47 protein-coding genes and 1 pseudogene (1 of these 48 running past the window's edge) are annotated in these 57671 nt (G+C 62.5%); 25 read left to right on the top strand and 23 right to left on the bottom strand.

Translation table 11 applies throughout. The features are described from left to right. Nucleotides 1-376, bottom strand: partial view of a hypothetical protein gene (locus E4Q23_RS05455; protein ID WP_169065692.1) — the 5' portion only. The gene continues 104 nt to the left of window position 1, outside the view; the window shows 376 of its 480 coding nt (coding positions 1-376); its start codon is at nucleotides 374-376; its stop codon lies beyond the left edge, outside the window. A gap of 309 nt (nucleotides 377-685) precedes the next feature. Here E4Q23_RS05455 and rlmD point away from each other — a divergent pair, with 309 nt between their 5' ends. Then, nucleotides 686-1993: a 23S rRNA (uracil(1939)-C(5))-methyltransferase RlmD gene (gene rlmD / locus E4Q23_RS05450; protein WP_169065691.1), complete on the top strand. Its 1308-nt coding sequence runs from the start codon at nucleotides 686-688 to the stop codon at nucleotides 1991-1993. 84 nt (nucleotides 1994-2077) lie between these two features. Here rlmD and E4Q23_RS05445 read toward each other — a convergent pair whose 3' ends face one another. The 3 genes from E4Q23_RS05445 to E4Q23_RS05440 are packed head-to-tail and all read right to left on the bottom strand — an operon-like array spanning nucleotide 2078 to nucleotide 4451. Next, nucleotides 2078-2896: a DUF2950 domain-containing protein gene (locus E4Q23_RS05445; RefSeq protein WP_169065690.1), complete on the bottom strand. Its 819-nt coding sequence runs from the start codon at nucleotides 2894-2896 to the stop codon at nucleotides 2078-2080. A gap of 10 nt (nucleotides 2897-2906) precedes the next feature. Further along, nucleotides 2907-3041, bottom strand: a complete 135-nt coding sequence (locus E4Q23_RS24495; protein WP_272873636.1) for a hypothetical protein — start codon at nucleotides 3039-3041, stop codon at nucleotides 2907-2909. 42 nt (nucleotides 3042-3083) lie between these two features. Further along, entirely contained in the window at nucleotides 3084-4451 is a 1368-nt protein-coding gene (locus tag E4Q23_RS05440) for a DUF3300 domain-containing protein (RefSeq protein WP_169065689.1), read from the bottom strand. 595 nt (nucleotides 4452-5046) lie between these two features. Between E4Q23_RS05440 and E4Q23_RS05435 the strand changes: the two genes are divergently transcribed. Beyond that, nucleotides 5047-5988: a LysR family transcriptional regulator gene (locus E4Q23_RS05435; RefSeq protein WP_169065733.1), complete on the top strand. Its 942-nt coding sequence runs from the start codon at nucleotides 5047-5049 to the stop codon at nucleotides 5986-5988. A gap of 176 nt (nucleotides 5989-6164) precedes the next feature. Here the strand turns inward: E4Q23_RS05435 and E4Q23_RS05430 are convergent, their stop codons facing one another. The 4 genes from E4Q23_RS05430 to E4Q23_RS05415 form a co-directional block, all read right to left on the bottom strand. Further along, nucleotides 6165-6578, bottom strand: coding sequence for a putative toxin-antitoxin system toxin component, PIN family (locus E4Q23_RS05430; protein ID WP_169065688.1), 414 nt, complete (start codon nucleotides 6576-6578; stop codon nucleotides 6165-6167). A 5-nt stretch (nucleotides 6579-6583) separates the two neighbouring features. Then, complete coding sequence (locus tag E4Q23_RS05425) at nucleotides 6584-6856, bottom strand: ribbon-helix-helix domain-containing protein (RefSeq protein WP_169065687.1); 273 nt, start codon at nucleotides 6854-6856, stop codon at nucleotides 6584-6586. Between the two features lie 164 nt (nucleotides 6857-7020). Beyond that, nucleotides 7021-8181: an aminopeptidase gene (locus tag E4Q23_RS05420; RefSeq protein ID WP_423753310.1), complete on the bottom strand. Its 1161-nt coding sequence runs from the start codon at nucleotides 8179-8181 to the stop codon at nucleotides 7021-7023. Further along, complete coding sequence (locus tag E4Q23_RS05415; RefSeq protein WP_169065685.1) at nucleotides 8174-8842, bottom strand: alpha/beta fold hydrolase; 669 nt, start codon at nucleotides 8840-8842, stop codon at nucleotides 8174-8176. Before E4Q23_RS05415 ends, E4Q23_RS05420 begins: the two co-directional genes overlap by 8 nt. A 197-nt stretch (nucleotides 8843-9039) precedes the next feature. Between E4Q23_RS05415 and E4Q23_RS05410 the strand changes: the two genes are divergently transcribed. From E4Q23_RS05410 to E4Q23_RS05380, 7 genes are all read left to right on the top strand, one after another. Next, nucleotides 9040-10587 (top strand): aminoacyl-histidine dipeptidase, encoded by a 1548-nt coding sequence (locus tag E4Q23_RS05410; RefSeq protein ID WP_169065684.1) that lies wholly within the window; start codon nucleotides 9040-9042, stop codon nucleotides 10585-10587. A 47-nt stretch (nucleotides 10588-10634) separates the two neighbouring features. Next, nucleotides 10635-10847, top strand: coding sequence for a putative quorum-sensing-regulated virulence factor (locus E4Q23_RS05405; protein ID WP_169065683.1), 213 nt, complete (start codon nucleotides 10635-10637; stop codon nucleotides 10845-10847). Nucleotides 10848-11012: 165 nt separating this feature from the next. Beyond that, nucleotides 11013-12191 (top strand): MFS transporter, encoded by a 1179-nt coding sequence (locus tag E4Q23_RS05400; RefSeq protein ID WP_169065682.1) that lies wholly within the window; start codon nucleotides 11013-11015, stop codon nucleotides 12189-12191. A 268-nt stretch (nucleotides 12192-12459) separates the two neighbouring features. Then, entirely contained in the window at nucleotides 12460-15282 is a 2823-nt protein-coding gene (locus tag E4Q23_RS05395; RefSeq protein ID WP_169065681.1) for a M10 family metallopeptidase, read from the top strand. A gap of 298 nt (nucleotides 15283-15580) precedes the next feature. Then, entirely contained in the window at nucleotides 15581-16042 is a 462-nt protein-coding gene (locus E4Q23_RS05390) for a hypothetical protein (protein ID WP_169065680.1), read from the top strand. Between the two features lie 106 nt (nucleotides 16043-16148). Beyond that, nucleotides 16149-16922, top strand: a complete 774-nt coding sequence (locus E4Q23_RS05385) for a hypothetical protein (RefSeq protein ID WP_169065679.1) — start codon at nucleotides 16149-16151, stop codon at nucleotides 16920-16922. 36 nt (nucleotides 16923-16958) lie between these two features. Further along, entirely contained in the window at nucleotides 16959-17975 is a 1017-nt protein-coding gene (locus E4Q23_RS05380) for a phospholipase D-like domain-containing protein (protein ID WP_169065678.1), read from the top strand. An 83-nt stretch (nucleotides 17976-18058) separates the two neighbouring features. Here E4Q23_RS05380 and E4Q23_RS05375 read toward each other — a convergent pair whose 3' ends face one another. After that, complete coding sequence (locus tag E4Q23_RS05375) at nucleotides 18059-19219, bottom strand: NnrS family protein (protein WP_169065677.1); 1161 nt, start codon at nucleotides 19217-19219, stop codon at nucleotides 18059-18061. A gap of 282 nt (nucleotides 19220-19501) precedes the next feature. Next, on the bottom strand, nucleotides 19502-20200 hold the full coding sequence (locus tag E4Q23_RS05370; protein WP_169065676.1) for an RluA family pseudouridine synthase: 699 nt from the start codon (nucleotides 20198-20200) through the stop codon (nucleotides 19502-19504). 238 nt (nucleotides 20201-20438) lie between these two features. Between E4Q23_RS05370 and E4Q23_RS05365 the strand changes: the two genes are divergently transcribed. Together E4Q23_RS05365 and E4Q23_RS05360 are read left to right on the top strand one after the other, a co-directional pair. Then, complete coding sequence (locus E4Q23_RS05365) at nucleotides 20439-21266, top strand: crotonase/enoyl-CoA hydratase family protein (protein ID WP_248595259.1); 828 nt, start codon at nucleotides 20439-20441, stop codon at nucleotides 21264-21266. 144 nt (nucleotides 21267-21410) lie between these two features. Then, nucleotides 21411-22349, top strand: coding sequence for an AEC family transporter (locus E4Q23_RS05360; protein ID WP_169065675.1), 939 nt, complete (start codon nucleotides 21411-21413; stop codon nucleotides 22347-22349). A gap of 398 nt (nucleotides 22350-22747) precedes the next feature. On the opposite strand, the gene E4Q23_RS05355 is transcribed toward E4Q23_RS05360, so the two are convergent. Both E4Q23_RS05355 and folE read right to left on the bottom strand, forming a co-directional pair. Further along, nucleotides 22748-23398: a PEP-CTERM sorting domain-containing protein gene (locus tag E4Q23_RS05355; RefSeq protein ID WP_169065674.1), complete on the bottom strand. Its 651-nt coding sequence runs from the start codon at nucleotides 23396-23398 to the stop codon at nucleotides 22748-22750. Nucleotides 23399-23672: 274 nt separating this feature from the next. Further along, a complete protein-coding gene (gene folE / locus E4Q23_RS05350; RefSeq protein ID WP_169065731.1) occupies nucleotides 23673-24305 on the bottom strand; it encodes a GTP cyclohydrolase I FolE in 633 nt (210 codons plus the stop codon). A gap of 247 nt (nucleotides 24306-24552) precedes the next feature. On the opposite strand from folE, the gene E4Q23_RS05345 reads away from it, so the two are divergent. Both E4Q23_RS05345 and E4Q23_RS05340 read left to right on the top strand, forming a co-directional pair. Further along, a complete protein-coding gene (locus E4Q23_RS05345) occupies nucleotides 24553-25797 on the top strand; it encodes a nitronate monooxygenase (RefSeq protein ID WP_169065673.1) in 1245 nt (414 codons plus the stop codon). 56 nt (nucleotides 25798-25853) lie between these two features. Then, nucleotides 25854-26699 carry a 23S rRNA (adenine(2030)-N(6))-methyltransferase RlmJ gene (locus E4Q23_RS05340; RefSeq protein ID WP_169065672.1) on the top strand — a complete coding sequence of 282 codons (846 nt, stop codon included), beginning with the start codon at nucleotides 25854-25856 and terminating at the stop codon, nucleotides 26697-26699. A gap of 128 nt (nucleotides 26700-26827) precedes the next feature. On the opposite strand, the gene E4Q23_RS05335 is transcribed toward E4Q23_RS05340, so the two are convergent. The 3 genes from E4Q23_RS05335 to E4Q23_RS05325 form a co-directional block, all read right to left on the bottom strand. Then, nucleotides 26828-27193: a nucleotide pyrophosphohydrolase gene (locus E4Q23_RS05335; RefSeq protein ID WP_169065671.1), complete on the bottom strand. Its 366-nt coding sequence runs from the start codon at nucleotides 27191-27193 to the stop codon at nucleotides 26828-26830. Nucleotides 27194-27201: 8 nt separating this feature from the next. Next, nucleotides 27202-28185 (bottom strand): HpcH/HpaI aldolase/citrate lyase family protein, encoded by a 984-nt coding sequence (locus tag E4Q23_RS05330; RefSeq protein ID WP_169065670.1) that lies wholly within the window; start codon nucleotides 28183-28185, stop codon nucleotides 27202-27204. 132 nt (nucleotides 28186-28317) lie between these two features. Beyond that, a complete protein-coding gene (locus tag E4Q23_RS05325) occupies nucleotides 28318-29304 on the bottom strand; it encodes a malate dehydrogenase (protein WP_169065669.1) in 987 nt (328 codons plus the stop codon). Nucleotides 29305-29560: 256 nt separating this feature from the next. On the opposite strand from E4Q23_RS05325, the gene E4Q23_RS05320 reads away from it, so the two are divergent. From E4Q23_RS05320 to lpdA, 10 genes are all read left to right on the top strand, one after another. Continuing rightward, nucleotides 29561-30298 (top strand): GntR family transcriptional regulator, encoded by a 738-nt coding sequence (locus E4Q23_RS05320; protein WP_211203647.1) that lies wholly within the window; start codon nucleotides 29561-29563, stop codon nucleotides 30296-30298. A 122-nt stretch (nucleotides 30299-30420) separates the two neighbouring features. Beyond that, a complete protein-coding gene (gene sdhC / locus E4Q23_RS05315) occupies nucleotides 30421-30813 on the top strand; it encodes a succinate dehydrogenase, cytochrome b556 subunit (RefSeq protein WP_169065668.1) in 393 nt (130 codons plus the stop codon). Continuing rightward, complete coding sequence (gene sdhD, locus E4Q23_RS05310; RefSeq protein WP_169065667.1) at nucleotides 30807-31154, top strand: succinate dehydrogenase, hydrophobic membrane anchor protein; 348 nt, start codon at nucleotides 30807-30809, stop codon at nucleotides 31152-31154. Before sdhC ends, sdhD begins: the two co-directional genes overlap by 7 nt. Then, nucleotides 31155-32939, top strand: coding sequence for a succinate dehydrogenase flavoprotein subunit (sdhA, locus tag E4Q23_RS05305; protein ID WP_291995832.1), 1785 nt, complete (start codon nucleotides 31155-31157; stop codon nucleotides 32937-32939). A 24-nt stretch (nucleotides 32940-32963) separates the two neighbouring features. Next, on the top strand, nucleotides 32964-33677 hold the full coding sequence (locus E4Q23_RS05300) for a succinate dehydrogenase iron-sulfur subunit (protein WP_169065666.1): 714 nt from the start codon (nucleotides 32964-32966) through the stop codon (nucleotides 33675-33677). Then, complete coding sequence (locus E4Q23_RS05295; RefSeq protein WP_169065665.1) at nucleotides 33677-33931, top strand: succinate dehydrogenase assembly factor 2; 255 nt, start codon at nucleotides 33677-33679, stop codon at nucleotides 33929-33931. The genes E4Q23_RS05300 and E4Q23_RS05295 overlap by 1 nt, the downstream gene beginning before the upstream one ends. A 68-nt stretch (nucleotides 33932-33999) precedes the next feature. Continuing rightward, a complete protein-coding gene (gene gltA, locus E4Q23_RS05290; RefSeq protein WP_169065664.1) occupies nucleotides 34000-35295 on the top strand; it encodes a citrate synthase in 1296 nt (431 codons plus the stop codon). Between the two features lie 111 nt (nucleotides 35296-35406). Next, complete coding sequence (locus E4Q23_RS05285) at nucleotides 35407-38247, top strand: 2-oxoglutarate dehydrogenase E1 component (RefSeq protein WP_169065663.1); 2841 nt, start codon at nucleotides 35407-35409, stop codon at nucleotides 38245-38247. Nucleotides 38248-38259: 12 nt separating this feature from the next. Then, entirely contained in the window at nucleotides 38260-39546 is a 1287-nt protein-coding gene (gene odhB, locus E4Q23_RS05280; RefSeq protein WP_169065662.1) for a 2-oxoglutarate dehydrogenase complex dihydrolipoyllysine-residue succinyltransferase, read from the top strand. Nucleotides 39547-39635: 89 nt separating this feature from the next. After that, complete coding sequence (gene lpdA / locus E4Q23_RS05275) at nucleotides 39636-41060, top strand: dihydrolipoyl dehydrogenase (protein WP_169065661.1); 1425 nt, start codon at nucleotides 39636-39638, stop codon at nucleotides 41058-41060. Nucleotides 41061-41169: 109 nt separating this feature from the next. Here the strand turns inward: lpdA and E4Q23_RS05270 are convergent, their stop codons facing one another. The 7 genes and pseudogenes from E4Q23_RS05270 to E4Q23_RS05240 form a co-directional block, all read right to left on the bottom strand. Then, nucleotides 41170-41802, bottom strand: a complete 633-nt coding sequence (locus tag E4Q23_RS05270) for an MBL fold metallo-hydrolase (RefSeq protein ID WP_169065660.1) — start codon at nucleotides 41800-41802, stop codon at nucleotides 41170-41172. 744 nt (nucleotides 41803-42546) lie between these two features. Continuing rightward, nucleotides 42547-42651: pseudogene (locus tag E4Q23_RS23605) on the bottom strand (type II toxin-antitoxin system Phd/YefM family antitoxin); the annotation flags it as partial. 417 nt (nucleotides 42652-43068) lie between these two features. Further along, nucleotides 43069-44544 (bottom strand): c-type cytochrome, encoded by a 1476-nt coding sequence (locus E4Q23_RS05260; protein WP_169065659.1) that lies wholly within the window; start codon nucleotides 44542-44544, stop codon nucleotides 43069-43071. A 10-nt stretch (nucleotides 44545-44554) separates the two neighbouring features. Beyond that, complete coding sequence (locus tag E4Q23_RS05255) at nucleotides 44555-46069, bottom strand: cytochrome c (protein ID WP_169065658.1); 1515 nt, start codon at nucleotides 46067-46069, stop codon at nucleotides 44555-44557. 27 nt (nucleotides 46070-46096) lie between these two features. After that, nucleotides 46097-47692 carry a hypothetical protein gene (locus E4Q23_RS05250; RefSeq protein WP_169065657.1) on the bottom strand — a complete coding sequence of 532 codons (1596 nt, stop codon included), beginning with the start codon at nucleotides 47690-47692 and terminating at the stop codon, nucleotides 46097-46099. Between the two features lie 650 nt (nucleotides 47693-48342). Next, complete coding sequence (locus tag E4Q23_RS05245; protein WP_248595258.1) at nucleotides 48343-49296, bottom strand: hypothetical protein; 954 nt, start codon at nucleotides 49294-49296, stop codon at nucleotides 48343-48345. Nucleotides 49297-49315: 19 nt separating this feature from the next. Next, a complete protein-coding gene (locus E4Q23_RS05240; protein ID WP_169065656.1) occupies nucleotides 49316-51937 on the bottom strand; it encodes a cytochrome c in 2622 nt (873 codons plus the stop codon). Between the two features lie 427 nt (nucleotides 51938-52364). Here E4Q23_RS05240 and E4Q23_RS05235 point away from each other — a divergent pair, with 427 nt between their 5' ends. Both E4Q23_RS05235 and gltX read left to right on the top strand, forming a co-directional pair. Beyond that, complete coding sequence (locus tag E4Q23_RS05235) at nucleotides 52365-55382, top strand: diguanylate cyclase (RefSeq protein ID WP_169065655.1); 3018 nt, start codon at nucleotides 52365-52367, stop codon at nucleotides 55380-55382. Nucleotides 55383-55415: 33 nt separating this feature from the next. Beyond that, complete coding sequence (gltX, locus tag E4Q23_RS05230; RefSeq protein WP_169065654.1) at nucleotides 55416-56804, top strand: glutamate--tRNA ligase; 1389 nt, start codon at nucleotides 55416-55418, stop codon at nucleotides 56802-56804. 47 nt (nucleotides 56805-56851) lie between these two features. Here gltX and E4Q23_RS05225 read toward each other — a convergent pair whose 3' ends face one another. Continuing rightward, nucleotides 56852-57400, bottom strand: a complete 549-nt coding sequence (locus tag E4Q23_RS05225) for a peroxiredoxin-like family protein (RefSeq protein WP_169065653.1) — start codon at nucleotides 57398-57400, stop codon at nucleotides 56852-56854. Between the last annotated feature and the right edge of the window lie 271 nt (nucleotides 57401-57671).

Below are 57671 nucleotides of genomic sequence, written 5' to 3'. Positions count from 1 at the left end.
GCCGGGATCGGGCATGGTCGCGGTGGAAGCGCAGCAGCGCGTGTTTGTCATCGGCGATCAGCAGGGAGTCATTTCGCGCTTCGAGTTGCGGTGGCGCGTCGATGATCTGCAGGGTCGGCGAATAGACACGTAACAGCTTCATCAATTGCGGGCTGTATTGCCGGACGAACTCGGTCTTCTGAACGACGATCGTCAGTTGACTGCCTTGCTGCCGGGAGCTCAGCAGACGATTCAGGGCGGCAATTCTCGCCGGGTTTTCAAGCTTGAGGGGTGACAGGTCTTCGTCGAAGATCAGCAAGCTCTTCGCTGACAGGTCCAGAATTTCCTGTACCGCGCTGTCGTGTTCGGTCCAGGTGGTGAGCAGGCGACTGGTCATCAGGAGTCCTCCGCGTGCCTTGGGCGATTTCTGTCCAAGGGCAACCCATCTTGCTTGTCTTTTCCGGCAAGCGCCTAACGGCGAATCTTTCAGGTCATTCGCCGGCGAAGATAGCAGGCTTGCCGCCGCCCAGGCAAGCCATCGTCGATTGTCGTCGGCGGCACCGGGCGGTGATCGTCGACTTTGCTGAGCTTGTGCATCGGGTAAGCGCATCCAGCTGGCTGCAAGCGAGTGGCTTTCCTTGTCGTGGTCTTCCGATGAGTCATTGCCGTTGCGGTAGAATCGCCCGTTATTTTGCGGATAGAGAGCATGCCCACCGGAATTATTGACTCGCTGGACCACGAGGGGCGCGGGCTGATCGTGGTCGACGGCACGACGGTTTTCATCGAAGGCGCCTTGCCGGGCGAGCGCGTCGAATACGTCGTCCATCGCCGCAAACCGACTTACGAACAGGCGCGGACGCTGCGTATTCTCGATCCGTCGGCGGATCGCGTGACGCCGCGCTGCCCGCATTTCGGCGTCTGTGGCGGTTGCAGCATGCAACATCTCGATGCCAGTGCGCAGGTGGCGGCCAAGCAGCGCTTGCTCGAAGACAATCTGCGCCATCTTGGCGAGATCAGTGCCGAGCAGCTGTACGCGCCGATTCATGGTCCGACATGGGCTTACCGCTTTCGCGCGCGGCTGTCGGTTCGCTTCGTGGCCAAGAAAGGCGGCGTGCTGGTCGGCTTTCGCGAGCGGAGAGGCAGTTACGTCGCCGATATGCAGCAGTGCGCGGTGCTGCCGCCACATCTTTCGGCGATGCTGTTGCCGCTGCGCGAGTTGATCGGGGCGCTCTCGATCCGCGATCGCCTGCCGCAGATCGAAGTCGCCGTCGGTGAGCGGGTAACGGCTCTCGTTCTGCGCGTGCTGGAAGCGCCGAGTCCGGATGACGAGGCTCTGCTGCGCGACTTTGCCGACCGCTACGGGGTCGTCTTCTATCTGCAGCCGAAGGGGCCGGCAACGGCCTACCGCTTCCATCCGCAGGAGGGGCCACCGCTTTCCTATCTGCTGCCCGACTTCGGCGTCGAGCATTTCTTCTCGCCGACCGAGTTCACGCAGGTCAATCCGGCGATCAATCGCGTCCTGGTGCGGCGAGCAATGAGCCTCCTGGAACCGCGGCCAGGCGAGCGGATCGGCGACATGTTCTGCGGGCTGGGGAACTTCTCGCTGGCCATCGCGCGTTCGGGCGCGCAGGTTCTCGGTGTCGAAGGCAGTCCTGAACTCGTCGTTCGGGCGGCCGAGAATGCCGCTGCGAACGGTCTCGATGGACGCGTTGAGTATCGTATTGCGAATCTCTTCGAAGTGACTACGGAGAGCTTTGCCGCCTTCGGCGGGCTCGACAAGATGCTCATCGACCCGCCGCGCGATGGGGCGCTGGAGCTGGTCAAGTCACTGGCGGCTGACGGCCCGCGGCGCATCGTCTACATTTCGTGCAGTCCACCGAGCCTGGCGCGCGACGCGGCGATTCTGGTCAGCCAGAAGGGCTACCGCTTGCGTGGCGCGGGCGTGGTCAACATGTTTCCCAACACTTCCCACGTCGAGTCGATCGCCCTTTTCGAGCGTCAGCCAAGCGCTTAGGGCGCAAGAACTGCCCGGCGGCGCCCTGCGCGGCATGGTTGTCGTCGTCGTCAGTCGTCATGCCGGCGACTGTACGTGCCTGGCTTAGGGCACTGCCGTCCAGCTGGAGTCGGGATTGAAACGGCTCATGGTGCTGGCTGCGGGCGTGGTGTCATCGCCGAGGTCCTTCTGGTAGACGACGCCATTGTGGTTGACGAGGAAAGTCATCACCCCCGACGCTCCGTATTTGGCGGGGTAGGCGACAACGGCGAAACCGCCGATCATCTTGTCAGCAACGAGGTAGTTGTAGGCGCCGTCCGGGGAGTTCTCGCCCTCGGCGGTCAGCATGCGGTAGAGATAGCCGTGAAAGGGCTTTGGCTCATAACGCTTGGCTTTCGACTGCTTGACGGCATAGCCTTCGTCCGTGGCGTCGGCGATCAGTGGCCCGAGGGGACTCGCCGGCTGGCCTTCCTGCACCGGCCAGAAAAGGCCATCTCGCTTACCTTTGGTCGACACGAAACGGCGTGCGTAGTCGTTGAATCCGTTACCGTCGAGATCGTCGGCGGCGTAGTCGCGCTGCGCATCGACGATCGCCAGCAAGGTCTGGATGGTGTCAAGTTCGTTGCGGCCGATACGCCTGCTGGTGATCTCCTCGCGTCCGGCATCGGCGTCGAAAACCCAGCCGTCGGCCCTGTGCACCAGCGGTGCCGGGAAGGACCAGTCGTCGTCACCGACGACCAGCTGCGCATGGCCATCCGCCTGTTTGCTGATGCCGTGCTTCGCATCGTACGCGGCCAGGAATTTCTTCCAGTCCGCGCGGTCGGCGACGCTGTCGCCGCTGAAAAGCCAGCTTCCCGAGTTCGGGCCGACGACCGCCAGCAGTGCTTTCGCATCCTGCGCGCGGACCGCCGCCGCGAGCGCCATGGCGGCATCGTCAGGCGTTGCAAAAGCACTGATGACTTTTTTCGGCGCCGGCGCAGCCTTGCTGGCTGTCGCGGCGAAGGTCGGGGGGAGCTGTCGCGATCAACAGGGCGGCAGCGAGTGTCTTGAGCGTGTGCTTGAGTTTCATCGTTTTGTTCTCCGCAGAAGTGGGGGTGGGGGGCAGGGCTGCTTAGCGACCACGGCCGCCACCACCGCCGCCACGGTGTCCACCACCACCGCCACCACGATCACCTCCGCCGCCGCGGTTGCTCATCTGTGCGCGGCTGGCGTTGCCGCGCTGGCTGGCTTCGCGTGTCGAGTGTCCGTTGCCGGCGCCCGAGAAACCGCTACCCCTCGCGCTGCTGCTCGCATTGTTGCGCGCGGTACTGCCAGCCATGCGGTTGCTGGTCGTCGACCGTGCTTCGCTACCCTGCATGCGGTTGCTTGCCGATGCCCGCGCTCCGCCGCCGCCCTGCATGCGGTCGCTTGCCGTTGCTCCTCTGCCACCAGCACCGGAACCGACACCGGCGGTCTTGTCGCGTGTCGCTGCCCTAGCGCCACGATCAGCGTTCTGAACGCGATCGTTCAGCTGTTTGCGATCCATGCCCTTGAGCTCCGAGCGCCCGCTTTCGGCGCGACCGCGAAAGTTCTCGCGCGACTTGGCTGCGGCGGCGTTGCTGCCACGGTTGTACTGGCGCGCCACGTTCCTGTCCCCGTAAGCGACACCGCGGCGGTGATTGACGTTGTGATTCCAGTTCTTGTTGCTGATGTTGCTGCGATTGAACGAGTTGTAGCGATTGACGTTCACGTCGACCGAGCCGCGGCCCCAGCCCCAGTTGCAGCCTCCCCAGATTGCGGCGCCAACGAGCAGGCCGGTGGCGAAGACCAGGCCGGGTGGATAGACGTAGGCCGGCGGATAGACAGTGTAAGGCGGTGTCGGATACCACCAGCTGCCGTAGACCACGCTCGGATTGTAAGTGGGTACGTAGATCACGTCCGGCTTTGGCGACTCGACGACATAGATCGTCTGGCTGCCCTGTGTCTCGGTCCTGACCACCTGCTGCGGCGTCGTCTTGAGGTTGCCGGTGGCATCGGCCTTGGCGCGCAGCGACTGCACGGTGTCCATCACTGCCGCCTGCTGGGCGAGGAAAGCGTCGCCAAGTTTCTGCGTCCAGCTGAGGTTGTCGTTCATCTGCTTGAGGACTTCCGGTACCGCCGTCAGCGATTTGACCGCCGGATCCCACTGCTGCTGGGCCATTGCGTCCTCAAGCGCCTTCTCGTTGGTGACCTCGGGGTTGGCCTTCGACCAGCGTGCCGCCTCGACGACTTCGAGCGGGTAGGTCGAAGCCATCAGGATCTGCGCCAGCAGCGCATCCGGATAGAGGGCAATGGGCGCCAGAAGCCGGTCCAGGTCTTCCTGCGAGAAGCTTTGCTGCGCCGCACTGGTCGACGCTGGCTCGGCTAGCGGCGCTGACGGCGCTTGTTGGGCCAGCGTCGGGGAAAGCGCAAATATCAGTGCTGTAAGCAGCGCACAGGATCGGGAGGTTTTTGAGTTCATCAAGGATCCTCGGGTACAAAACAACGATTTACGAGCGAAGCGACAAGGGTTACATACAACTGTGCTTGGGCAGGATGCGCCCGCCAGGCGAGCCACTAGCTCGTCTAGCTTATCCGTTGCGGGGGGGGCTTGCCAAGTCGACCAGTGAAGCTTGCAGGCACGGCCATGAAAGCTGACTCGCCGCGACAAACCTTGCTCCTGGATCGCTTCACGTCGTTCGCCATGACCACCGCCCGTCCTGCCATTGCCGCTGGCCCCCGCGCAGTCGACAGGGCGGCGACGCCAAATGGTCTCACGGAAGTGTTCACGCCAACGGGAGCGATGCGCGCAGAAACAGCAAAGGCCCGCCATATGCGGGCCTTTGCTTGGCTTCCGTCAGCAGGCTCGGGCTTGAGAGCCTTGCGATCCCACTTTCTGTAGAAAGTGTTTCCTCGGCGAACGGTGGCCGGGTGGGCCTGGGTTCTGGCAGCGGGTGGCTGCAGGTGTTCGCGTTGGTCAGATGGCCCTATTAGACCCGAACACGGCGCATCTGAAAAACATTGAATGGAGATAGTCGTATCTCGAATTACGATTGAACGTGTACCATTGCGTCACCATGGAACTCCGCCAGTTGCGATACTTCGTGGCCATTGCCAAGCACGGCAGCTTCTCGAAGGCGGCCGAGCAGGTGTTCGTCGCCCAGTCCGCGCTCAGCCATCAGCTCGCGCAGCTCGAAGCAGAGCTGGGGACGCGCCTGCTCCACCGCTCGCGGCGTGGGGTCGAACTCAGCGAGTCCGGCCGCATCTTCCTCGCTCACGCCACGGCCATCCTCCGGCAGGTGGATGACGCCATCGCCAGCGTTCGCAACAACGCCGACGATCCGAGCGGCAAGGTCGTTTTCGGCGTACCGCACAGTGCCTCGAATGCACTGGCCTTGCCGTTACTGCAGGCCGTCCGCCAGCACTTGCCGAAGGTCGAACTCGAACTGACGGAAGAGCTGACAGGCAACCTCGTCCAGCAACTGCGCAGCGGCCAGATCAACCTGGCCCTGTTGTTCGACGACGGCAGCATCGCCGAGTTTGCCTGCGAGTACCTGCTCGACGAAGCTCTGGCCTTGATTTCGCCCGCCTCGGCAGCGGATCGCCCGCAGGCGGCGGTGAGCTTGCAGCAGGCTCTGCTGCTGCCTTTGATCCTGCCCGCCAATCCACACGGCGTGCGCCCGATCATCGAGGCGGCGGCGCGCGCGCATGGGCTAGCGGGGCCGAACGTCATCGCCGACATCAGCTCGGTCAGCATCCTGCGCACGACTTTGCTCGCCGGCCTCGGTCACACCCTGCTGCCGGTGATGCCCTTGCAGCATGAACTGGCGGCCGGCACGCTGTGTGCCGTTCCCGTCGACAACCCGACGCTCACGCGCCGTCTGGCGCTCTGCGCCTCGAAGCATATCCCGCTCTCTGCTGCCGCCACCGCCGTCGCCCGACTCACCCCAGATCTGACCAAGAACCTCTGCACGACAAACGCCTGGCTGGGCGCGGCACTCATTCCGAAGGCACCCTGAAGGGCTGTTGTAAAAACATGCCGAATGAGTGCAATCGGCCATTTTGCACCGTTTGATGTGAAAGTCGCGAATGCGACTTACGAAACTCCCTTCTCCCCTCGCGGGAGAAGGGTCAGGGGAAGAGGGAAAACGGTCATGGCTTTCATCATCAGGGGTGTCTCGACATGTCATGACCGTTAGCTCTTCAGAAAAACAAGAGCCTCGCGTGCGGTCAGGATGTGCGTCCGCTGATGGCGTGAGAGGGCGAGTAGGTCTCGCTTGTCACCGGTAACCAGAACGTCGACTTGTCCTGCCTGGGCCATCGCCAATAGAAAATTGTCGTAGGGGTCTGGTGAAATGTCTATGGTCGGCAGGTTCTCGACGGTCACTGCCAAGCGGCGGAGATCGTTGACCAATCGGCCTGCCTCTGCAGGGTGAATTCGGAAGCGGATTCCGTCGCGACGCGTGACGCGGCGGATTTCTTCGATTTGCAGCTCTGAGGTAATAAGGGTGAACTGGCCGTCCCGCCATGCCTTATACAGCTGATCGGGTGGCGTACCGCGCGTGATCAGTGCTGCGATAAGTATGTTGGTGTCGAGAATCAAGCGCATTCCAACTACGAATCCTTCACTGGGGTCGGCCACATTTCTTCGCGTACTGTGGCGCAGGCCTCGTCAATCGCTGCTTGCAGGTCGTCAGGGTCGATATCAGCGTTGCGAGCTTTCATGCCTTGAACCGCCTGGTCGAACATTCGCCAGCGCACTGCGTCCTCGATGAACTTGGAAAGGTCGCCCTTGCGCATTCCCTGAGCCCCGAGGAAAGCCCGTAAGGCGAGGTCCGTTTCTCGCGAGAAGGTAACGGTTAGCCGCGTAGTGTCTTCGTTGGCCATTGGCTCTCATCCGTGTATAAGCATCTATCCGCTTAAGAGGATAGCACCCTGTCTGGCTATCGGGAAGCCTCTGCCTCGGTCGCGCCACTCCGAAAGGCTCGCCTGTTGCGTGTAACGGTGGCAAGGGAGGTCGCGCCGAGGACTGCCGCGGATCAATGCTCTATTCACTGCGCAGCGCTCTTGCCTCTGCTGATGCCTTTTGTGGCGGGAACGATGACCGTTACTCGGCCTTGTGCCTGCCTGGCTTCATTGGCTGCCGGCAGGAGCTGCATCAGCGCTTCACGTCGAGCCGCCTTGTCGAGCGCTGCCAGCTCGGCGACGCGTTGGTAGAACTGCGGCAGATCGTAATCCTGCTGCGCGAGCAGGACCTCGAAGGCCGGCACCAACTCGTTGTAGAGGGCGAGCGATACCAGTTTGGCGTTGTTCAGGTCGTCGGCAAAGAACCGGTCATAGCCGGCGTAGCCGCCCCAGCTGGTCTTCAGTTCGGCGTAGTCGCGCCGCAGGTCGTCGAACAGCGCCGCCTTGGCCGCGCGCTGCTCGACGGTCGGGCGAGTGCTGTCAGCACCGTCAGCCTCATAGAGCACGCGAAACTTTTCGCGATACGCCCGCATCAACGCCGCCAAGGCCGCCTTGCGTGCCCGCTGCGTCTCGAAGACAGCGCGCTGCTCGGGGGCTGCGTTTGCCGCCAGCCAGCGGCGCATGCCTTCGTTTTCCACGGCGGTGGCGAAGGATTCGTTGAACAGTGAATCGTCCTTTACGAAGAGCTGCTGGTGGGCCAGTTCGTGAAAGACGATGCGTGCCACTTCCGGCGTGCCGAAGCGCAGGAAAGTGTTCAGCAGCGGGTCGTCGAAATAGCCGAGCGTGGAGTAGGCCGGGACGCCGGCGACATAGGTGTCGTAACCCTGCTCGCGCAGCTCGGCGGCGAGCTCTTCCGCTGCGTGCTGCTCGTAGTAGCCGCGGTAACTGACGCAGCCGACCATCCACAGGCACCAGGTCTTGGCCTGCAGCGACAGTTCGGGTGCGGCGAAGACGTTCCATACCACGTAGGGGCGACCGAGGTCGGCGTAGTTGCGATAGCTGCCGTTCTCGGGCAGTGCCAGTTCGCGGCTGGCGAAGTCGCGTATCTCTTGCGCCTCCTGCAAGCGGCTTTTCAGGCGCGGATCGTCGGCCGGGTCGTGCAACAGCGCGTCGATCGGTGTCGTGGCACGCATCACGGCCAGGTGTCCGCCGACCGCCTGCGCGTAGTAGCCGGCGTTGCCGCAGCCAAGCAGCAAGGCGGCCAGCAATGGCAGCAAGACCGTGTTTCCAAGCCGTCGGTCAATCATGCCGAAAGCGACCCGTCTCCAGAAAAGAAACGATCTGTGCCGCACAGGCACGTGAGGCGAGCATTTCCGAGTGTGCGACCGGCAGGGTGATGAAGTCGGCGGCACCGGGCAGGCGCGTTTCCGCCACGCTGACGACGCCATCATTGGGCTGTGGCAGGCTGGGCACGATGCGCCCCAGGCCGACGCTGCGCGTGCCGGCAAGCACGCCGATCGGGATCGATGACTGCGGCAAGACGCTGGTCGCCGTTGGCCGCGACAACCATTCCATGATCGAGCGGCCAAGCAGTGTTGGCATTCCGGCCATCCTGGCCAGCCGGCGCGCGCAGTGACTGTCGAGGCTGGGTGTGCCGAGAAAGACCGCCCGGCGCAGGCGTGGGTCGGGTGCTTGCGCGAGGAGGTCGAGGATGATCAGGCCACCCATGCTGTGGCCGACGAGGTGGATCTCGCTGGCGGTCGTTGCCGCGACAAAGGTCTTTAGCGCCTGCGCGTTCTGCGTCAGCGTCGCGCGCACGCTGGGGTAGCCGAAACGTCGCGTGCGGTAAGCGTGGCGCTTGAGCCAATGGCTGTGCAGAGCGAAAACGGCGGCCGGCGTCCACAGGCCGTGCACCAGGATGACCGTGGCCTGCTTGTGCTGATCTCGATTCGGCGTGCTGTGCTCCAATCCGGGCTCCTGTGGGGCGTTGTTGTTCGCCAATTCTAAGGCTTCGGCAAGGGGGCGTCCTTGAGCAGCGAGCTTCGGGCAGGACGCGGACGCGAATCCGCAGGCAAGAATCAGGCTTCAGGCATCTGGAAGCGCAGGCCAGGAGCGCGTATCCTGCACGCCACACATTTCCTGGCGCCAAGACGCGCTCATCCGCCATGAACAACAGCTTCCCTGGACGTATCGACCCCGTTTTCTCCACCCTCGAGCCGGCCGCCGTCTGGGCGCATTTTTCCGCGCTGTGCCGTATTCCGCGCCAGTCGAAAGCGGAAGGGGGCTTGCGCGACGAGATTCAGAACTGGGCGCTGGCCAGGGGGCTGTCGGCGACGGTCGATGCGGCCGGCAACCTCCTGCTCCGCAAAGCGGCCAGCCGCGGCATGGAAGAGGCGCCGGGCGTCGTTCTGCAGGCGCACCTGGATATGGTCTGCGAGAAGAATACCGGCAGCGCGCACGATTTCTCCCGCGATCCGATTCAACCGCTGTGCCGCGATGGCTGGCTGCTGGCCGAGGAGACGACGCTGGGAGCCGACAACGGCATTGGCGTGGCCCTGATCCTGGCCGCCTTCGCGGATGACTCGCTGACGCATGGGCCGCTCGAAGCGCTGCTGACCGTCGACGAGGAAGCTGGCATGGGTGGCGCGCACGGTCTGCAGGGCGGCTTGCTGCAGGGTCGGCTGCTGCTCAACCTGGATACCGAGGAGTGGGGCGAGTTCTATCTCGGCTGCGCCGGCGGGTTGGACGTCAATGTGCACCGCGATGGTCGCGCGGAAGCTCTGCCAGCCGGTTTCACGGCTTGGCGCATCGATTTGCGCGGCCTGCGCGGTGGACATTCGGGTATCGATATCGACGCCGAGCGCGGCAACGCCATCAAACTGCTGGTGCGCGTGCTGCGTGATCTGGAGAGCCGCTTTCCGCTTCGCCTGGCGGAACTGAATGGGGGGTCGGCCCGCAATGCCCTGCCCAGGGAAGCCTCGGCGACGCTGGCCGTGCCGGTCCGCGATGGCGATGCCCTGGCAGCCAGCCTAGTGGCGTGGCAGTCCTTGCTGCGCGAGGAATTGCGGGGCGTCGACGAGGCGCTGGAAATTGACTTCACCGCGGCCTCGGTTGAGGAAGTGATGTCTCCAGGCGATCAATTCATCTGGCTGGCGTCGCTCGCTGCCGCGCCGCACGGAGTGCGCCGCCGCAGTTTGAGCGTCGAGGGCGTGGTCGAGACCTCGAACAATCTCGGCATGGTGGCCATCACGCCGAGCCGCGGCGGCTGCAATTTCATGGTCCGCTCGCTGATCGAGAGCGGCAGCAGCGCCCTCGCTGACGAGATCGTGGCGCTTTTCGCCCTGTCGGGAACGGCCGCCGAAAAAGCCGGCCACTATCCGGGCTGGACGCCAAATCCGGCTTCGCCCCTGCTCGCGTTGTGCCAGTCGGTCTACTGGCGGCAATTCGGCGCTGAATCGACGGTGCAGGTGATTCACGCCGGTCTCGAGTGTGGTCTCATCGCCGCTCGCTACCCGGGTCTGGACATGGTTTCCTTCGGGCCGACCATCCGCGGCGCGCACGCGCCGGGTGAGCGTGTCGAGATCGAATCGGTCGGACGCGCCTGGCAACTCCTGACGGCGATTCTGGCGGCTGTCGGCGCCGGCGCCGCGAGCGATGCGAGCGATGCGAGCGATGACTTGCTGCGCGTCCGCGTCGCCGAGTCGATGGCTTGACAACGCGACGACGCGACGACGCGACGAGTCAATGCGCTGAGCGGCAAGTGAATCCCGACGACCTGCAACTGCTGCTCACCTGGAGCATGCCCTACGGCAAGTACAAGGGCCGTTTGATCGCCGACCTGCCGGGCAATTACCTGAACTGGTTCGCCCGCGAAGGATTCCCACCGGGCAAGCTCGGCCAGCTCCTGGCGCTGATGCACGAGCTCGACCACAACGGCCTCTCCGGATTGCTTGACCCCTTGCGCCAGCGCTGAGGCGACGGGGCCGGGCAGGGCAGCGCCTACGCGGCTGGCGTCGAGAGAAAAGGTCTGGGGCCAGGCGAGCAGGTGGCCGAGTGCTCAATCGCCGTAAGTGCTGATCTGCTGTGAGAAGCAAAAACGACGTTTCGCGACGCGGATTTTCATGCCACGATTATGCGCATGACTGCCTCATCCCCCCTTGGCGACACCCGCGCTGCCTGGTTCTTGGCAGGAGTGGAGTTTTTCTTTGCGCTGAGTTGGGTGGTCTATGTCATTTTTCTTCCCGAATTGCTGGCGCGCGGCGGTATCGACAAGCGCTATCTGCCGTGGATCATTGCCGCTGACCAGTTGATCTTTGCGCTGGCCGACTGGTGGATGGGGGTGGCCGTCGATCGGGCGCGTGCGGCGCTGCGCAGGATCGGGCCGCTGCTGGTGCTGCTGTCGGCGATTTCGGCGCTGGCGATGCTGCTGATGCCCTGGCTGGCCGCAACGCCGATCTTCTTCCTGTTGGCCATCAGCGTCTGGGTGGCGACCTCGTCGGCCCTGCGGGCGCCGCCGTACGTGCTGCTTTCGCGCTACGCGGGGCGGGCGACGCTGCCGCGCCTGGCGGGCATCCAGTTGCTTGGGCTGGCGCTGGCGTCGGCACTGGCACCTTACCTGGCGATCGTTCTCAAGGGGGTGGATCCGGCGCTGCCGTTCCTGCTCAGCGCCCTGGCAGTGGCTGCTTCCGCGCTGGCTCTGGTCTATGTCGAGCGGCGCTTGCCGGCGGCAGCGCCGACGCTGGCCGCGGCAGAGGCCTTACAGACAGCGGCCGGTGGGGCAAAGGCCTCGTGGGCCTTCCTGCTGCTGCTCGCCTTGTTGCTCGCCTTCGGCCAGCAGGTGCACTCGGTGCTCAACTCGGCGGTGCAGTTCAAGCGGCTGGCGGACCCGGCGCTGCTGCCGTGGCTGATGCCGGTCTTCTGGATCGGCTTCAGCTTCGGTCTGCTCGGTGTCGGCCGCCTGGTGCGTGCGCGTGGCCCGCTGCAGGTGCTGCGGGTGGCCTGTCCGCTCGGTGCGCTGGCCCTGGCCGGCACGGCGCTTGCCGTCTCGCTGGCGGCCTTGCTGCTGAGTCAGTTTGTCGCCGGGATCTTCTGGGCCGCCATCCTCTGCGCTTCCATCGGTCTGGCCGCCGAGAGCGGCAATCCCATGCACACCGGCCGCCATACCGGCGCCTTGATGGCGACACTGGCGGTGGCGGCTTTTTCACGCATCGGGCTGGCCGCTTCCGGCGGTGCTGCCGCTGCCGGGGCGCAGGTGCTCGACTGGTTGCCGGTAGCCCTGTGGTGTGTGGTCGCGGTGGTTGTGCGCCGCATGCGCTAACGGTCATGACATGGCGAAACACCCCGGATCATGAAAGTCATGACCGCCCCCCTCTTCCCCCGGCCCTTCTCCCGCAAGGGGCGAAGGGAGTTTCGTGAGTCGCATGCGCGACTTTCACAGTAATGAGAACGTCGCGTAAGTGACTCGCTGCTCACCGCAAGGGCGGCTACGAAGGTCGCTTGGCTTTTGCGATTTTCCCTTGGCTTTGGCCGACCGGTAGCCGAACGCAATACGGTAAAATGCAGGCACACCTTGTGGGAAATACCTTATGACCAGCCCCTTGTCGAGCATGACCGTGACGCCTGTGCCTCTGTCGGGATCGGTGGCGATTGATGCGCTTGCGGCCGGCATCAAGTGGGGGGGCGCCGGGACCGGCGCGACCATCGCCTACAGCTTTCCCTACGCAAACGGCGACGCTGTCTGGGCGAGCGCTTACTCAAGCCAGGACGAACCGGACACTGCGTCTGGTTTCGGGAGTGATCACCAGGCAGCCGCGCGGCAGGCTTTGCAGCAATGGGCGAACGTCGCCGACCTGCGCTTCGTGGAAACCACCGAGACCCAGAGCGACGTCGGAGATATTCGCTTTGCCTATACTCAAACCCCGGCAATTGCAGCGTGGTGGGGCTGGTCCAGCTACCCGAACGCATTCTGGCCCGCGGCTGGCGACATCTGGGTCAACGCGGCACGCGCGGCGGATGACTGGTCGGTCGGGAGCGGCCAGTTTTCGGCCTTGCTGCACGAGATTGGCCACGCTCTGGGACTCAAACATCCCTTTGAAGGCACGCCCGTTCTAGCAACGGCTGAAGACTCCGAACAATACACGCTGATGTCCTACACCGATCATCCGCACGCGCTGTTTCGCGAGGTCGTGGATCACGGCGGCGGCTCGTTTAGCTGGTCGTATTTCCCGATTACGCCGCAAACCCCGATGCTTTACGATATCGCCGCCATCCAGCACCTGTACGGCGCGAATACCAGCTATAACGCCGGCGATGATGTATACACCTTTACCCCTGGCTCGCCGTTCTTGATGACCATCTGGGATGCCGGAGGAACAGACACGGTGTCGGTTGCCAATTTTACCGATGCGTGCAGAATCGATTTGCGGGCAGGTTGCTTTTCGGACATTGCCATCAATTCAGATCCGCTTCCTGCCGGCGCTTCTGGTCCGCCGGCAACCTACGATGGTACGGACAACCTGGCGATCGCTTTTGGCGTGACCATCGAGAAAGCCATCGGCGGAGCCGGCGACGATACCCTGATTGGCAACAGCGCGAACAACACCTTGGACGGCGGCACCGGCAACGACACCATGCTCGGTGGCGACGGCAATGACTACTACTATGTTCGCGATAGCGGCGACATCGTCAGCGAGAGCAACGCCACCGCCAGCACCGGCGGCACGGACCTCGTTTATAGCTACCTCAGCAGCTACACCCTCGGTGCCAACGTCGAGAACGGCCGGATCGTCACCAGCACCGCCGCCAACCTCAGCGGCAACAGCCTCAACAACTTCCTCTACGCCGGCGCCGGCAACAACGTCATCGACGGTGGTGCTGGCAGCGACACCGTCAGCTACTACTACGGCGTCGGCGGCACGACCGGCGTCATCGTCAGCCTTGCCACGACCGCGGCGCAAGCCACCGGCGGCTCGGGCACCGACACCCTGACGGCGATCGAGCACCTGCGCGGCAGCAACCATGCCGACAAGCTCACCGGCAACAGCGGTGCCAACCGCCTCGAAGGCTATGCCGGCAACGACACCCTCGACGGCGGCAGCGGTAACGACACCATGCTCGGCGGCGACGGCAACGACTACTACTATGTTCGCGATAGCGGCGACATCGTCAGCGAGAGCAACGCCACCGCCAGCACCGGCGGCACGGACCTCGTTTATAGCTACCTCAGCAGCTACACCCTCGGCGCCAACGTCGAGAACGGCCGGATCGTCACCAGCGCCGCCGCCAACCTCAGCGGCAACCCCCTCAACAACGTCCTCTACGCCGGCGCCGGCAACAACGCCATCGACGGTGGCGCGGGCAGCGACACCGTCAGCTACTACTATGGCGTCAGCGGCACGACCGGCGTCACCGTCAGCCTCGCCACGACCGCGGCGCAAGCCACCGGCGGCTCGGGCACCGACACCCTGACGGCGATCGAGCACCTGCGCGGCAGCAACAATGCCGACAAGCTCACCGGCAACAGCGGCGCCAACCGCCTCGAAGGCTACGCCGGCAACGACACCCTCGACGGCGGCACCGGTAACGACACCATGCTCGGCGGCGACGGCAACGACTACTACTACGTTCGCGATAGCGGCGACATCGTCAGCGAGAGCAACGCCACCGCCAGCACCGGCGGTACCGACACTGTCTTGACCTATGTCTCAAGCTACACCCTCGGCGCCAACGTCGAGAACGGTCGGATCGTCACCAGCGCCGCTGCTAAGCTCAGCGGCAACAGCCTCAACAATTACCTCTACGCCGGTGCCGGCAACAACGTCATCGACGGTGGCGCGGGCAGCGACACCGTCACCTACTACTACGGTGTCAGCGGCAGCACCGGCGTCATCGTCAGCCTTGCCACGACCGCCGCGCAAGCCACCGGCGGCTCGGGTACCGACACCCTGACGAGCATCGAACACCTGCGCGGCAGCAACAATGCCGACCAACTCACCGGCAACAGCGCCGCCAACCGCCTCGAAGGCTACGCCGGCAACGACACCCTCAACGGTGGCCTGGGCAACGACACCCTGATCGGTGGCTCGGGCAGCGACAGCATCCGCTTCGACACCCTGCTCAACGCGCTGAGCAACCGCGACACGATCAGCGACTTCGACGTCGCCGCCGACAGCATCGAACTCGAGAACGCCATCTTCAGCTCGCTGAGCAGCACCGGCACCCTGGCCGCCGGGTCGTTCCGTTCGGCCGCAGGCGTCAGTGCTGTCGATGCCAACGACTTCATCCTCTACGACAACGTCTCGGGAGCGCTGCACTACGATGCCGACGGCAACGGTGCCGGATTGGCGGTGCAGTTCGCCAGCCTGAGCAGCGGACTGGCATTGACTAGTGCGGATTTTCTGGTGACTTGATTCGGTACACGGCGACGCGCAGTCGCCGGTGAATGCTGCTGCCACTTGAACCGGTGGGGGAAGCACCCGTGTCTCGCCGACCGACAGCAAATGGAAAACGAGGCGAGCACGGAACTCGCGCTGAATCATGGCGTTCCCGACGGACGGGAGCAGCCCCAGCGTCCGAGCCTGTCGTTCTCCTGCTGCCGGGAAAGCAACAGGGCAACAGGAGGAGGATCCCGCGCTCGCCTGGCTGTGTATAATTTTGGGGCAGTGCGTCACTGCAGAATGCAGCAGGGGAAAGGCTGAACCAAGGACGATGGAAGAGACTTTGTTGGAGTTGTGGGCGCTCCACTTCATCTACCTGAAGCAAAGCGCCAGCGCCCTCGTTCCGGTGACCATCTGCGTCGTCATTCATGCCCTGGGAATCGGTCTCGCCCGTTCCTTCTTCCGGCGCTTCGAATTGTTGGGGCGCCATTTCCGTGCCTTTGGTCGTTGGCTGGTTGTCGTCGGCGTCGTCGCCATCATGCTGGTGACCCACTGGGTCGAGGTACTGGCGTGGGGATGGTTCTATCTGCTGATGGGCATACTGCCGAAAGGCAGGGAGGCCGTGCTTTTTTCGGTCAATGCTTACACCACCCTGGGCAGTTCGGGCATCACCCTACCTCACGAATGGCAGGGCGTGTCGGCATTCGAAGCGATGACGGCGATGCTGATGTTCGGCTGGTCGACGGCGATACTGGCGGTCATCGTCCAGAAGCTCCATAGCGGGGAGGAGTAAAGGAGTAGGCCGCGATCTAAGCTCGAACGAAATCCCGCGCCGCCGGTCGAGTGAAGCCAATATAATCGGCAGATCAGCTTCTCAAACATCCCGGAGGAAACACGATATGTCAAAAGAAAGACCAAGCGTCGGCGCGGATGGCAACGCCTTACCGATTCTTCCCCCCGACCGTGATCCGCGTTTGTGGACCAGACTGGTACGGGTGATGTTCTTCACCCCGGGCTTTGTCGCATTACTGTTGATCAAGGCCGGCGAGCCCGCCGCATTCGGCGTCACCATCGAACTGCTCTTGCTTTCCTGCGCAACGGCGGTCGTTGCCGGACTCTTCATCGCCACGCAGGCGGCGAGTGGGGGGGCCGACACACAGTCGCAGATCAGTCTGTGGTGTGGGGAACTGGTCATCGCATTCCTGTCTGTTGTTCCCTTTCTCTGCGCCTTGCCAGCCTTGTTCCACCAGCTGGCGAACAGCACGCTGCTGCATGCCAAGGCACCCGGTGCCGCGGATGTTGCGCTTGGAGCCTCCGAGCTCATTCCGTTTGCTGCCATCCTGCCGTTCATGATCTACCAGCTGTCCGGCTTCGGTGTTCTTGGTTATCTGGTGTCCAAGACGACCAATTGGCTACTCAACCTGACCATACTCGCAACCATTCTTGCCGCCTATGTCGCCAATCGCACGGCGCAGTTTCACGTCGAAGAAATGTTCACCGGTTTCCTGGTCATTTTCATGTCGATTACCGTGTTTTTCGGGATTCGCAAGCTGACCGGCATGCAGGAGGAATTCTCGGCAAATGCTCCGGCCAAGGAGGCCAAGGAGCCCAAGGAAGCGAAGGAGCCCAAGGAAACCAAGGAACAAGGGATCTCCGACGCTTTGCCAGGCTGACGATTGGCCGCAACCATCTGAATTCGAGGAGGTTTCATGGCTTCACGCTCGCTCATCGTAATGCCCGACGACACCGGCAAGCCCATCCTTGACGCCATCGAGGCGGCGCAGGAGTCGATTCGCATCAAGATATTCCTGTTTTCCGAGCCGACGCTGCTGGCGGCGGTGATTGCCGCGCATCAGCGTGGCGTCATGGTCCGTGTGATGCTGAATCCGGCCCGGCGCAGTGGCGAACCCGAGAACCAGAAAACGCGTGCGCTACTGGAGGAGGCGGGTGTCGAGGTGCTCGACAGCAACCCGGCAATCGACATCACCCACGAAAAGTCGATGGTCGTCGATGGCCAGTTGGCATTCATCCAGTCGCTCAACTGGGAAACGCGGAATTTCACTGAAACCCGCGACTACGCGATTGTGACGACGCATCGCCACGAGGTGGACGAGGTCGTGCAGTGCTTCGATGCCGATTGGGACCGCCAGCCCTTCGACCCGGGCCAGGACTCGCATCTTATCTGGTGCAATATCAACGGGCGAAACCGGGTCGCGCAGTTCATCGACGAAACGAAGGAAACCCTGTTTCTGCAGAACGAGCGCTATCAGGACGAGGTGATCATCGAGCGTCTGGTGCGGGCGCTTCGCCGTGGCGTCAAACTGCACATCCTGGCACGGCCGGCGCACACGCTGAAGAAGGGAAAGCTGGTGGAAGGCGTCGAAGGCCTGCGCATCCTGCAGGATATCGGGGCCAAGGTGCACAAGCTAAAAGGGCTCAAACTGCACGGCAAGATGGCCTTCGCCGATAGTGCTCGCGCGCTGATCGGTTCGATCAACCTGGCGCCGGGCAGCTTCGACAGCCGCCGCGAACTGGCCATCGCTGTGCATGACGAGGAGGTCGCCAAGCCTTTGCGCCAGGTCGTTCATCATGACTGGGAGCATTCCACGCCGGTGGATTTGTCCGATGAAGGTTTGCTCGCCGATCTCAAGGACATCGAGGAAGAAGCGAGCAGGGAGCTGGCGCTGAATCACAGCGTTCACGGTGCTCATCACAAGCACGCATGATCACCCCATCGTCACCGCCGCCTACGCAGAAGTGCTGCGGCTGACGGCGGGCAAGCCGAGCGCATGATGTCTGCTTGCCTCGCTCAGTGTTCCTTGCCGTCGACCCGTGCTTGTAGCAGGTAGGGGATATAACGCCAGCCGAGTATCGCGAAGCAGCTGAACCAGCACGCCGCGGCGAGATCGATCCAGCGCAGGTAGTTGGCCGGGTCGATCTGCGGGATGACGATGCGCACCACGAAGCCGGCAATCATGATCCATAGCACCGTCTTGTCGAGACGATCGAAAGCGACTTTTCGGCCGGTGTGACCGTTGACGATGCGGATCAACATGGCCGGGATGATCAGGCCCATGGCGCCGAAAGTAAAGACATGCATTGGTAGCGAGCCAATCCACGCCGGCTGCGCGACCAGCGCCACGAACTCGAGCAGCAGTTGCGCGACGATCGCCAGGTAGCCGAGATACATGATGCCAATGTCCAGCCGGCGCAGCGCCAGCTGCGGCTTCCAGAAGGCGAAGCGGACGAGCAGCAGCAGCGCCAGCAAGAGACCGCTCCATGCCGAGACCGGGGCAGGCAGCAGGCTGGCAAGAACCAGTCCCACGGCGAGCAGCTTGATGGCGGTGTCGAGCACTGCGTTGCGCAGGATTTCGGCCTGCATCGCATTTTTCATGAACTGCGTCAGCGTCCGCTCGAGCATGACCAGAAATGCCACCCGGAAGAGCGCCATGGCCATGCTCGCGCCGGCCTGAAAATGCGTTTCGCTGAGCAGCAGGTTCTTGGCGACCAGGAAGAGGGGCAGGATGATCAGGAAGAAGTAGTTGTCGCGGAAGGAGTCGCTCTGCCGGTGGCGGATCAGCGACCATAGGAGCATGGCGACAATGGTGGCCAGGAAGAGGTTGTTGGAGAGGCGGAAGAGTAGCGGCGGCAGGGCGCCGGCAAACCACATGCCCGCGCGTTCGAGCAGCCAGGCGCTGACCAGCAGGATCAGCGCCGTGCCGTGGTAGCCGCGGATCTTCACCCAGTTCTTGGTCGAGGTGAGCAGGAAACCCCCCATCACGGCCCAGCCAAAGCCGAAGAACATCTCATGGGCGTGCCACTGGGTCGGCGAAAATGGTGCCGCCGGTGCCGCCAGAGTGCCCGCGAAGAGCAGCGCCCAGAGGACCGGCAGGGTCAGCCCCGACAGGCAGGCGAGGGCGAAGAACGGTCTGAAACCGACCAGCCAGAGGGGTTGATCCGAAAAGCGCATGTTCAGCTTGCCTCGCTGTGAGTGTTGCCTGGAAATGGCCGTTTACTGTGAAAGTCGCGCAAGCGGCTCACGAATCTCCCTTCTCCCTCGCGGGAGAAGGGTAGGGGGAAGGGGGGAAACGGGTCATGACTCTCATGATCCGGGGTATCTCGACATGTCATGACCGTTAGGCAAACGAACAGGGTAGCGAGGCGGGTGCCGAGTCGGGCGCCGAGTAGGGCGCCGGCCGGCGCGCCTCGTTAGGCGGGAATTGTCGCCTGGCGGACCGCGCCTGGCTTTGATCTAGAACGGGGCCGGACACAAAAAGCGCAGCGGCTGGGCGCTCGCGGGGTGGGCGAAGGCCAGCACCTCGGCGTGCAGCATGAGGCGTGTGTTCGTCGCCGTGAGTTCGGCGCGGCCGTAGAGCGCGTCGCCGATGATCGGGTGGCCGATGGCCAGCAGATGCACGCGCAGCTGGTGCGTGCGCCCGGTCAGGGGGACGAGCAGCAGGCGCGAGCGCTGTGTAGTGGGGTCGTGGCTGAGCACCTGGTAGCGGGTGAGCGAGGGCTTGCCGGCGAGCGGGTCGACTTTCTGGCGCGGCCGGCGCGGCCAGTCGGCGCTCAGTGGCAGGTCTATTTCGCCGCTGGCCGCCGGCAGCCGGCCGGCGACCAGTGCGACATAGCGCTTGTTCACCTTTCGCTCGGCGAACTGGCTGCTCAAGCGCCGCTGCATCTCTTTGCCACGTGCCAATACCAGCACCCCGGAGGTGTGCATGTCGAGGCGATGGACGATCAGGGCATCGGGAAATTCGGCCTGCACGCGTCGGCTCAGGCAGTCCTGTTTGTCTTCGCCGCGACCGGGTACCGCGAGCAGGCCGGCCGGCTTGTTGACCACCAGCAGCGCCGCGTCGCCGTAGAGGATCTCGATTGCGTCGGGGCCTAGGTCGGAACAGCGGGCGGTGGCAAGGGTGGCGGGAACAGCGGTGGTCGAGGTCGAGTGCATGCGCGAGGGGGGAGGCTAGGGCAAGGCAATGGTTGAATTTGTCGACGGGGACGAAGGGGGCCGGTGAGGGCTGCCATTGTCGCGCCAATTGGCCGCCGACGGCGCGAGCCGACAAATCAATTACACTGCACGGGCACGGCGACGGCGGCTGCGGCTGTGAATGCGACGACGGCGACGCCTCGCCAGGAGCGCGCCGGAAGCGCTTCGACCAAACAATCATCACTTCCAGGAGAACAGCTTGAGCACTGCCATTCCAGAGTTGACGACCATGGCCATCGTGCTGAACGAGGGGCTTGCCGAAATCACCCTGAATCGCCCGGAGCGGTCGAACGCCATCAACCAGGCCATGTGGCAGGAGCTGCGCATGGCTTTCGCCTGGGCCGACGAGAGCGATGAGGTACGCGTGGTGATGCTCAGCGGCGCCGGGCGGAATTTCTGCGCCGGTATCGATCTGGCGATGCTGGCTGGCGTCAGCGAGCGCGTTGCGCATCGCGACGCGGCGCGCGGACGCGAGCTGCTGCGCCGCGTGATCCTCGATTTGCAGGATTGCCTGTCGAGCGTCGAGCGTTGTCGCAAGCCGGTGCTGGCGGCGATCCACGGCGCCTGTATCGGCGGGGCGATCGACCTGGTGAGCTGTTGCGACATGCGCTATGCGGCCGCTGACGTACAGTTTGCGGTGCGTGAAATCGACGTCGGAATGACGGCTGACGTGGGCACCTTGCAACGACTGCCGCGCCTGATTCCGGACGGCATGGCACGCGAGATGGCCTATACCGGGCGCAAGGTCGATGGCTTCGAGGCCAAGCTGATCGGCCTCATCAATCAGCTTTTCGAGACTCCCGAGACCTTGCTCGACGGTGTTCGCCAGATCGCCCGGACGATCGCCGCGAAGTCGCCGCTGGCTATCCGTGGCAGCAAGGAAATGCTCAACTACGGACGCGATCATTCAGTCGCCGACGGCTTGAACTACGTGGCCACCTGGAATGCGGCGATGCTCCTCTCGAGCGATCTCCAGGAAGCGATGAGCGCCATGCGCGAGAAGCGTCCGCCGTGCTTCGGCGACTGAGGCGCGCGCCCGCTCGGCGCTAACGGTCATGACATGTCGAGACACCCCTGATGATGAAAGCCATGACCGTTTCCCCTCTTCCCCGACCCTTCTCCCGCGAGGGAGAAGGGAGTTTCGTGAGTCGCTTGCGCGACTTTCACATTAATGGAAACTTTTGTCAGCCACGTCGGCCTGGCCGCACCGCTCTTCGTTCTGGTGCTCGCCGGCTACCTGCTCATGCGCGGCTGTGGCTGGCCGCCGTCGATGTCCGAGAATCTCTCGCGCTTCGTCTTTTCGGTGGCCTTGCCGGCGATGCTCTTCCGGATGATGAGCGACTTCTCGAAGTTGCCGCCGGTCGACGCCCGTTTGCTGATCGCTTTCTTTGGCGGCTGCCTGATCGTGTTCGTGATCGGCCGCCTGGTCGCCTGGCGCTTGTTTGCCCTGGACGGTGTCGGGCAGTCCGTATTTGCCCTCGGTGGCGTGTTCTCGAACAATGTGCTGCTCGGTCTGCCGCTGGCCAAGGTTGCTCTCGGCGAGGCGGCCGTGCCGTCGGTGGCCCTGGTGCTGGTGTTCAACGCGCTGATTCTGTGGACCCTGCTCAGCGTCTCGATCGAGTGGGCGCAGCACGGCAGTTTTTCGCTGCACGGCTTCGCCAAGACGGCGCGTGGCGTGCTCACCAATCCGATCGTTGCCGGCATCCTTTCGGGAGCCTTGTTCGGCCTCACCGGCTGGCCGCTGCCGACCCTGCTGGCGCAGCCGCTGGCGATGCTGGCGCAGGCCGCGGCGCCGCTGGCGCTGATCGCTCTGGGCATGGGGCTGGCAGAATATGGCGTGCGCGCCGGCTGGCAAATCAGCGTTGCCATCTGCTGCCTGAAGTTGATCGTGCAACCCCTGGTGGTCTGGTCGCTGGCCCTGCTGATGGGTCTGCCGGCGATGGAAACGCAGGTCGTGGTGCTGCTCGCCTCGCTGGCCGTCGGCGCCAACGTCTATCTGATGTCGCGTCAGTTCAAGACGCTGGAAGGGCCGGTGGCCAGCAGCCTGGTCTTGTCGACCGCCCTGGCAGCGCTGAGCACGCCGCTGCTGATGACCCTGACCGGAAGCTGAGAGCCCCGGCAGCGAGTCCCGGGAAGCGCGTTGGGCGTGACTGCCCTGGGGGTGACGGCAAACTCATTGACGCACCATCGACCCCATGCGCGCCCCCCGACAATCAGCGGTGAGCCGCAGAGACTCCACTTCATGACGCAGCGAGTTCGCAGTGGTTCACAAAGACTCGACTTCATTCCTCCGGGAGTCGGAACGGCTCGTCAAAGCGCTGGGCGTTCAGTTGACAGGCTTGCTGGCCTCGTGGCGCTGGGGTTCATCGCCGAGGAGGCAGCCGAAAACGTGGATATCACCGAGACCACGCGCAAGCATGCGCCTGAAATGCTGGAAAACTAAGGAACTACAGACAAAAAAAAGCCAAGCTTGTGCTCGGCTGTTTTAACTGGCGAGCAATGGCTCGCTCAGATGGCGGCCTTGCGACGGCGCATTGCCAGACCGGCAAAGGCAAGGCCGGCGAGAGCTAGCGTGCCCGGTTCCGGAACGTCGATGCGACGCCCGTCGGTTCTCACATTGGCGGCGACAATGTATCCGTCGCTAAGGACGAAAGACTTGATGTTGGCCGTAGTTTGGCTGAAGCCGAAGTCGAAGCCGGCGTCGACTCCAGACGGGGTATTGATGTCGAGGGTATGGCTCTCAAGTAGATTGTTGGCTGCGTCGTAGATGGCGATCTTCGCCGCCCCGAAGTTGGGGACCGCATAGTTGATGAACGCCAACACCGATGACACCGCGTTGTCGAAGACGATGGTCATCGAGCCGTAGTCCGTGTCCAGCCCGATATAGGGGCCGGTGTCACCAGTCCAATCGCCATTGTCAACGAGGCCGTAAAGCCTTGTGTAGCCGTACACTGAACGGGCATAGGTTGATGTCCAAGTCATGCCGTTCTCGGCAACCGGTCCGCTGGTAACAAGATCCTGGGCGGTAAAGGCGTGCGCTGTGCCGCCCGGCAATGAGGTGATCACGGACGCACTGGCGGTAGTGGCACCAAATACGAGTGCGGCGGCCGCGACAACGGGCAGAAATTTCTGTGTCAATGTTTCGAGTCTAAGTTTCATGGTTCTTCCCGAGTAAGGAACATCCACGGCAATGCGGATCGTCGGCGAACGCTAAGAAATTTTTAAGCCTGTTTTGATGCCTGAAGTGTTGGCTGTTGGATTAAAAATAAGTTTTTAATGGACATGCCTTGGTCGAAGAAGGTTCAGTGTAAAGAATCCCGACAGCCACGGTCGGAGGCTACGTTCCATTTTTTTGCGCTAGGTACGAAAGTTCGCTTCTGCCGCTTGCCTACCTGTCATCTCTTTTCCCTGCTGCGCTGGTGTCGGCGTTTCCTTACTCGCGGCGGCCGCCGGCGATGGCGCGCAGGAATTCGTTGCGCGCCTGTTCGGAGTGTGCAAACTCGCCGCTGAAGGCCTGGGTGATCACCCGTTCGTCGCCGCGCCGATCTTCGCCGAGCAGCAGGCACAGCTGTTCGGCCTCGACGACACAGGCCGCGCCGCGTGCCTTGCCGTGCTGCATCAGGGCGTCGGCGATGTCGCGGGTCATCCATTCCTGATAGGTGAAGCGGTGGCCGATGGCGTCGACCAGGCGGGCAATGCGGCCAAAGCCGTGCAGCCGGCCGCCGGGTAGGTAGGCGACGTGGGCGAGGCCGCGGAAAGGGACCAGGTGGTGCGGACAGACGCCATGCACGGCGATCCCGCGCAGCACGACCATGTCGCCGCGCGGATCGGCAAAGCCTTCGCCGAGCGCTGCGGCGGGGTCGAGGTCGTAGCCGCCGAGCAGGCGGCGCTGCCAGAGTTCGCGCACGCGCTGCGGCGTTCTGCCCAGGTGCGGGCCAGCGGCGGCCAGGCCGCAGGCGCTGAGCAGGTCGGCGATGGCGCGCTCGAAAGCGGCGGCGTCGAAAGTGCCTGGCGCGCGATGCCGATGTCGGTGGCGGCGGCGAGTGCTTGGTCGTGGCTGTTGCAGTCGGGCATGGCGAGGCTCCGCTTGGCGTCTCCGGGAGTGGGCATGATACACGCGCGCGTGCTGTGCTTCGTCCTGGCTGCCGCGGCTGGCGACCGATTGCTTGCGCCGGGTGCTCGCGGATTGCGATTTCCTTGCATCCGGCAAGCCATCGAGGCGCGGGATGAGTGATAATGGCGAGCTCGTGGAAGTTGCCGTGATCACCTGTCGGGCAGGCCGAAGACGCTGCGCCGAGTTGGGAAGGACATGCATGAAGTGCGTTGATGATTACCGTCTGAAGTTTGGCAGCAAGGAACTGGTGCCGATCATGATCGGCGGCATGGGGGTCGATATTTCGACGGCCGAGCTGGCGCTTGAAGCCGCGCGACTGGGTGGCGTGGGACATATTTCCGATGCCATGGTGAATACCGTGGCCGATCGGCGCTTCAACGCCAAGTTCGTCAAGGACAAACTCAAGCAGTACAAATTCAACGTCGCCAATTCCGACAAGTCGGTCGTCCGCTTCGATCTCGAGCAGCTCGCCGAGGCGACCCGCATGCACGTCGGCAGGACCATGGAGGCGAAGCAAGGCGACGGCCTGATCTTCGTCAACTGCATGGAAAAGCTGACCATGAACTCGCCGCGGGAAACGCTGCGCGTACGCATGCAAGGCGCGCTGGATGCGGGCGCCGACGGCATCACGCTGGCCGCCGGGCTGCATCTCGGTTCCTTCGCGCTGATCGAGGATCATCCGCGTTTCCGCGACGCCAAGCTGGGCATCATCGTCTCGTCCTTGCGCGCGCTGCAGCTTTTTCTGCGCAAGACGGCACGCTGCAAGCGCTTGCCCGACTATGTGGTGGTCGAAGGGCCGCTGGCGGGTGGTCACCTGGGCTTCGGCATGGATTGGGCCGAGTACGATCTGGCGACCATCTTCGCCGAGATTCATCGCTATCTGCAGGCCGAGCAACTGGACATTCCGCTGATTCCGGCCGGCGGCATCTTCACCGGCAGCGACGCGGTCTCCTTTCTCGAGCAGGGAGCGGCCGCCGTGCAGGTGGCGACGCGCTTTACCGTGTCCCGGGAATGCGGCCTTCCGGAGGACGTCAAGCAGCGTTATTTTGAAGCCAGCGAAGAGGGGATCGAAGTCAACCAGATTTCACCGACCGGCTATCCGATGCGCATGCTGAGCAACAGCCCGGCGATCGGCGACGGTATTCGACCCAACTGCGAAGCCTACGGCTACCTGCTCGACAGCACCGGCAATTGCTCGTACATCAACGCCTACAATCGCGAAGTCGAGGCGAATCCCGGGGTCAAGCGGATATCGGTGCGGGACAAGACCTGTCTCTGTACGCAGATGCGCAACTTCGATTGCTGGACCTGCGGTCATTACACCTATCGCCTCAAGGATACCTCCCGTCGCTTGCCTGACGGCAGCTACCAACTGCTCAGCGCCGAGCACATCTTCCGCGATTATCAGTTCAGCACCGACGGCAAGATCCTGGCTCCCGAGTAGGGCGCTGGCCATTGACCCCCGCGTTTCCCCGCGCTCGCGCGAAAGGGCATTAGTCGATGCTCAGCTATCGTCACGCCTTTCATGCCGGTAACCACGCCGACGTTCTCAAGCATCTGATCCTGGTGCAGCTGGCGCGCTACCTGGGCCGCAAGGAGAAGGCCTTCTGGTACGTGGATAGCCACGCCGGGGCGGGTTCCTATGCCCTGGATTCAGCGCAGGCGTCCAAGCTTCACGAGTACCGGGAAGGGATCGCTCGCCTATGGGGGCGCCAGGATCTACCGCCGGCGGTCGCCGAGTATCTGCAGCTGCTGCGCGCGATCAACCCCGGCGGCGCGCTGAAAGTCTATCCGGGTTCACCTGACTTGGCGTTGGCAACGCTGCGTGCGCAGGACCGCTTGCGGCTTTTCGAGCTGCACAGTCGTGATGTTCTACACCTGCGCAAGCGCTTCGAGGCCGAGGGATCGCGGGTGGTCGTCGAGCACAGCGACGGCTTCGCCGGCCTGAAAGCCGTGTTGCCGCCGCCACCGCGACGGGCTCTGGTGCTGATCGACCCGGCGTACGAAGAAAAGCACGATTACGAGCGCGTCGTGCAGGCGCTCAAGGATTCGCTGCAGCGTTTCCCGGGCGGCACCTACCAGCTGTGGTACCCGCAGCTGACCCGGCTCGAGGCGCACGATCTGCCCGGACGCCTGAAACGCCTGCCGGCGAGCAACTGGCTGCACGTCACGCTGCGCGTCAGGACACCGGCCGCGGATGGTTTCGGGATGCATGGCAGCGGCGTTTTCGTGATCAACCCGCCGTGGACTTTGCAGGCCAGTCTGGAGGAGGCGATGCCGTGGCTGGTCAAAGTGCTCGGGCTGGATGCGGGGGCGGCCTTTACGCTCGAGAGTCAGGCCTCGTGAAGGTGAATGCCCGGCGAAATAGGGGCATTGCATGATGCATGACTACGGCGCTGCATGACTAGGGCACTGCATGAGCCTGGGTCACGGCCAGAGCGCCCCGGGCGATCCGGCCAGAGCGTCCCAGGCGCTCAGCCTTTGCCGGCCGCCTCGGCCAGGTACTTGCGGCTCGAGCCGTAGCTGGTTTCGACCGGATATTTCGCCGCGTTCTTGACCAGTTTGGCGTGCGCGGCGGCTTCCAGGTCGATGCCGGCGTGTTCGGCGATGAGCAGCAGATAAATCAGCACGTCGGCGCATTCGTCACGCAGTGCTTCCTGCGCTTCGGTGCTGGCGGCCAGGGCCGCCATGTCGGCGTCGCTCTTCCATTGCGTCAGCTCGAGCAGCTCGCTGGCTTCGAGATTCAGCGAAACGATCAGGTTGCGCAGGCTGTGGAACTGGGCCCAGTTCCTCTGGTCGCGAAACGCCAGTACTTTGGCCGTCAGCGCTGGCAGGTCCATGTGTTTTTTCAGGCGAAGAAACGCTTCTGTGCCGCTGTTGGCAGCGTCATGCCGGTGGCATGGGCGCGTGCGAGAAGCTCCCAGTAGTAGCGGTAGGAAGCGCGGTCGTGCAGCAGGCCCTGGTGCTGGATCGGTCCCCAATCGCCATCTTGCGCGGCGATCAGGATTTCGGCTGCGCTTTCAACCTCCGAGAAGTCGGGGCGCATCATGTCGACGATCGGCCGGATCTGGTTGGGATGGATGCTCCACATGCGCAGATAGCCGAATTCGTTGCGTGCGCGGCGAGCATCGTTGCGGATGAAGTCCAGATCGCGCAGTTCGGTGGTTACGTTGTGCGAGGGGACGGCGCCGTTGGCCAGCGCCGCGGCCGAGATTTCACACTTGGCGCGGACGATCAGCGGGTGCTCGAACTGTCCGGGGCTGCGCATGGCCGAAGCCGGGATGGCGCCATGGTGGCCGCTGACAAAATCCATCAGCCCGAAATCGAGTGATTCGACCTCCGGAAGGGCGGCGATTTCCCAAACATCACGCAGGGCGCCGTAGGTTTCGATCAGTACATGTGCCGGGATCTGGCGCTCGATGCCGGCGGCTGCCGTCGCTCGCCGCAAAGCGTCGAGTTGTATGCGCACGTCCTCACCGCAACTGACTTTGGGCAGCGTCACGAAGGCCAGGCGCTGGCCGGCGTGGGCGACGATGATCTCGATGTCTTGCTGCCAGCCGTGGTGGGCGATGTCGTGGATGCGGACACCCACCCGTCCATGCCGATTGGCATCGCTCATGATCAGCTCGGCAACCATCGTCGCATGCTCGCGATCGGCGCCTGCCGCTGCCCCGTCCTCACAGTCGCAGGTGACGTCGAAGATCGGGCCCAACTCGTTCTGCAACAGCAGGGCCTTGTTGATCAGCTTTTCGGAGCCCGCGTAGTGGTCGACGGCGGGGATCATCGGAAAAGGCTTTTCGCCTGCGAAGAGGACTTGGCTGGGATGGCGCATGGTTTTTCGATAGCGTCTGGTTCGTCGGAGAGCGATATTCTACCGCGCTGTGTAGCAAGGTGGCAGGCAAGCTGGCAGGCGAAAAAAAAAACCGCGGCCAGGCCGCGGTTTCTCGTCAGCAGCAAGGCCTGCTCAGAGCATGTCTTTTACGGCCTCGGCTTCGTCGGTCAGTTCCTTGAGCGTCTTGTTGATCTTCTCGCGCGAGTAGCCGTCGATCTCGAGACCCTGGATGATCTTGAAGGAGCCGCCCTTGCACTCGCAGGGGAAACCAAAAACGATACCCGTCGGGATGTCGTAGGAGCCGTCGGACGGGACGCCCATGGTCACCCATTCGTCGGAACCGAGTACCCAGTCGCGCATGTGGTCGATGGCTGCGTTGGCCGCCGAGGCTGCCGAGGACAGGCCGCGGGCGTCGATGATCGCAGCGCCGCGCTTGCCGACCGTGGGCAGGAAGACGTCGTTATTCCAGACCGGATCGTTGATCAGATCCTTGACGTTGTCGCCGTTGGACGTGCAGTTGCGGTAATCGGCGTACATCGTCGGCGAATGGTTGCCCCAGACGGTGAGCTGCTTGAAGCTGGCCACTGGGCGGTCGGTTTTCGCGGCGAGTTGCGAGAGGGCGCGGTTGTGATCCAGGCGCAGCATGCCATGGTAGTTGGCTGGGTTGGTGCGACCGACTTTCTTCGCTGCGGAGCCGGCGATCAGGGCGTTGGTGTTGCAGGGGTTGCCGACGACCAGGACGCGGACGTCTTCCTTGGCGTTCTCGGCAATTGCCTTGCCCTGGACGGTGAAGATGGCGCCATTGGCGGTCAACAGGTCAGCACGTTCCATACCCGGGCCGCGCGGACGTGCACCAACCAGCAGGCAGACGTCGGCATCCTTGAAGGCAACGTTGGGATCGTCGGTAGCGAACATGCCGGCGAGCATCGGGAACGCGCAATCTTCGAGTTCCATGATCACGCCCTGGCAGGCTTTCTGAGCTTGCGGCAGGTCGAGTAGTTGAAGGATGACTGGCTGATCCTTGCCGAGCATTTCGCCGGAAGCGATCCGGAAAAGCAGGCTGTAACCGATTTGGCCGGCTGCGCCGGTGACCGCGACGCGCATGGGGGCTTTGGACATGATACGGCTCCTGTCGTTAATGGTGAGCGAGAAGAATTGAACGAGAGTAAACAGGCAAGCAAGCAAAACAAGGGATCAAAAAGCGATCGACGACGCCCGCATGCCCGTTCGCTGCGCCGGGCGCCCAATCAGAGCAATCATAAGACCCGGAGGTGTGCACTGTCAAATCAATGGCGTCTATCTTATGTCTTATATATGATATCAGTAACAAGAACGGGATGGACGGACGTGCGAAATTGTGCTGAAATAGCTTTCCATGAACCGCGCCTCAGCAATGCACGCCCCGACCTTCAGCCCGCTCTACCGGCAGATCAAACAATTGATCATGGGCAATCTGGAGTCCGGGGAATGGGGCCCGGGCGACGCGATTCCCAGTGAGTCGGAGCTCGCCGGCCGCTTTGGCGTCAGTCAGGGAACGGTGCGCAAGGCCATCGACGAAATGGCTGCCGAGAACCTCCTGGTCCGTCAGCAAGGCAAGGGCACCTTCGTTGCGACGCACAAGGATCCCGGCTCTGCTTTCCGTTTTCTGCGCCTGGTCGCCAATGACGGTGTGCCGCAGGTCTCGCAGAGCATTCCGCTCGAATGCTGGCGCGCCAAAGCCGGCCCTGACGTGGCGCGTACGCTGGCCCTCGAGCCGGGGGCACCGATCACCATTCTGCGCCGTCTCCTGAAGCTGGGCGATGAGCCGGTGGTCTTCGACGAAATCTATCTTTCGAGTGAGCTGTTCCCCGACCTGACGCTGGAGGTCGTGCGCGCGGGCGAGTCGCTCTACGGCCTGTTCGAAAGTCGCTATGGTGTTTGCATGGTTCGTGCCGACGAGCGCCTGCGCGCCGTTGCTGCTGACCGCGTCAGCGCCGAGCTCCTGAAAGTTGCCGAGGGGAGCCCGCTGCTACTGGTCGAGCGCGTGACTTTCTCCTATGCCCAGAAGCCGGTCGAATGGCGGCGGGGTTACTACTCGACACGCAATCATCATTATCGCAACGAGCTGGGGTGAAGGCCCGTAAGCGCCATTGCGAGGAAGTAAGGGGCGCCCGAATGGTTTATAATCGGGCGTAGTTTTCAAGGGGAACGCATGCAACACGCATGCTGCTGTACTACACATGAGGGATGACGTCCATGGCAGAGATGGCAATAAAGAAAAAGCGTCCAAAGAATCTGGACTTGCCGACGATCAGGCTACCGCTTCCGGGTATTCTGTCGATCATTCACCGAATTAGCGGGGCTGCGCTTTTTCTGCTGCTGCCGTTCCTCTTATGGCTGTTCGAGAGCAGTCTGAGCTCGGCGGAGACCTTTGCCAGCTTCAAGGCGGTGGTTGACCACGGCTTGGTGAAGATCATCCTGCTCGGTCTGATCTGGTTCTACATGCACCACTTCTGCGCCGGCATTCGCTATCTGCTGCTTGACGTGCACATCGGTGTCGACCTCAAGGAAGCGATTCTTTCGAGCAAGATTGTCTTCGGCGTCAGCATCGCCCTGACGCTGATCGTGGGAGTGCAAGTGCTATGGTAAATCGTATTCTTGTCGGGGCCCATTACGGCCTCAAGGACTGGATCATTCAGCGCGCGACTGCCATCGTCATGGCGGTCTACACGGTGATCTTCCTGGTGGTCATCGGTTCCGTTGGGCCAGACTCGCTGGAAAGCTGGCGCGGTGTCTTTGCCGGTGGTTTCATGCGTTTCGCGACCTTCCTTTTCTTCATCAGCCTGTTCTACCACGCCTGGATCGGCATCCGGGATATCTGGATGGACTACATCAAGCCGGATGGTTTACGCCTGCTGTTGATGATTGCGACGGCGACGGTGCTGGTCGGTTACGCCGGCTGGGCGATTCGGATTCTGTGGAGAACGTAAGTGAGCAATTCAAGCATACCGGTACGTAAGTTCGATGCTGTCATCGTTGGCGCAGGCGGTTCTGGGCTGCGCGCAGCGATTCAGCTATCCGAGGGTGGATTGAAGACGGCCGTGCTGTCAAAAGTCTTCCCGACCCGTTCACACACCGTGGCCGCGCAAGGCGGGGTTTCCGCGTCCCTGGGCAACTCCGAAGAGGATCACTGGCACTGGCACATGTACGATACGGTCAAGGGCTCCGACTGGCTCGGTGACCAGGATGCGATCGAGTACATGTGTCGGATGGCGCCCGAGGTGGTCGTCGAGCTCGAGCACTTCGGCATGCCGTTTGACCGCACCGACGAAGGCAAGATCTATCAGCGCCCATTCGGTGGGCATATGTCGAACTTCGGCGAGAAGCCGGTGCGGCGTGCCTGCGCCGCGGCCGACCGCACCGGGCACGCGATGCTGCACGCGCTCTATCAGCGCAATGTGCGCGCCAACACGCAGTTCTTCGTCGAATGGATGGCGCTGGATCTGATTCGTGACGAGTCGGGTCAGGTGCTCGGGGTCATCGCCCTGGAAATGGAAACCGGCGAAGTCGTCGCTTTCCACGCCAAGGCGACAATTTTTGCCACCGGTGGTGCCGGCCGCATCTACTATTCCTCGACCAATGCTTTCATCAATACCGGCGACGGTCTGGGTATGGCGGCGCGGGCCGGCATTGCTCTTGAAGACATGGAGTTCTGGCAGTTCCATCCGACCGGCGTCGCCGGTGCCGGGGTGCTGATTACCGAAGGCGTGCGCGGTGAGGGGGGCATTCTGCGCAACTCGGACAACGAGCGTTTCATGGAGCGCTATGCGCCGAACGCCAAGGATCTGGCGTCGCGCGACGTGGTTTCCCGGGCCATGGTCACCGAAATCAACGAGGGCCGCGGTTGCGGGCCGAACAAGGATTTCGTGCTCCTCGATATTACCCACCTCGACCCGGCAACGATCATGAAGCGTTTGCCCGGCATTCGCGAGATTTCGATCCAGTTCGCCGGTATCGATCCGATCCAGGCGCCGATTCCCGTGGTGCCGACCTGCCACTATCAGATGGGTGGTATTCCGACCAACTACAAAGGTCAGGTGGTCGCCGCCGACGGAGTGCCGGTCAAGGGCTTCTACGCAGCCGGCGAGGTGGCCTGTGCCTCGGTCCATGGTGCCAATCGTTTGGGCACCAATTCCCTGCTCGACCTCTTGGTCTTCGGCAAATCTTCCGGAGATTCGGTGATCGAGGACCTGGCTTCGGGCAAGGTCGCGCATCAGGAATTGCCGGAAAACTTCGCCGAACGCACCCTGGCGCGCCTGCATCGCCTCAATACTCAGACTGGCGGAAGTGACGTCAACGAAACCCGTCTCGAGTTGCAGCGCACGATGCAGAAGCACTGCGGTGTCTTCCGTTTCAAGGACATGCTGGTCGAAGGGGTCGCCAAGATCGTCGACATCGAGAAAGCGGTCGCCAGGACCGAGATCAAGGACAAGTCGCAGGTCTGGAATACGGCGCGCGTCGAAGCGCTGGAACTCGACAACCTGATTGAGGTCGCCAAGGCGACGCTGGTTTCTGCAGAGGCGCGCAAGGAATCCCGCGGTGCGCATGTGCGGGACGACGCGCCCGATACGCCGGAAAACCCGAACGGGCGCGATGACGCCAACTGGCACAAGCATACGCTCTGGCAACGCGAGGGCAGCAGTCTCAGCTACAAGCCGGTGACCATGACCCCGCTGACTGTCGAATCCATCGCGCTGAAGACGCGCTCCTACTGATCGTATGCCACGGAGTTAATGATTATGGCCACCAGTACCATGGAGTTCAAGATTTACCGCTACGATCCTGACCAGGATGATGCGCCCTATATGCAGGACATCTCGGTTGAGGTTGATTTCGAGATCGATCGCAAGTTGCTTGACATCCTCACCCGCCTGAAAGGGAAGGACGATACGCTGTCTTATCGCCGCTCCTGTCGTGAGGGTATTTGCGGCTCTGATGCGATGAACATCAACGGCAAGAACGGCCTCGCCTGTCTCACCGACATCCGCGATCTCAAGCAGCCGGTGGTGTTGAGGCCGTTGCCCGGCCTGCCGGTGATCCGCGACCTGATCGTCGATATGACGCAGTTTTTCAAGCAGTATCACTCGGTCAAGCCCTATCTGATCAACGACAGCCCGCGCCCGGAGCGCGAGCGCTTGCAGTCGCCGGAGGAGCGCGACGAACTCAACGGTCTCTACGAGTGCATCCTGTGCGCCTGCTGTTCGACCTCTTGTCCTTCGTTCTGGTGGAATCCGGACAAGTTCGTCGGCCCTGCCGGTCTGCTGAACGCCTATCGCTTCATCGCCGACACGCGCGACGAGGCCACCAACGAGCGTTTGGACGACCTTGAGGATCCGTATCGACTGTTCCGCTGTCACTCGATCATGAACTGTGTCGATGTCTGTCCGAAGAATCTGAATCCGACGCGGGCGATAGGCAAAATCAAGGAAATGATGGTTCGTCGCGCAATCTGATGGACGAACGCGAGCGAATCAACCGTCTGCGCTGGCGTTGTACGCGGCGTGCGATGCTGGAAATGGATTTGCTGCTCGGGGAGTTCCTCGAGCGCATTTTCCCGACCCTTGCTCCCGCGCAGGCGGATGCCTTTATCATCCTGGCCGATATGGAAGACCTGGAGCTGTGGCCGCTGATCAACGGTAGCCGCGAATGTACGGACTCTGTACAGGCCGAAGTCGTTGCCTTGCTGCGCAACGTAAGAGTTAAGTAAGGAAGCTGCCCTAATCTGGCGCTTTTACGATCCATGCTGTGCCTTCAATACCTGAACGGGGATAAACCATGACGACCGAACGTAAAGCAATTGTGAACATCGAAGGGCGTGACCCCGTCGAGTTTCCGATCATGACGCCTACCCACGGCAATGATTGCATCGACATCCGCACCTTGGGCGCCAAGACCGGCTTGTTTACCTACGATTCCGGCTACCTGTCGACGGCGAGCTGTCGGTCAAAGATCACCTTCATCGACGGCGACAAGGGCGAGCTGTTGTATCGCGGTTATCCAATCGAGCAACTGGCCGAAAGCTGCAACTTCCTCGAGGTCGCCTATCTGCTGTGGAATGGCGAGTTGCCGACACCTGCCGAGAAGGCCGGTTTCGAGAAGAACATCAAGAATCACACCATGGTGCACGAGCAACTGGTGAAGTTCTACCAGGGCTTCCGTCGAGATGCTCACCCGATGGCCATTCTGGTTGGGGTCGTTGGCGCGCTGTCTGCCTTCTACCATGAGGCCGAGGATTTCTCCGATCTCGAACACCAGAACATCAGTTTCAACCGCATTGTCGCCAAGCTGCCGACCATCGTCGCCATGGCCTACAAGTATCACGTCGGCGAGCCCTTCATGTACCCGCGTAACGATCTCGATTACACGGCGAACTTCATGCACATGATGTTCGGCAATCCCTGCGAGGAGTACAAGCCGAACCCGGTACTGGTGCGTGCGCTGGATACCATCTTCACCCTGCACGCCGACCACGAACAGAATGCCTCGACCTCGACCGTGCGTCTGTCGGGTTCTTCCGGCGCCAACCCCTATGCCTGTATCTCGGCGGGCATTGCCTGCCTGTGGGGCCCGGCGCACGGTGGTGCCAACGAGGCCTGCCTGCAGATGCTCGAAGAAATTCACGACGTCTCGCGCGTTGCCGAGTACATCGCTCGGGCCAAGGACAAGAACGATTCCTTCAAGTTGATGGGCTTCGGGCACCGCGTCTACAAGAACTTCGATCCGCGCGCGACCCTGATGAGGACTGTTTGCAACGAAGTTCTGCAGGAGCTGGGGCTGGAGAATGACCGCCTGTTCAAGCTGGCGATGGAGCTCGAAAGGATCGCTCTCGAGGATAACTACTTCATCGAGAAGAAACTTTATCCGAACGTTGATTTCTACTCAGGTATCGTTCAGAAGGCGCTCGGTATTCCGACCACGATGTTCACCTGCATCTTTGCCCTGGCCCGTACGGTAGGCTGGATGACGCAATGGGAAGAGATGATCAACGATCCGGAATACAAGATCGGTCGTCCCCGTCAGCTCTACGTGGGGGCAGCAAGGCGCGACGTTATTCCGGCTGACCAGCGCTAGAGCTGATATCGACTCCGAGGGGCGGCGACGGTAGCCGCCCTTTTTTCATGCTGTGGCTTTCGGCCACAGGTTTTCGCTCTCCGCACCAGGACCGTGACGACAGGTAAAGCCATGATGAACCAGCTTTTTGGTAACTCCCTCCTCTTTGGCGGTAACGCGCCCTTCGTCGAGGAGTTGTACGAAAACTACCTCGATAATCCCGGTTCCGTCTCCGAGCAGTGGCGCGAGTATTTCGACAAGCTGGCGCAGCTTCCCGGTCACGTCGCGCGCGATGTGCCGCACTTGCCGGTGATCAACGCTTTTGCCGAGCAGGCGAAGAAGGGTGGCTACCGCGCCGCAGCGGTGGCGCCGGCCGATGACAAGAAGCAGGTCGGCATTCTGCAGATGATCACCGCCTATCGTTTTGCGGGTGATCGTTGGGCCAATCTGGACCCGCTGAAGCGCACGCCACGTCCGGATCTGCCGCAGCTTGACCCGGCTTACTACGGGCTTTCGGACGCCGACCTCAACACCATGTTCGCCGTCGGTTCGTTCAAGGGCGTGCCTGAGCATGCCACCTTCGGGCAGATTCTCGATGCCCTCAAAGCCACCTATTGCGGCTCTATCGGTGTCGAGTACATGTACCTCAGCACGCTCGCCGAGAAGCGCTGGGTGCAGGATCGCCTTGAGCGCATCCACTCCAAACCCAGCTATACCCCCGAGCAGCGCCTGCGCATGCTTGAGCGCCTGACGGCTGCTGAAACCCTCGAACGCTATCTGCACACACGCTACGTCGGTCAGAAGCGTTTCTCCCTTGAAGGTGGCGAGTCGCTGATTGTCTCCCTCGACGAACTGATCCGTGTGGCGGGAAGCGGCGGCGTTGACGAAATCGTCGTGGGCATGGCCCACCGTGGTCGCCTCAATGTTCTCGTGAACACGCTGGGTAAAGCGCCGTCGATGCTCTTCGACGAGTTCGAGGGCAAGAAGGCGCAGGATCTGACTGCTGGCGACGTCAAGTATCACATGGGTTACTCGTCCGATGTCTCGACACCCGGCGGACCGTGCCATCTGACGCTGTCGTTCAATCCCTCGCATCTGGAAATCGTTAACCCGGTGGTCGCTGGCTCGGTGTTTTCACGCCAGCTGCGTCGCGGCGAGGACGGCAAGGACAAGGTGCTGGCGGTGCTCATTCACGGTGACGCTGCCGTGGCTGGCCAGGGCGTCAACCAGGAGATGCTCAACTTCGCGCAAACGCGGGGCTATGGCGTCGGTGGTACGGTGCACATCGTGGTCAATAACCAGATCGGCTTTACCACTTCCGACCCGCGCGACTACCGTTCATCGCTGTACTGCACGGACATCTTCAAGATGGCCGAGGCGCCGATCTTCCACGTCAATGGCGACGACCCCGAAGCGGTCGCCCTGGTCACCGCGATCGCCATGGATTATCGTCGGACCTTCAAGAAAGATGTCGTCGTCGACATCGTCTGCTACCGCAAGCTCGGGCATAACGAGCAAGACGAGCCAATGGTCACGCAACCCCTGATGTACAAGAAGATCAGGTTGCATCCAGGGACACGCAAGCTGTACGCAGACAAACTGGTTGACGAAGGGGTTCTGGTGGTCGAAGGCCCAGACGAGATCATTGCCGATTACCGCGCCCATCTCGACCGCGGCGAGCTCTTGTACAACCCGGTGCTCGCCGGCTACAAGCATCCGATGACCATCGACTGGACGCCTTTTCTTTCGCCGCGCTATATCGAAACCTGCGATACCAAGGTGCCGATCACGGAGTTGCGGCGCCTGTGCGAACGCTTGTCGACCCTGCCCGAGGGTTTTACCCTGCACAGTCGGGTCAAGAAGATCATCGACGATCGTCGTGCGATGGGCGAGGGGCAACTGCCGGTAGACTGGGGGATGGCCGAAAACCTCGCCTACGCGTCCTTGCTGGTGTCCAGTTACGGTATTCGTATTTCTGGTGAAGACGTTGGCCGCAGCACTTTCTTCCACCGCCACGCGGCGCTGCACGACCAGAATCGTGAAGAGTGGGACGACGGCACCTATGTTCCCCTGGCTCATCTCCAGGAAAAGCAGGCCAACTTCCAGTGCTATGACTCGGTCCTCTCGGAGGAGGCCGTTCTCGCCTTCGAGTACGGCTACTCGACTGCCAACCCCCACGAACTGGTGGTCTGGGAAGCGCAATTTGGCGACTTTGTTAACGGCGCGCAGGTGGTCATCGATCAGTTTATTGCTGCCGGTGAAGCCAAATGGGGTCGTGCCAGCGGCTTGGTCCTCCTTCTGCCGCACGGTTATGAAGGGCAGGGCCCGGAGCATTCTTCGGCGCGCATCGAACGCTTCATGCAGTTGTCTGCCGAGATGAACATGGAAGTTTGCCAGCCGACGACGCCTGCGCAGATCTTCCATCTGCTGCGTCGCCAGGCCGTGCGCAATCAGCGCAAGCCGCTGATCGTTTTCTCGCCAAAGTCCTTGCTACGCCACAAAGACGCAACATCGAGCCTCGAAGAGTTGAGTGACGGCGAGTTTCAGCGTGTTATTGGCGAAGTCGAGCCGATCAACGCCAAGAAAGTGACCCGCGTCATCTTCTGCTCCGGCAAGATCTATTACGATCTGGTTGCCGCACGGCAGGAGAAGAAAGTTGCCCATATCGCGATTGCCCGCCTCGAGCAACTCTATCCCTTCCCGGAGAAGTCTTTCCACGACGAAGTGGCCAAGTATCCGAAGGCAACAGAAATCGTCTGGTGTCAGGACGAACCGCGCAATCAGGGTCCCTGGTACTGGATCGCCTCACGCCAGCATCTGTCGCGCGAGCTCAACGACAAGCAGCATTTGCTGCTCGTCTCCCGCCCGGCGGCCGCTTCCCCCGCAGTTGGCTATGCCAGCAAGCATAATGCCCAACAAAAGGCTCTGATCGACTCCGCGCTTGGTGAGATCGAGTACTACAAATTGCCCTAGAACGGAGAGAACATGATCATCGACGTCAAAGTTCCACAGCTCTCGGAATCTGTCGCTGAAGCGACGCTGGTTTCGTGGCACAAGAAAGCCGGTGAAGCGGTTGCCCGGGATGAGAATCTTATCGACATCGAGACCGACAAGGTGGTTCTCGAACTGCCGGCACCGGATAGTGGCGTATTGGTTGAAATCGTCAAGGGCGATGGCGACACGGTTGTTGCGGGCGAAGTCATTGCACGTATCGATACCACGGCGCAGGCCGGTGCTGTGGTCGCGCCAGTGGCCACAGCGGCGCCTGCGAAAGCGGCGCCTGCGAAAGCGGCGCCTGCCGGGGAGGCAGCTGGCGCTGCGGCGGCGGGAGTTGCCATGCCGGCGGCACGCAAAATCCTCGAAGAAAAGGGTATTGCCGCTGGCGACGTTGTCGGTACGGGCCGTGGTGGGCGGGTAAGCAAGGCTGATGCCGTGGCCGCTGAGCGTCCGGCGGTGAGGCCGGTTGCCGCTGGCCTTGCCGCTAGCCTTGCCGCCGCGCCAGTCGCTGTGGCTGCGAAAGTGAGCGCACCTGCCTTGGCCACCGCGCCGATGGTGACCGTGGCGCTCGGTGATCGGCCGGAGCAGCGCGTACCGATGTCGCGCCTGCGCGCCCGCGTTGCCGAGCGTCTGTTGCAGTCACAAGCCAGCAACGCCATCCTGACCACCTTCAATGAAGTCAATATGGGTCCGGTCATGGCCTTGCGCAAGCAGTACGGAGAGCGCTTCGAGAAGGCACATGGCGTTCGCCTGGGCTTCATGGGCTTCTTCGTCAAGGCTGCCGTCGCCGCGCTGCAGAAGTTTCCGATCATCAACTCTTCGGTTGATGGCAGCGACATCGTCTACCACGGCTACATCGATATCGGTATCGCCGTGGGCAGCCCGCGCGGCCTGGTCGTCCCGATTCTGCGCGACGCCGACCAGATGTCGATCGCCGATATCGAGAAAAAGATCGGCGAGTTTGGCGCCAAAGCCAAGGACGGCAAGCTGTCGATGGAGGATCTGACCGGTGGTACCTTCTCGATCTCCAACGGGGGGGTCTTCGGTTCGATGTTGTCGACGCCGATCATCAACCCGCCGCAGTCGGCGATCCTCGGTATTCACGCCACCAAGGATCGTCCGGTGGTGGAGAACGGTCAGATTGTCATTCGCCCGATCAACTATCTGGCAATGTCCTACGACCACCGTATCGTCGATGGTCGTGAAGCCGTACTTGGCCTGGTGACCATGAAGGAGGCGCTGGAGGATCCGGCCCGCCTGCTCCTCGGCGTATAAACTCTCACCACCGAGGCACGGAGTCGCAGAGTTTCACACTGTGCGAAGTCCGTGCCTCGCTGTCTCTGCGGCTGGAAAGGGAAACTATCATGTCCAAGCAATTCGACGTTCTCGTTATCGGTGGTGGGCCCGGTGGCTATATTGCCGCCATCCGAGCGGCACAACTGGGTTTCAGTGTCGCCTGTTGTGAATCCAATCCCTACGCCGATCCCAAGGGCGAGCCGCGCCTCGGTGGCACCTGCCTGAACGTGGGCTGCATCCCGTCGAAAGCCCTGTTGCATACCTCCCATCTTTTCGAGGAAGCGTCGCACGGCTTTGCTGCGCAGGGGATCGATGTCGGGACGCCGAGCATTGACGTCGCCAAGATGGTGGGCCGCAAGAACGGCATCGTCAAACAGCTCACCGGCGGTATCAAGATGCTGTTCAAGAAGAACAAGGTCACCCTGCTCAACGGTCATGGCGCATTCCTTGGCCAGAAAGGCGAGAACTGGCAGGTTAAGGTGGGTGACAGCGTCGTCGAGGCGAAGCAGGTGATTGTAGCCACCGGCTCCAGGGCGCGTCACCTGCCCGGTGTTCCGGTCGATAACGAGATCGTTTGCGACAACGAAGGCGCGCTCGACATTGCGGCGGTGCCGAAGAAGCTCGCGGTCATCGGCGCTGGTGTCATTGGTCTCGAAATGGGCAGCGTCTGGCGGCGTCTCGGTGCCGAAGTGACGCTCCTCGAGGCCTTGCCCGAGTTTCTTTCGCTAGCCGACATCGATGTGGCCAGGGAAGCAGCCAAACTGTTTGCCAAACAGGGCCTGCAGATCATCACCGGTATCGAGATTGGTGACGTCAAGATCTCGCAGAAGGGTGTTTCGATCGACTATACGGACAAGGACGGGCAGGAGCAGCGACTTGACGCGGATCGTCTGATTGTCTCGATCGGCCGCATCCCGAATACCGAAGGTCTGGATGCCGACAAGGTCGGGCTCAAACTCACCGAACGCGGTCAGGTTGAGGTCGACGCACACTGCCGTACCAATCTTCCCGGGGTGTGGGCGGTGGGCGATGTGGTCGCTGGACCGATGCTCGCGCACAAGGCCATGGAAGAGGGCGTGATGGTCGCCGAAATCATGGCCGGGCAGGCCGGGCACTGCAATTTCGACACCATTCCCTGGGTGATCTACACCAGCCCGGAGATCGCCTGGGTTGGCAAGACCGAGCAGCAGTTGAAGGCCGAAGGCACGGCCTTCAAGGTGGGCAAGATCCCGTTTGCCTCGAATGGTCGGGCCCTGGGAATGGGCGATTCGAGCGGCTTCGCCAAGATCCTGGCCTGTGCGCAGACGGATCGTATCCTTGGCGTCCACATCATCGGTCCGAATGCTTCGGAATTGATCTCTGAAGGTGTCGTGGCCATGGAGTTCGGTGCTGCATCCGAAGATCTGGCGCGCATCTGTCATGCTCATCCGACGCTGTCGGAAGTGGTTCACGAGGCGGCCCTGGCCTGCGACAAGCGGCCCTTGCACTTTTAAGACGGGTGCCCCCCGGCTAGGGGAGGGCGCGAGAGGTGCGACAAGCACCTCTCGGCTCTCACCTCTCACCTCTCGTTTCGCCGCCCCCGCCGGTCAGGGTAGTCGGGCGCTAGTCGCCGCAGAAGGGGTTGCTGCGGCGCTCGGCACCGAAAGTCGAACTCGGGCCGTGGCCTGGCAGGAAGGTCACGTCATCGCCAAGTGGCCAGAGTTGGCCACGGATGGACGAGATCAGGGTGTCGAAATCGCCTTTCGGGAAATCCGTACGACCGATAGAACCCTGGAAGAGCACGTCGCCGACGATCGCCAGACGGTCTGCCTTGCTGAAAAAGACCACATGCCCCGGCGTATGCCCCGGGCAATGCAAAACATCCATTTCGACCTCGCCGAAGCCTACCGTATCGCCTTGCTCGAGCCAGCGGTCGGGTGTGAAAGGGCGCGCTGCCGGCAGTCCGAACATTTTGCTCTGTTGCTGCATGCCATCGATCCAGAACTGATCCTCGCGATGTGGTCCCTCGATCGGCAGAGACAGGCGCTCGGCCAGTTCGGCAACCGCACCCGCATGATCGACATGGCCATGGGTGACGAGAATTTTTTCCAGGGTCACGCCGTTTGCCTCTACCGCCCGCAGAATGCTCGCCATGTTGCCGCCCGGATCAACGACCGCGCCACGTTTTGTTTGCTCGCACCACAGCAGGCTGCAGTTCTGTGCGAAAGGGGTTACCGGGATGATCTGATATTTCATGGTCGAGGCGTGTGTTGGCTTGGTTTGGAGGGATGGCGTAGTATACCTCCTGCCGCCGCGCTTGATTGAACCGCGGCATGCTGCCTTCCCGAGCGCGATGAGCAAACGGTCATGACAGTCGAGATACCCCGGATGATGAAAGTCATGACCGTCCACCCTCTCACTTGCAGTGCGCATTCTGGCTTACACGCCGGAATCGTTCGCCGGGCAGGGAGCATGCTCCCCGAATTCACCGTCTCACCCCCGGCCCTTCTCCCGCAGGGGGAGAAGGGAGTTTCGTGAGTCGCTTGCGCGACTTTCACATTAACGGTCATGACACGTGGAGACACCCCAAATCATGAAAGTCATGACCGTTTCCCTCTTCCCCTGCCCCTTCTCCCGCAAGGAGAGAAGGGAGGTTCGTGAGTCGCTTGCGCGACTTTCACATTAACCGCCAGGATCGCGCCCATGCTGGGCGCACAACGGATAGATCGTGGCTTCGCACGATCTATCCTTATTCCTTACCTCAAGGCCGCGTCGGGAATAGTAAATGCGGCGCCACACCAGCCCCCCACGTCATTGCGAGGAGGCGCAGCCGACGCGGCAATCCAGTTCCATCCTCTCACTATTTCCCACCGCATTGACATCGTGAACACTGAATACGCGAAAAGACAAATCTCTGGATTGCCGCGTCGGCTTCGCCTCCTCGCAATGACGGAGGGTGGGAGATGCTTGGCGAAAGTCTCATCAAGAATGCATGCCCACACTACTGCGTTTGCCTGAGATGTGAATCGGCTGATGCGACTCCGATGCCTGATCGATCAGGCGATACAGATTCGCTCTTGCTTCGCTGGCGGTCAGGGTGGTCAGTGGGCCTCCGGTTCGAGGCTTTTAGCGTACGTACGCCTCGTCAAACCCGCGGGAACGGCACAGCGCAGCCCTGTGCCGGCTAATCGGGATAGGAGAAAACCTCACGGCCTCCCTCGCTGAGCGGGCATGGCAGCCGTTGCACGCCGCGCAGCGTAGCGTAGCGACCCAGTTTCTGAAGATCTGTTTTGAGCTATTTGCAGCGGACAAACCGTGGTCTGTCCCCGGATTCCATTTGCGGATTCCTTGTGTTCGTCTTCCTTGACGTCAAGAGCGTCGGCTTGGTGGCTAGCCGACAAACCGGGGATCGAGTAGGGGACGGAGTTACCTCCGTCGCCCTCTCACACCACAGTAGGTGCGGTTCCGCATACGGCGGTTCATCTGTGCAGCAGATGGGGTCTTTCCCTGTGGTTGTTCCCATCACAGGGTTTTCAAGAACTCCACCAGCGCATCCTTCTCGGCCTCCGACAAGCCCGTGCCAAACTCATGCCCCTGATTGCTGCCGCCCTTGCTGCCGGTATCGAGCTTCGTCCCGACACGTTTGGCCGCCGGCGTGTCGGTAACGAACCCGACCCTCGCTTGGTCATACACGTCATAACCTCGCCAGAAAACCGTCGGCCGCTGCCCAACCGGCTCCAGCAAGTCCCTCAGCGTCGGCACCGACCCATTATGCAGATACGGCGCCTTCAGCCAGATACCGTCCAGAAAAGGCGCGACGTAACCGATCAAATCTTCCTCAACCAGGCCGCGACGCTCGAGGCCCATTTCCTTGACCACCTGGTTGGCTTTGATCGCGGCGCCCTTGTTCCACGAGTCCAAGCGGCCGCGGTCGGTGCCGACTTCAGCCAGCGGTAGCGGCCGGCCGGTGAGTTCGCTGGCGTGGCAGCTGGCGCAGTTGGCGTCGAACAGGGTTTTGCCCTCGGCCGCCTTTGCCTGATCGATGGCGAAGGGGTATTTCGGTGGTGGCAGTTCGGAGAGGTAGCTGTGCAGCCATTGCACCTGCCCGACGAAGTCCTGCTTGTTGGCGGGCGCGGCGCCAAGCAGGCCCAGGGCGGAGTCCATGATCACCGAGTAGGCGTCGCTGCTGTCGCCGGCGTAGTTCATGCGGTGACCCTGATCCCAGACGTACTTCTTGAGGTTCCATACCGAGGGCATGTCGGTGGGGCCGAAGGTATCGTCCATGGGAGCGCCGATCATGAAGTACTTGGTCAGGTTCATGGCGTCATCGCGGCCGCGGCCCCAGTCGGGAAAGTCGGGGCGGTAGATCCAGGCGAACTGCTGCTCGCGTTCGAGCAGGCGCTTCTTGGTGATCGGGATGACGAAGAAGCGGTAGAGAAGCTGGTCGATGAGGTCGAGATCGGTGACGCGATTGATTTCGGCCATCAGGATGTCGGCGTTGAAGCGCGGGTCCTTGGCGCAGTCGATCAGGTAGCGGAAGAAGGCTTCGACGTTGGTGGTGTGTGCCGGACCGCCGACGACAAAGACCGGGTTGGCATCAGGCGATTCGCGGTAGCTGGTGGTGTGGCAAACGGCGCAGTTATTGGCCACGCGCGGAAAGCCGATGGTTTTCTTGCTGAAGCCGGCCGGCAGTTCCTGGCCCTGCTCCCAGGGAACGCCGAGTGCGGCGTAACCACCGGGAAGGACCTTGCCGTCCTGGGTCAGTTTTTCGGGAAAGACGCGCGGCAGGACGTAGAAGATCCAGTAGGGGATGCCGGCGTCGTGCTCGGCGCCGATCGAGCCGTACTTGAAGCGCGTTTCGAAATCGGCGGTTACCCAGTCGGGCTGGGGACGTTCGCGGAAGCCGCGATCGTAGCCGATCACCCCGCCAACAACAATCGTGACGATGATCACCACGCCGATGGCGCGGAACCAGTTCCTGCAGGATCGCATGCTCATCGTCGGCTCCTCAGAAGGTCTTCATGAATTCGACCAGGGCGGTCTTTTCGTCGGCGCTCAGCTCGGTGCCGTAGGCCTTGCCGGTGTGGCCGCCGTTGCCGTTGCCGGGAGCGCTGGTGTCGAAAAGGAAAAACGGCTGACCGTTGCCCTGCGGCTGATCGGAGACGAAACCGACCTTGAGCGGGTCATAGACGTCGTTGCCGCGATAGAAGCTCGCGGGCCGGGCGGCCGCCGGTTCGAGCAGTTCGCGCAGGCTGGGCACCGAGCCGTTGTGCAGGTAGGGCGCGCGCAGCCAGACGCCATCGAGCGGCATGTTGGCGTAGCCGTGCGTCTTGCGGAAATGCGTGAAGCGCCACGGGTAGCCGGCGTAGAGTGTGGCCTGATTCACCGCCAGCGTGTAGCTGTAGGAATCGAGCCGGCGCCGGTCGGTACCGATCTCGGCCAGCGGCGTCACCTTGCCGACCAGCTCACCACTGAAATCGCTGCCCGAAGCGCCGTGACAGTTGGCGCAATAGGCCTTGTAGATCGGCGCGCCGCGCAGGGCCAGTTCGGCGTCGACCGGGAAGAACTGGCTGAAGCTCGGTGGCGAGGCGTCGAGGATCCAGTCCTCGACGCGGCTGATGCGTTCGATGTCGATGGTCGGCGGCGTCGTGCCGGTGCCGAAGGCGGCGCTCTTGTTGCGCTCTTCGACGGTGGTGTTGTTGCCGTCCCAGTGCAACTGCATCTCGTGCGGCTCCTTGCGCTGGCGTTGCCGCCACAGCGAAGGAAAGTCGGCCGGGGCGTCGAACTCGGCGGGGTCGAGATGCGCCATCGGGAAATTGAAGATCACTTTCGCCGAGTTGAAGGTATCGACGCGTCCCGGGCCCCAAGCGTGCTGCCTGGCGACCCAGTCGAAGCGCCCGGCAAGCGCCAGCACGCGATCGCGCATGATGGCAATGGCCACCGGGTAGACGACGTAGCGATCGAGCAGGTCGAGCTGGCCGCCCTGGCGTTCGATCTCCGGCAGGATGAATTCCTTGGAGAACTTCGGGTCGGCGGCGCAGTGGAAGAAGAATTCCTCGAAACCCTTCATGTTGAAAGTCGCGGCCGGCATGCCGAGGACGATCGTCGGCGGCTGGGCGGCGGCAGTACGCACGGTACTGGTATGGCAGACGGCGCAGTTGACGAAGACCCGATCGATGCCCTGGTAGCGGCGCTGCGAAGTGCCGACCGGAAGGTCGCGGTCGCTGCCATCGGCGTTCTTCTCGAAAACCATTCCCAGGGACTGGTAGCCCTTGCCGGGCAGATATTGCGGGCAGACGTCGGGCAGCACCCGCCAGATCCAGTAGGGGAAACCCATCTCGTGCTCGCCGCCAGTGGAACCGTACTTGAAGTGCTCGGTCGGGCTGGCGTGGTCCACCGGCACGTCGCCGCCAAAGCGCTGCACCAGCCAGATCACGGCCAGCAGCGGAAGTACGATGGTGACGATGAAGAGAATGATGAAGCGTCGCTTCCAGGGGCTTTTCGCTGTGTCGTTTTCGTTCATCTATCTTCTCCCTTTTCTTCTCGCCGGCTAATGCGCCGGCAAACACGGGCGCAGGGCCTCATAGCCGGCGGCGAGCAGCGTTTCAAGTTGCGGGGTTTGACCGGTTTCGGCGCGCAGCCATTGTGTCACCTGAGCGAGCAGTGCGGCGCGCACCGGGCTGCTGCGCCATGCTTGAGCGTCGCTGGCAAACGCCGGCAACATGCTTTCCGGCGGCATCGGCGTCTTCGCACGCTGCGCCGGCGCGATGTCGGCCATCGCCAGGCGTACGTAGAGGCGCGGGGCGCAGTGGCGAAGACTGGCGTCCACTTCGGGCGGACTACCCTGCAGAAAATTCGGCGGAAAAGTCTCGGCGGTCTGGTGGCAAGCGGCGCAATAGGGTTGAAAGCTGCGCAGCAGCGGATCGCCGGCGCTGCTCGGCGCCTGACCCGGCGCCACGGCAGCGACTTCCAGCTGCGCCGGTGGCAAATACTCGGCAGCCTCGCAGCAGGGCGCCGCGGCAGGCGTGCCGAGCTCGGCGAACAGTGCTGAAAAAAGCGACTGGCGCGGGAAAGGAGCAGGTCCGAACAGGATTGCGGCTTGCGGGCCGGCGGACAGGCGGTCGATAGCCTGCTGCACGATGGCGAAATCGGGGCGGACTTCCAGTATCGCCTCGCCATCGACCCAGCCATCGCCCGCATTGGCCTCGCTGCGGCGGATTTCGATCGAGGAGATCACGTCGGCGGCAGCGTTTCTCACGGGCAGCCCGTCGGCTTGCGGCGACAAGGTCGCGCCGGCGGCGGTCCCCGTGCCGACCAGTGTCAGCTCAAGATTGTTCAGGGCCGTGCCGCCGGGCAGCGTCAGCCGCGTCAGCCGCCCTCCGCTCGCTCGACCGGCCGGCACCGACAGCGTTCCCGCCAGCAACGTTCCACCCGTAGCGGAGCAGCGCAAGGACCAGCGCGCAGCGACTCGGGTATCGATTCGGCAGGGCACGCCGAATCGCTCTGCGTCAGGTGGCGCCAAGCGCGCCAGTGCACTCTCCAGTTGCCGCCGGTCGCTGTCGGCGACAAACTCCGCCAGGCCAGCCACCAGCTGCCGCAGCGCATCCGGGGCGTGCGGGCGCCAGAGCGCTCCAGCGGAGCGCGGCAAGAGCGGGTCGAAGCGAGCCGGCACCGCCGCCAAAGCCGCCCGCGCAGCGCTCTCCGCGGGCCAGCCATTAACCGCCTGCAAGGGGTTGCGGTTGGGGATGTCGGGATTGCCCGCGCTCAGGCCGCCCGGCCAGCGGCGTCGCGCCTGCTCGCGCAGCGGCTTGTCAACCGCCTGCATGAAGCGGGCGTCAGGGGTCCAGGTCTGACCGCTTGAGAGCGCGTGCCGCAAGGCGGCGGCGAACAGGCCGGCGCGGCAGCCTTGCGCCTCGGCCGAATGGCCGCCGCAGCCCGCGCGCCACAGAAGCTGGGTCAGGGCAAAGCCGTTGGCGCGCTCACTGGCGTTGTCGATGGCGTAGGGAACGTCGATGCCACGGTCGGGAGGGATGCCGTAGAAGCTTTGAGCGCTGGCCAGCAGCGTCGCCGCCACCTGGGCATTGGCGTTGGTCTCGTCCCACAGGGCGCGCGAAAAAAATCGGCGAGCCGTTCTGATGACAAGCAAAACAGATGCTGCGGTTGGCGTAAACCAGGCGCGGCTTGCCGCCAGCTCGGTAGTCCTTGAGCAACTGGAATTCGAAGCGCCCGGCGGCCTCGTTGTAACTGATGATCTCGATGACCGCCGACTGCTCCTGGTAGCCGATGTAGAGGCGGTCCTTGAGCAGTGGCATGCCGGCGGCGAGCGGCGGGCTGTCGACGGCCACCAGGACGCGCGGATAGGCAAAGTAGTCGGGCGCGGCGGCCGTCCGCTGCAGCGAGCGACCCAGCGGAATCAGTACGCGCTTGGCAGGCGGCAGCGGACTGGCCGGGTCACGCTGCAGCTGGGAATCGATGCGGGCGAGCAAGGCCGCAAAAGGAAAAGGCACTTCGATTTCGGCGGCGGCACCACGGCGCACGGCAAACAGCTCCTCGAACAATGAACGGCCCTGGCTCGGGAGATGCTCGCCGGGGTCGGCCGGATTGACGACGGGCAGCGCAGCCACCGGCACCGGCCCCGTCGGGCGCGCTTCAGTCGCCGACACCGGCATGGCGACGAGTGTGGCCAAGCACGCTGCCAAGCCCGCCGCTGCCAGACCCGTGGCAAGCCGCCGCAGGATCACCAGCGAGGTCACGGGCGGACGCATCGTCAGCTGCCATGCCCAGGCTTTGCCAGACTCAGGGCTTGGCAGACTTGCCAGCAGCAGCGACCACGGTGCGTTGCTGCGTTCCCGGCCAGCAGTCTTCCTGCACCTTGCCGGTGGCGACGAAATTCGCCTGAGCCTTCTCGTCGGTGGCTTTGTCGTAAAGCGTGAAATTGAGCGCGAAACCGCGGTCCAGATAGGCGCGGCCAAGGTAAAAGCCGGGGCGGATCATGCGGATTTCGTCGCGCACCTTGAGTCCGCGCCGGCCGGCAAGGTAATCGGGACTTTCCTGGTAACCGGGAATTTCGTCGCTAAAGAAATAATCGATGATGATCGATTCGCGCCGCGAGTCGAGCAGACTCTGGCCGCAATAGAGCTTGGCCGGGAACAGCAACCAGGTTTCCTTGCCCGCATAACTCATCTTCTGCGGCTCACCTTCGACCAGGCCGAGCTTCTTGAGCAGTGACAGATCCTCGATGCGGTTGCGCAGCACGCCTTCGTCGCGGAAGAACACTTTGCCGCGCCAGAGGACTTCGCCAATTTCCTCGACGACCAGTCCCTTGAGGTGCAGGACGGTGCCACTGAAGCCACCGACCAGCTCGGAAAGCCGGAACTTGCCGCTGCTTCCACGCGGCAGCAGGATGCGACCTTCGAAAGCGCCATCGGGGATCGGACCGGCAGTCAGGCGGGCGTAGATCTGATCAATCTGCTCCTCGTCCAGCGTCGCCAGATAGTCGGGCGTGATCTTCGCCAGCTCAGCCGGTGGAATCGGATACTGATAGTCGACCTGCGCCAGGCTCATTTTCGTCTGGTAGCTCTTGGCATAAGGCGCGAACTTGATATCCGGGGGTTCCGGCTTGCTGCACGCGGCAAGGGCAAGCGCGGTGAGGGTGGCTAGCGCGCCAAGCGCGAAGCGTGACATCCGGTCAGTGCGCTGGGTGCGCTGGGTGCGCAGTTGGCTCAGGGCAAAGGTGTGCGGCAGTCGCATGATGTGATCTCCCGTTTCCTTACAGCGTGGCGAGGAAAGCGGTGAGCGCTTTCTTGTCGGCCTCGGAAAGATCCTCGCCGAAGCGGTGACCCTGGTTTTCGATCTCCTCGGTGCAGCTCTGGTAATTGGCACTGATGAAATCGCGCTGCTCACGCAGAATTTCGACGAAGCGCGACGGATTCTTGATGATCTCGTCGGCGATTGTCTGCAGCGTCGGCAAGAGGCTCGCCTTGCCGGCCGCTTCGAGCTTGTCCGGGTGGCGCTTGGCAAGGAACAGGTCGCCGATCAGCTGCTTGTGCATCAGGCCATTCAGGAAACCGGCGCTGGTACCGGCCGGAATCTTCACCTGCCCGAAATCGAACAGCGGCTTCTCGGTCTTGCCGTCGAGCGGTCGTATGCCGACGTCGATGATCAGGTCGGCGTTGGTCAACGTCCGCTTGCTGCCCCGTTCCTTGGGGTTCAGCAGCTCGAACATCGACAGCTTGTAGAGGTCGAAGCGGCCCTCGACGCTCGGGTCGTAGCGCAGGCAATCGGGCTGCCGTGCGAGGAGCAGGCCAGCGCTATCGACATAGCGGGCGCGGTGGAAGTCGTTGGCCTTGTTCGCCGGCTTGCCGCAGATTTCCGGCCCGATGGCGTTGTTGTGCATGAACGGCGCGGTCGCCCAGATATTGACCAGCGAGACATTGCGCAGGTAGCCGCGACCGGCATCCTTGAGTTCGTCGCGCTCGGGAATGTCGGCAACGACCTCGCGCTGGCGCAGGGTGTCCGACGCCGATTCCATGTACAGGTTGCCCGCCTTGTGGTTGGAGTGCAGCGAGCGGCAACGGAAAGTGCCGACCTCGGTGACCGGTGTCGCCTGATCGTTGCCCAGGAAATCGGCCCTTACCTGGCGCGGATGCGTTTCGCTGGCGGCGGCGAAGTCGCGATTCTTGAACGAGCCGCCTTCGCTCTCGGGAATGCTCGAATGGCAGCGCGCACAGTTTTCGGCGAAGACCAGCTGTCCGCGGCCAACGGCACCGGCGCCGAATTCGCTTTCCAGGTCGCGGACCAAATCGGCGCGACCATAAACCAGGCCACTTGAACCGGCCTGGCGAACATTGGCCAACGCCGCGTAGAGGTCGGTCTGATCCGACTCGGCAGAGGCAAAGAAATCGAGCACGTTCTGCAAGCGGTCCTCGACGGCCCGGAAGTTCGGGCAATCGCGGCGGCACTGGCCAATGTCGAAAGGTGTCTGTCCGAAACCGCGCTGCTCCGGGTCCACCTCGCGCATGTCGGCGAGGTGATTGACCCAGCACTGCTCGGAGCAGGAGCCGATGTTGAAGTACACGCGCTGGATCGCTTCCAGCGCGCCGGTCGAGTCTTCGCCGCCTTTGAGGATGTGATGGACGCCGGGCAATACAACTTTCTGGCCGCCGAGATTGACCGGCGTGGTGTCGTCGTCGCGGGTGCTCTTCTCCCAGCACTTGCCTTCGCGACCCGGCTCGCACCAGCACTTGCCCGCGTCGGTCTCGCTGCCGCAGCTCGCCGCCTTGCGCCATTTGGTTACCACTTCACCCTTGAATACCGGCCGCTGCGCGACATTGATCAGGGCATTGATGGTCCCCGGATTGTTGACCTGGTCATGCGAAATCGCCGAAGTGTCGGTGACCCCGGGACGGGCGTGCGCGAACATCTGATACTCGAGACTGCTCATCGGCAGGCCCGAACCGAGCAGTTCGGACATGCGCGTGTACTGGTTGCCGATCAGCCCCTTGAGATTCTCCCACTTGGGATGCGCCGGGTCGGCTGGCGGGTTGAGCGGATCGAACGCGATATGGCAGGAACCGCAGGAAGTGCCGATCAGGAATGGCGGCTCGACCGAGCCATCGGACAGCCGACTGACGCGCTGATCGGAGGCGATGCCGGTCTTGTCGATCAGTGGGCGGTCAAAGCCCGACCAGCTTCCGGGTTCGCCATTCAAGGCCTGCCACTTGGCGGCGTCGAAGCGTGGATTGGGAAACTTGCGAATTCCCAGCGCTCCCGTGGAGGTGCCGAACTTGAGATCGCAGGCGGAGTGCCGTTGGTCGAGCTTGCCGCCCTGGCTGTGCGGGTCGTCCGGGTCGAGGGCCGCATCCTTGAGGCCGCAGGCCGGGTCGATGTAGCCCGGCTTGCCGACATACTTCAGGAGCACGTCGTCGCCAGGACACCAGTCGAAGCCATAGGTTTCCGCCACCGACTTGGCCGGGCAGTCGGGATCGCCGGGTTTGCAGCACGAGGGATCGTTGATGATTCCCCAGGCCCAGAAACGATCGTCGCGCTGATCGGATCGCAGGACGCGGAACCAGTCGACCAGGACGCCAATGCGCTGCTGCAGGGTATAGGTATGGAAGCGGTCGTTACCGGCGGTGGCCTTGAACCAGATCAGCCGTCCGACGCATTCCGAATCACTCAGTCCTTCGCGGGCACAAGCTTCGTAATACGGAGCATCCTGGTCGATGATCGACGCTTCCGGAAGGCTTTGTTCAGCGGGAGCGGCAAGCGGGGAACCCGCTGCGCCTTGCGCATACGCGTCGCCGAAATTGATGTCGCGCTGGTAGAAAACACCGAAGCCAGCACCGAGAATGAGCGTCGCCGCCAAAGCGGCAAGCAGAGTACGTTTCATGCGTTCTCTCCTGACGGACACAAACAGCTTGAAACCCCAAACGTGGGAGACTCGTCGGTAGTGCAGTCGACGGCAGGGCAGTATCTGTTCGCATGCCCGCCCTGTCAAGCGCCGCCATTCTCGGCGCCACGCCCTAATTCAGTGCCAGCGTCCGCAGCGCGAACTCTTGTTAAATTATCGTGCCGGCACCCTCTTCGCGCTGCCGCGACTGACGGAGCTTTGGCAGCCGAGGCGCAAGGTGGTTCCACGCAAGCTGACGACCGACAAGGCACCCGCCCCCTCTGCCGCTATTCAAGAGACCTGCAGGCCCTCCCGGACGCAGGCAGGCGCTGCCAAAGAAGTTTTTTTTGAAAAACCATGCTGGCGGAAAATGTATTAAGCTTCCCCATTGCCAATCCAAAAATATTATCGACTGCGTGAAAACCTCGTGAACTGGACTCGCTTCAAAGGGCGCTCGCTCAAGACGAGAATCACCTTGTTTACGCTGACCATCTTCCTTGTCAGCATTTGGTCACTGGCTTTTTACAGCAGCCAGACCTTGCGGGCGGATATGGAACGTCTATTGGGTGACCAGCAATTGTCGACGGTCTCCCTGCTGGCCGACGAGCTGAATCACGAATTGGGCGACCGCCTGGCAATTCTGGCGAGAATTGCCAGCAGAATTACTCCGGCGATGCTGGCCAACACCACCACCTTGCAGGCTTTCCTGGCGCAGAGCCTGACTCTCGAAGGCGAACCATTCAACGCCGGCATCATTGTCCATCGACTCGACGGTACAGCGGTCGCCGAATTTCCTCCCGCCCCTGAGCGACTCGGTGTCAATTACACGGACATCGACAGCGTCGCTACGGCGCTACAGGAAGGAAAATTGACGATCAGCCGGCCTGTGATAGGCAAGAAACTGCAGGCGCCGGTTTTTGGCATGACCGTAGCCATTCGTGACCCACGTGACCATGTGATTGGCGCCGTGAGTGGGGTCGTCAATCTGGCCATACCCAACTTTCTCGACCACATCACCGACGGCCGCTACGGCAAGACCGGTGGTTTTCTTCTTGTTGCACCGCAGTACCGCCAGATCATCACCGCTACCGACAAGAGTCGCGTCATGGCCCACTTGCCGTCGCCAGGCGTCAATCCGACGATCGATCGCTTTATCGAAGGTTTCGAGGGACCCATCGTCTTCGTCAGTAGCGTTGGCACCAAGGTACTGAGCTCGGCCAGGAGAATCCCGGTTTCAGGTTGGGACATGGTGGCCATCCTTCCGACCGCTGAAGCTTTTGCCCCGATTCGCGCGATGCAGCAGCGCATGCTGCTGGCGGCGCTGCTACTGACCCTGTTGGCAGCCGCCGCAACGTGGTGGATATTGGATCGGCAGCTTGCGCCGATGCTTTCTGCCGCCAAGCTGCTCTCCCATTTGTCGGCTACGCAGCAGCTCCCGAAACCCTTGCCGATAGCCCGCCATGACGAAGTTGGCGAACTCATCGCCAGCTTCAATCACCTCGTCGACAGCCTGGGAAATCGCGAAAAAGCGTTGCAGGAAAGCGAAGCCTTCAAGAACACCATCCTCAATTCCATGGCTGCCGAAATCGTCGTCCTCGATCAGCACGGCGTCATACAAGCGGTGAACAAGCGTTGGCGGCGGTTTTCGCGGGAGAACAGCAGCCAGCCAGGGCAGCCCGCAGCGCATACCGAAGCCGGCACGAATTACCTCGCTTTCTGCACGCTCGACGCTGCGGCCCTGGCCGATGATGCAGCCAACCCCAGGCTTGGAATCGAAGCGGTTCTGGAACGCCGCTTGCCCTCCTTCAGTCTTGAATATGCCTGCCACTCGCCGCAAGAACTGCGTTGGTTCACGATGACGGTCATGCCTTTGGGTCCCGACATCGAGCGCGGCGTAGTGATCACCCATAGCGATATCACGGCCGTCAAGCGCGCCGAGCAATACGAACAGTTTCGCGGCCGCATCCTGCAACTGCTTGCGGAAGGCGAGCCGCTACACGGCATTCTTGAAGCGCTGGCGCAGGGTGTAGAGGAACTCAATCCGGGCATGCTGTGCAGCATTCTGCTGGTCGACAACGATGGCCAGCGCCTCACCACCGGCGCCGCCCCAAGCCTGCCAGACTCCTTCAACGCCGCGGTCAACGGGATGAAAATCCGCGCCGCAGCCGGTTCCTGCGGAACGGCGGCGTTTACCGGCCAGCGCGTCATCGTCGAAGATATCGCCACGCATCCCTACTGGGAGCGCGCCAGAGAGCTGGCGGCCAGTGCCGGCCTGAGATCCTGCTGGTCCGAACCGGTTCGCTCATCGCCGGGAAAAGTAATCGGTACCTTCGCCATTTATCATCGTCACCCGCATAGCCCGAGCGCGGCCCATATCGAGCTGATCGAACAATCCGCCCGCCTGGCCAGCATCGCCATCGAGCGCAACCTCGCGGCTGAACGGCTGCGCACCAGTGAGGCGCACTACCGCCTGCTCACCGAGAATGTTGCCGACATCGTCTGGCGGCAGGACCGCGATCACTACTTCACCTATATCAGCCCGGCCGACGAACGCTTGCGCGGCTACAAGGCAGAGCAGGTCATCGGTCGGCACGTGACAGAAGTGCTGACCGCCGAGGGCATCGCCATTCTCAAGGAGAAACAGGCGCTGCGCGCAGAAACCGAACGGCGGGGCGTGCGCACCGGGATTACCCGCTTCGAACTGCCACAGCGCTGCCAGGATGGCAGCCTGATCTGGCTGGAAGTCCTCTCCACGCCGGAACGTGACGCGCAGGGCACGATCATCGGTTATCACGGCGTCAGCAGGGAAATCACCGAACGCAAGTACGCCGAGGACCAGGTCCGCAAACTGGCGTTTCATGACCCACTGACCGCGCTCCCCAATCGCCGCCTGCTCAACGACCGTCTACAGCAGACGATGGCCGCCAGCGGGCGAGCACCCTGCCATGGTGCCGTGATGTTCGTCGACCTGGACAACTTCAAACCGCTCAATGATGCGCATGGGCACGTCATCGGCGACCTGCTCCTGGTCGAGGCGGCTGGGCGTCTGAAGAGCTGCGTTCGCGAGGTGGATACCGTCGCCCGCTTCGGTGGCGACGAGTTCGTGGTGATGATCAGCGAGCTGGCTGCGGACAAGTACGCGTCAATGGAGAAAGCCGCCATCATCGCCGAAAAGATTCGTGTCGCCCTGCGAGAACCCTATCGACTGAGCATCCCGTCCTCAGGACAGTGCGCCACGACGCTGACCCACCGGTGCTCGGCGAGCATCGGCGTCGCCTTGTTCATTGGTCACCAAGCCACGCAGGACGAGATCCTGCAGCGGGCCGATGCGGCCATGTATGAAGCCAAGCAGGCCGGGCGAAATTTCATTCGCTTTTACGATGGCGAACAGCGCGGCAGAGAGCCGCCGGCACAGCAGCGGGACGACGGGGGGTCTAGGGTCTAAAATGGGCGCTTTGCCAGACTGCGACCCCCAGCCATGATCCGCACCCGTTTTGCGCCCTCCCCGACCGGCTTCCTGCACATTGGCGGCGCGCGCACCGCGCTCTTCTCGTGGGCCTTTGCCCGTCGCCACGGCGGCAGCTTCATCCTGCGCATCGAGGACACCGACCTGGCACGGTCGACACCTGAAGCCGTGCAGGCGATCCTTGACGGCATGAACTGGCTGGGCCTGAGCCACGACGAAGGGCCTTTCTACCAGACCCAGCGCATGGCGCGCTACCAGGTGGTCATCGACGAGATGCTCGCCGCCGGCACGGCCTACCATTGCTACATGCCCCCCGAAGAACTCGATCGCCTGCGCGAGGAGCAACGTGCGCAAGGACTGAAGGCGCGCTATGACGGCACTTGGCGGCCGGAGCCGGGCAAGGTCCTGCCGACGCCGCCGGCCGGCGTCTCGCCGGCGGTACGCTTCCGCAACCCGAGCGACGGCGTCGTCGCCTGGGACGACCTGGTCAAGGGGCGCATCGAAATTGCCAACGCCGAACTCGACGACCTGGTGATCGCCCGCGCCGATGGCACACCGACGTACAACTTCTGTGTCGTCGTCGACGACTTCGACATGGGCATCACGCAGGTCATTCGCGGCGACGACCATGTCAATAACACGCCACGGCAGATCAACATCCTGCAGGCGCTGGGCGTGCAAGTGCCGCAATACGCGCACCTGTCGATGATTCTCGGTGACGATGGCCAGAAACTCTCCAAGCGCCACGGCGCGGTGAGCGTCATGCAGTACGACGAGGAAGGCTATCTGCCGGAAGCGGTGCTCAACTATCTGGCGCGCCTGGGCTGGTCGCACGGTGACGAAGAAATCTTCTCGATGGCGCAGTTCTGCGAGTGGTTCGACCTCGACCACATCACGCCGTCGGCCGCGCAGTTCAACACCGAGAAACTCAACTGGCTCAACGCGCACTACCTCAAGCGCGCCGAGGCACAGCGACTGGCGGCGCTGGTCTTGCCGCGCCTGCAAGCGCGCGGCGTGACGGTCAGCGCAACACCTTCCCTGCCGGCGGTGATCACCCTATACCAGGAGCGCGTCGCCAACCTCAATGAGCTGGCCGACGCGGCGGCGGTGTTCTACATCGACATCACTCCGAAAAGCGAACTCCTGGTCAAGCATCTGACGCCGGAAGCCCTGCCGGCGCTGGCCGACTTCGTCGCCGGCCTGCCAAACATCGCCTGGGAGCCGGCGGCGATTGGCGCCCTGATCAAGCACAGCGTCGCCGCGCACGGGCTGAAAATGCCCAAGCTGGCGATGCCTCTGCGGGTGCTGCTGACCGGCCAGGAACAGACGCCGTCGGTCGATGCCCTAGTCGCCCTTTTCCCGCGCGAAGAGGTACTCAAGCGACTGGCTGCCGCCGGCTGACGCTGACGGCGGGCCGAGACCGGCAAGCTTGCCAGCTGGCTAGCTTGCTAGACGGCGCCGGTGAATTCGCCGCGCGCCGGGTAGTCCTTGCTGATGGCGAAGTCGACCGCCCCGAGCAGATCCTGGAACTGCGGACGCGCGAAGGGCATCGTCTGGACCGCGCCGTAGTACAGCGTCCCATCCGGACGAACCAGGAACACACCGGGTTCGCTGAACAGCTCGGGCTCCTCGATCCCGATCGACGTCTGGCCGCGCGAAGTGCTGATATACAGCCCCCATTGGCGTGCGCTGCGCAGGCTCAGGGCGTAGGCGAACTGCACGCCTTTGGCACCAACTTTCTCGGCCATTTGCCGGCCACGTTCTTCACCGTCGCTGCTGATGGCCACGATCTGCACACCACGCGACGCAAACTCGGGCGCCAGGCGTTCGAGCTCGAGCAGGTATTTGGCACAGATCGGGCAATGCAGGCCGCGATAGAAAACCAGTAGGTCGAAGTGCTCGGCGGGTGACGCACCGAGGACGAAACGCCCGCCGGAGGTCAGCGCCACATTCAGGGCGGGAACCGGGTAACGCGGCAGCAATGCGTTCAGATGCATCTGGATCTCCTTGTGGCTAACGGTCATGACATGTCGAGACACCCCTGATCATGAAAGTCAGGACCGCCCCCCTCTCACTTGCAGTGCGCATTCCGGCTTGCACGCCGGAATCGTTCGCCGGGCAGGGAGCATGCTCCCTGAATTCCCCGCCTCACCCCCGGCCCTTCTCCCGCGAGCGGGAAGGGAGTTTCGTGAGTCGCTTGCGCGACTTTCACATTAACGGTCATGACACGTGGAGACACCCCAAATCATGAAAGTCATGACCGTTTCC

Origin of the sequence: Candidatus Accumulibacter phosphatis, from assembly GCF_012939955.1 — a bacterium.
GTDB lineage: Bacteria > Pseudomonadota > Gammaproteobacteria > Burkholderiales > Rhodocyclaceae > Accumulibacter > Accumulibacter delftensis.
The sequence above is the reverse complement of the archived record's forward strand: the minus strand, read 5'-3'. Positions and strand labels throughout refer to the sequence as shown.

What these genes read in the sequence shown, in the direction of transcription:
- E4Q23_RS05225 (WP_169065653.1), bottom strand. Translation starts at nt 57,400, where the DNA reads ATGCATCTGAACGCATTGCTGCCGCGTTACCCGGTTCCCGCCCTGAAT.
- E4Q23_RS05445 (WP_169065690.1), bottom strand. Translation starts at nt 2,896, where the DNA reads ATGGCGCTCGCGGCGGCGGTCCGCGCGCAGGATGCGAAAGCACTGCTG.
- E4Q23_RS05410 (WP_169065684.1), top strand. Translation starts at nt 9,040, where the DNA reads ATGAACAACAGCTTCCCTGGACGTATCGACCCCGTTTTCTCCACCCTC.
- E4Q23_RS05420 (WP_423753310.1), bottom strand. Translation starts at nt 8,181, where the DNA reads ATGATTGACCGACGGCTTGGAAACACGGTCTTGCTGCCATTGCTGGCC.
- sdhC (WP_169065668.1), top strand. Translation starts at nt 30,421, where the DNA reads ATGGCAGAGATGGCAATAAAGAAAAAGCGTCCAAAGAATCTGGACTTG.
- E4Q23_RS05435 (WP_169065733.1), top strand. Translation starts at nt 5,047, where the DNA reads ATGGAACTCCGCCAGTTGCGATACTTCGTGGCCATTGCCAAGCACGGC.
- E4Q23_RS05400 (WP_169065682.1), top strand. Translation starts at nt 11,013, where the DNA reads ATGACTGCCTCATCCCCCCTTGGCGACACCCGCGCTGCCTGGTTCTTG.
- E4Q23_RS05330 (WP_169065670.1), bottom strand. Translation starts at nt 28,185, where the DNA reads ATGCGCCATCCCAGCCAAGTCCTCTTCGCAGGCGAAAAGCCTTTTCCG.
- E4Q23_RS24495 (WP_272873636.1), bottom strand. Translation starts at nt 3,041, where the DNA reads ATGAAACTCAAGCACACGCTCAAGACACTCGCTGCCGCCCTGTTGATC.
- E4Q23_RS05360 (WP_169065675.1), top strand. Translation starts at nt 21,411, where the DNA reads ATGGAAACTTTTGTCAGCCACGTCGGCCTGGCCGCACCGCTCTTCGTT.
- E4Q23_RS05395 (WP_169065681.1), top strand. Translation starts at nt 12,460, where the DNA reads ATGACCAGCCCCTTGTCGAGCATGACCGTGACGCCTGTGCCTCTGTCG.
- E4Q23_RS05325 (WP_169065669.1), bottom strand. Translation starts at nt 29,304, where the DNA reads ATGTCCAAAGCCCCCATGCGCGTCGCGGTCACCGGCGCAGCCGGCCAA.
- E4Q23_RS05440 (WP_169065689.1), bottom strand. Translation starts at nt 4,451, where the DNA reads ATGAACTCAAAAACCTCCCGATCCTGTGCGCTGCTTACAGCACTGATA.
- E4Q23_RS05240 (WP_169065656.1), bottom strand. Translation starts at nt 51,937, where the DNA reads ATGAAACGTACTCTGCTTGCCGCTTTGGCGGCGACGCTCATTCTCGGT.
- E4Q23_RS05385 (WP_169065679.1), top strand. Translation starts at nt 16,149, where the DNA reads ATGTCAAAAGAAAGACCAAGCGTCGGCGCGGATGGCAACGCCTTACCG.
- odhB (WP_169065662.1), top strand. Translation starts at nt 38,260, where the DNA reads ATGATCATCGACGTCAAAGTTCCACAGCTCTCGGAATCTGTCGCTGAA.
- E4Q23_RS05260 (WP_169065659.1), bottom strand. Translation starts at nt 44,544, where the DNA reads ATGAGCATGCGATCCTGCAGGAACTGGTTCCGCGCCATCGGCGTGGTG.
- E4Q23_RS05370 (WP_169065676.1), bottom strand. Translation starts at nt 20,200, where the DNA reads ATGCACTCGACCTCGACCACCGCTGTTCCCGCCACCCTTGCCACCGCC.
- E4Q23_RS05340 (WP_169065672.1), top strand. Translation starts at nt 25,854, where the DNA reads ATGCTCAGCTATCGTCACGCCTTTCATGCCGGTAACCACGCCGACGTT.
- E4Q23_RS05335 (WP_169065671.1), bottom strand. Translation starts at nt 27,193, where the DNA reads ATGGACCTGCCAGCGCTGACGGCCAAAGTACTGGCGTTTCGCGACCAG.
- E4Q23_RS05285 (WP_169065663.1), top strand. Translation starts at nt 35,407, where the DNA reads ATGATGAACCAGCTTTTTGGTAACTCCCTCCTCTTTGGCGGTAACGCG.
- E4Q23_RS05375 (WP_169065677.1), bottom strand. Translation starts at nt 19,219, where the DNA reads ATGCGCTTTTCGGATCAACCCCTCTGGCTGGTCGGTTTCAGACCGTTC.
- E4Q23_RS05295 (WP_169065665.1), top strand. Translation starts at nt 33,677, where the DNA reads ATGGACGAACGCGAGCGAATCAACCGTCTGCGCTGGCGTTGTACGCGG.
- E4Q23_RS05390 (WP_169065680.1), top strand. Translation starts at nt 15,581, where the DNA reads ATGGAAGAGACTTTGTTGGAGTTGTGGGCGCTCCACTTCATCTACCTG.
- sdhD (WP_169065667.1), top strand. Translation starts at nt 30,807, where the DNA reads ATGGTAAATCGTATTCTTGTCGGGGCCCATTACGGCCTCAAGGACTGG.
- E4Q23_RS05300 (WP_169065666.1), top strand. Translation starts at nt 32,964, where the DNA reads ATGGCCACCAGTACCATGGAGTTCAAGATTTACCGCTACGATCCTGAC.
- E4Q23_RS05355 (WP_169065674.1), bottom strand. Translation starts at nt 23,398, where the DNA reads ATGAAACTTAGACTCGAAACATTGACACAGAAATTTCTGCCCGTTGTC.
- E4Q23_RS05320 (WP_211203647.1), top strand. Translation starts at nt 29,561, where the DNA reads ATGAACCGCGCCTCAGCAATGCACGCCCCGACCTTCAGCCCGCTCTAC.
- gltA (WP_169065664.1), top strand. Translation starts at nt 34,000, where the DNA reads ATGACGACCGAACGTAAAGCAATTGTGAACATCGAAGGGCGTGACCCC.
- E4Q23_RS05245 (WP_248595258.1), bottom strand. Translation starts at nt 49,296, where the DNA reads ATGCGACTGCCGCACACCTTTGCCCTGAGCCAACTGCGCACCCAGCGC.
- E4Q23_RS05430 (WP_169065688.1), bottom strand. Translation starts at nt 6,578, where the DNA reads ATGCGCTTGATTCTCGACACCAACATACTTATCGCAGCACTGATCACG.
- E4Q23_RS05380 (WP_169065678.1), top strand. Translation starts at nt 16,959, where the DNA reads ATGGCTTCACGCTCGCTCATCGTAATGCCCGACGACACCGGCAAGCCC.
- rlmD (WP_169065691.1), top strand. Translation starts at nt 686, where the DNA reads ATGCCCACCGGAATTATTGACTCGCTGGACCACGAGGGGCGCGGGCTG.
- E4Q23_RS05345 (WP_169065673.1), top strand. Translation starts at nt 24,553, where the DNA reads ATGAAGTGCGTTGATGATTACCGTCTGAAGTTTGGCAGCAAGGAACTG.
- E4Q23_RS05255 (WP_169065658.1), bottom strand. Translation starts at nt 46,069, where the DNA reads ATGAACGAAAACGACACAGCGAAAAGCCCCTGGAAGCGACGCTTCATC.
- E4Q23_RS05425 (WP_169065687.1), bottom strand. Translation starts at nt 6,856, where the DNA reads ATGGCCAACGAAGACACTACGCGGCTAACCGTTACCTTCTCGCGAGAA.
- lpdA (WP_169065661.1), top strand. Translation starts at nt 39,636, where the DNA reads ATGTCCAAGCAATTCGACGTTCTCGTTATCGGTGGTGGGCCCGGTGGC.
- E4Q23_RS05270 (WP_169065660.1), bottom strand. Translation starts at nt 41,802, where the DNA reads ATGAAATATCAGATCATCCCGGTAACCCCTTTCGCACAGAACTGCAGC.
- gltX (WP_169065654.1), top strand. Translation starts at nt 55,416, where the DNA reads ATGATCCGCACCCGTTTTGCGCCCTCCCCGACCGGCTTCCTGCACATT.